The 49,427-nt window shown below is 61.1% G+C and carries 46 protein-coding genes; 27 read left to right on the top strand and 19 right to left on the bottom strand.

The genetic code is table 11. From position 1 onward, the window contains the following. From I3J13_RS24065 to I3J13_RS24085, 5 genes are all read left to right on the top strand, one after another. Positions 1-359: TOBE domain-containing protein (locus I3J13_RS24065; protein WP_196380511.1), on the top strand; the 359-nt coding region annotated here is incomplete at its 5' end. Beyond that, positions 356-1,132, top strand: a complete 777-nt coding sequence (locus I3J13_RS24070) for an L-iditol 2-dehydrogenase (RefSeq protein WP_035228271.1) — start codon at positions 356-358, stop codon at positions 1,130-1,132. The genes I3J13_RS24065 and I3J13_RS24070, both read left to right, overlap by 4 nt. A 61-nt stretch (positions 1,133-1,193) precedes the next feature. After that, entirely contained in the window at positions 1,194-2,678 is a 1,485-nt protein-coding gene (locus I3J13_RS24075; RefSeq protein WP_196380512.1) for a mannitol dehydrogenase family protein, read from the top strand. 7 nt (positions 2,679-2,685) lie between these two features. Next, complete coding sequence (locus I3J13_RS24080; RefSeq protein ID WP_196380513.1) at positions 2,686-3,405, top strand: HAD family hydrolase; 720 nt, start codon at positions 2,686-2,688, stop codon at positions 3,403-3,405. A 63-nt stretch (positions 3,406-3,468) separates the two neighbouring features. Then, the gene (locus I3J13_RS24085) at positions 3,469-5,043 is read left to right on the top strand and encodes an FGGY-family carbohydrate kinase (protein WP_196380528.1); all 1,575 of its coding nucleotides are present in this window, start codon (positions 3,469-3,471) and stop codon (positions 5,041-5,043) included. A gap of 213 nt (positions 5,044-5,256) precedes the next feature. Here I3J13_RS24085 and I3J13_RS24090 read toward each other — a convergent pair whose 3' ends face one another. After that, entirely contained in the window at positions 5,257-6,090 is an 834-nt protein-coding gene (locus I3J13_RS24090; protein WP_125146079.1) for a MurR/RpiR family transcriptional regulator, read from the bottom strand. A gap of 298 nt (positions 6,091-6,388) precedes the next feature. Between I3J13_RS24090 and I3J13_RS24095 the strand changes: the two genes are divergently transcribed. Further along, positions 6,389-7,126: a sulfate transporter family protein gene (locus I3J13_RS24095; protein ID WP_080853583.1), complete on the top strand. Its 738-nt coding sequence runs from the start codon at positions 6,389-6,391 to the stop codon at positions 7,124-7,126. Here the strand turns inward: I3J13_RS24095 and nth are convergent. Continuing rightward, positions 7,088-7,870: an endonuclease III gene (nth, locus tag I3J13_RS24100; RefSeq protein WP_196380514.1), complete on the bottom strand. Its 783-nt coding sequence runs from the start codon at positions 7,868-7,870 to the stop codon at positions 7,088-7,090. The two genes, I3J13_RS24095 and nth, sit on opposite strands and share 39 nt — an antisense overlap. A 37-nt stretch (positions 7,871-7,907) precedes the next feature. Here nth and I3J13_RS24105 point away from each other — a divergent pair, with 37 nt between their 5' ends. From I3J13_RS24105 to I3J13_RS24120, 4 genes are all read left to right on the top strand, one after another. Beyond that, positions 7,908-8,390, top strand: coding sequence for a DUF2244 domain-containing protein (locus I3J13_RS24105; protein WP_003523126.1), 483 nt, complete (start codon positions 7,908-7,910; stop codon positions 8,388-8,390). A gap of 132 nt (positions 8,391-8,522) precedes the next feature. Continuing rightward, entirely contained in the window at positions 8,523-9,395 is an 873-nt protein-coding gene (locus tag I3J13_RS24110; protein WP_059759534.1) for a methylated-DNA--[protein]-cysteine S-methyltransferase, read from the top strand. 54 nt (positions 9,396-9,449) lie between these two features. Further along, a complete protein-coding gene (locus I3J13_RS24115) occupies positions 9,450-9,686 on the top strand; it encodes a CopG family ribbon-helix-helix protein (RefSeq protein ID WP_035228253.1) in 237 nt (78 codons plus the stop codon). Positions 9,687-9,691: 5 nt separating this feature from the next. Continuing rightward, on the top strand, positions 9,692-9,979 hold the full coding sequence (locus tag I3J13_RS24120; RefSeq protein WP_059759532.1) for a type II toxin-antitoxin system RelE/ParE family toxin: 288 nt from the start codon (positions 9,692-9,694) through the stop codon (positions 9,977-9,979). On the opposite strand, the gene I3J13_RS24125 is transcribed toward I3J13_RS24120, so the two are convergent. After that, a complete protein-coding gene (locus tag I3J13_RS24125) occupies positions 9,976-10,974 on the bottom strand; it encodes a sugar-binding transcriptional regulator (protein WP_196380515.1) in 999 nt (332 codons plus the stop codon). The two genes, I3J13_RS24120 and I3J13_RS24125, sit on opposite strands and share 4 nt — an antisense overlap. A 193-nt stretch (positions 10,975-11,167) precedes the next feature. Here I3J13_RS24125 and tal point away from each other — a divergent pair, with 193 nt between their 5' ends. Further along, the gene (tal, locus tag I3J13_RS24130) at positions 11,168-12,133 is read left to right on the top strand and encodes a transaldolase (RefSeq protein ID WP_003523123.1); all 966 of its coding nucleotides are present in this window, start codon (positions 11,168-11,170) and stop codon (positions 12,131-12,133) included. A 261-nt stretch (positions 12,134-12,394) separates the two neighbouring features. Here tal and I3J13_RS24135 read toward each other — a convergent pair whose 3' ends face one another. After that, entirely contained in the window at positions 12,395-13,168 is a 774-nt protein-coding gene (locus I3J13_RS24135; RefSeq protein WP_196380516.1) for an IclR family transcriptional regulator, read from the bottom strand. 197 nt (positions 13,169-13,365) lie between these two features. On the opposite strand from I3J13_RS24135, the gene I3J13_RS24140 reads away from it, so the two are divergent. Further along, positions 13,366-14,097, top strand: coding sequence for an SDR family oxidoreductase (locus tag I3J13_RS24140; protein ID WP_174058732.1), 732 nt, complete (start codon positions 13,366-13,368; stop codon positions 14,095-14,097). Between the two features lie 56 nt (positions 14,098-14,153). On the opposite strand, the gene I3J13_RS24145 is transcribed toward I3J13_RS24140, so the two are convergent. The 5 genes from I3J13_RS24145 to I3J13_RS24165 all read right to left on the bottom strand — a co-directional run bounded on the left by I3J13_RS24145 (position 14,154) and on the right by I3J13_RS24165 (position 18,026). Then, a complete protein-coding gene (locus I3J13_RS24145) occupies positions 14,154-14,327 on the bottom strand; it encodes a DUF1328 domain-containing protein (RefSeq protein ID WP_003499086.1) in 174 nt (57 codons plus the stop codon). A gap of 211 nt (positions 14,328-14,538) precedes the next feature. Beyond that, entirely contained in the window at positions 14,539-15,393 is an 855-nt protein-coding gene (locus tag I3J13_RS24150) for a metal ABC transporter permease (protein WP_196380517.1), read from the bottom strand. Beyond that, a complete protein-coding gene (locus tag I3J13_RS24155; RefSeq protein WP_035260059.1) occupies positions 15,390-16,250 on the bottom strand; it encodes a metal ABC transporter permease in 861 nt (286 codons plus the stop codon). The genes I3J13_RS24150 and I3J13_RS24155 overlap by 4 nt, the downstream gene beginning before the upstream one ends. Continuing rightward, positions 16,231-17,139 (bottom strand): manganese/iron ABC transporter ATP-binding protein, encoded by a 909-nt coding sequence (locus tag I3J13_RS24160; RefSeq protein WP_003523118.1) that lies wholly within the window; start codon positions 17,137-17,139, stop codon positions 16,231-16,233. Before I3J13_RS24160 ends, I3J13_RS24155 begins: the two co-directional genes overlap by 20 nt. Continuing rightward, positions 17,136-18,026, bottom strand: a complete 891-nt coding sequence (locus tag I3J13_RS24165) for a metal ABC transporter solute-binding protein, Zn/Mn family (RefSeq protein ID WP_196380518.1) — start codon at positions 18,024-18,026, stop codon at positions 17,136-17,138. The genes I3J13_RS24160 and I3J13_RS24165 overlap by 4 nt, the downstream gene beginning before the upstream one ends. Positions 18,027-18,340: 314 nt before the next feature. Here I3J13_RS24165 and I3J13_RS24170 point away from each other — a divergent pair, with 314 nt between their 5' ends. Then, a complete protein-coding gene (locus I3J13_RS24170) occupies positions 18,341-19,243 on the top strand; it encodes a hypothetical protein (RefSeq protein WP_196380529.1) in 903 nt (300 codons plus the stop codon). Positions 19,244-19,297: 54 nt separating this feature from the next. On the opposite strand, the gene I3J13_RS24175 is transcribed toward I3J13_RS24170, so the two are convergent. The 7 genes from I3J13_RS24175 to I3J13_RS24205 form a co-directional block, all read right to left on the bottom strand. Then, positions 19,298-21,037: a patatin-like phospholipase family protein gene (locus tag I3J13_RS24175; protein ID WP_196380519.1), complete on the bottom strand. Its 1,740-nt coding sequence runs from the start codon at positions 21,035-21,037 to the stop codon at positions 19,298-19,300. 306 nt (positions 21,038-21,343) lie between these two features. Beyond that, the gene (gene lysS, locus I3J13_RS24180) at positions 21,344-22,843 is read right to left on the bottom strand and encodes a lysine--tRNA ligase (RefSeq protein WP_142170184.1); all 1,500 of its coding nucleotides are present in this window, start codon (positions 22,841-22,843) and stop codon (positions 21,344-21,346) included. Positions 22,844-23,093: 250 nt separating this feature from the next. Beyond that, positions 23,094-24,551 carry a glutamate--tRNA ligase gene (gene gltX / locus I3J13_RS24185; protein WP_196380520.1) on the bottom strand — a complete coding sequence of 486 codons (1,458 nt, stop codon included), beginning with the start codon at positions 24,549-24,551 and terminating at the stop codon, positions 23,094-23,096. Between the two features lie 212 nt (positions 24,552-24,763). Beyond that, positions 24,764-26,536: an SLC13 family permease gene (locus tag I3J13_RS24190; RefSeq protein WP_196380521.1), complete on the bottom strand. Its 1,773-nt coding sequence runs from the start codon at positions 26,534-26,536 to the stop codon at positions 24,764-24,766. A 114-nt stretch (positions 26,537-26,650) separates the two neighbouring features. Next, positions 26,651-27,139 (bottom strand): hypothetical protein, encoded by a 489-nt coding sequence (locus tag I3J13_RS24195; protein ID WP_236001141.1) that lies wholly within the window; start codon positions 27,137-27,139, stop codon positions 26,651-26,653. 29 nt (positions 27,140-27,168) lie between these two features. Beyond that, positions 27,169-27,915, bottom strand: a complete 747-nt coding sequence (locus I3J13_RS24200) for a TerC family protein (RefSeq protein ID WP_080853574.1) — start codon at positions 27,913-27,915, stop codon at positions 27,169-27,171. Between the two features lie 265 nt (positions 27,916-28,180). Further along, positions 28,181-28,867 (bottom strand): TetR/AcrR family transcriptional regulator, encoded by a 687-nt coding sequence (locus tag I3J13_RS24205; protein WP_059758536.1) that lies wholly within the window; start codon positions 28,865-28,867, stop codon positions 28,181-28,183. Between the two features lie 160 nt (positions 28,868-29,027). Between I3J13_RS24205 and I3J13_RS24210 the strand changes: the two genes are divergently transcribed. The 12 genes from I3J13_RS24210 (at position 29,028) to I3J13_RS24265 (ending at position 44,941) form a co-directional block, all read left to right on the top strand. Beyond that, a complete protein-coding gene (locus tag I3J13_RS24210) occupies positions 29,028-30,242 on the top strand; it encodes an HlyD family secretion protein (protein WP_196380522.1) in 1,215 nt (404 codons plus the stop codon). Between the two features lie 34 nt (positions 30,243-30,276). Continuing rightward, on the top strand, positions 30,277-31,860 hold the full coding sequence (locus tag I3J13_RS24215; protein ID WP_003520997.1) for a DHA2 family efflux MFS transporter permease subunit: 1,584 nt from the start codon (positions 30,277-30,279) through the stop codon (positions 31,858-31,860). A gap of 346 nt (positions 31,861-32,206) precedes the next feature. Then, the gene (locus tag I3J13_RS24220) at positions 32,207-33,229 is read left to right on the top strand and encodes a LacI family DNA-binding transcriptional regulator (protein ID WP_137005583.1); all 1,023 of its coding nucleotides are present in this window, start codon (positions 32,207-32,209) and stop codon (positions 33,227-33,229) included. Between the two features lie 104 nt (positions 33,230-33,333). Further along, the gene (xylB, locus tag I3J13_RS24225) at positions 33,334-34,788 is read left to right on the top strand and encodes a xylulokinase (RefSeq protein ID WP_196380531.1); all 1,455 of its coding nucleotides are present in this window, start codon (positions 33,334-33,336) and stop codon (positions 34,786-34,788) included. 241 nt (positions 34,789-35,029) lie between these two features. After that, entirely contained in the window at positions 35,030-36,340 is a 1,311-nt protein-coding gene (gene xylA, locus I3J13_RS24230; RefSeq protein WP_080853571.1) for a xylose isomerase, read from the top strand. Between the two features lie 747 nt (positions 36,341-37,087). Further along, the gene (locus I3J13_RS24235) at positions 37,088-38,467 is read left to right on the top strand and encodes a GH1 family beta-glucosidase (RefSeq protein WP_196380523.1); all 1,380 of its coding nucleotides are present in this window, start codon (positions 37,088-37,090) and stop codon (positions 38,465-38,467) included. A 368-nt stretch (positions 38,468-38,835) separates the two neighbouring features. After that, positions 38,836-39,465 carry an NAD(P)H-dependent oxidoreductase gene (locus I3J13_RS24240; RefSeq protein ID WP_080853569.1) on the top strand — a complete coding sequence of 210 codons (630 nt, stop codon included), beginning with the start codon at positions 38,836-38,838 and terminating at the stop codon, positions 39,463-39,465. Then, on the top strand, positions 39,443-39,730 hold the full coding sequence (locus I3J13_RS24245) for a hypothetical protein (RefSeq protein WP_196380524.1): 288 nt from the start codon (positions 39,443-39,445) through the stop codon (positions 39,728-39,730). The genes I3J13_RS24240 and I3J13_RS24245 overlap by 23 nt, the downstream gene beginning before the upstream one ends. A 203-nt stretch (positions 39,731-39,933) precedes the next feature. After that, on the top strand, positions 39,934-40,974 hold the full coding sequence (locus I3J13_RS24250) for a methionine ABC transporter ATP-binding protein (protein ID WP_196380525.1): 1,041 nt from the start codon (positions 39,934-39,936) through the stop codon (positions 40,972-40,974). Further along, complete coding sequence (locus tag I3J13_RS24255; protein WP_004433403.1) at positions 40,964-41,632, top strand: methionine ABC transporter permease; 669 nt, start codon at positions 40,964-40,966, stop codon at positions 41,630-41,632. Before I3J13_RS24250 ends, I3J13_RS24255 begins: the two co-directional genes overlap by 11 nt. Before the next feature lie 33 nt (positions 41,633-41,665). Further along, a complete protein-coding gene (locus I3J13_RS24260) occupies positions 41,666-42,445 on the top strand; it encodes a MetQ/NlpA family ABC transporter substrate-binding protein (RefSeq protein WP_004433407.1) in 780 nt (259 codons plus the stop codon). Positions 42,446-42,697: 252 nt separating this feature from the next. Next, positions 42,698-44,941: a bifunctional diguanylate cyclase/phosphodiesterase gene (locus tag I3J13_RS24265; protein WP_196380526.1), complete on the top strand. Its 2,244-nt coding sequence runs from the start codon at positions 42,698-42,700 to the stop codon at positions 44,939-44,941. A gap of 228 nt (positions 44,942-45,169) precedes the next feature. Here I3J13_RS24265 and trhO read toward each other — a convergent pair whose 3' ends face one another. From trhO to I3J13_RS24280, 3 genes are all read right to left on the bottom strand, one after another. Beyond that, positions 45,170-46,114, bottom strand: coding sequence for an oxygen-dependent tRNA uridine(34) hydroxylase TrhO (trhO, locus tag I3J13_RS24270; RefSeq protein WP_080853567.1), 945 nt, complete (start codon positions 46,112-46,114; stop codon positions 45,170-45,172). 167 nt (positions 46,115-46,281) lie between these two features. Continuing rightward, positions 46,282-47,190, bottom strand: coding sequence for a CHAD domain-containing protein (locus I3J13_RS24275; RefSeq protein ID WP_196380527.1), 909 nt, complete (start codon positions 47,188-47,190; stop codon positions 46,282-46,284). Continuing rightward, positions 47,174-47,662, bottom strand: a complete 489-nt coding sequence (locus tag I3J13_RS24280) for a CYTH domain-containing protein (protein WP_004433417.1) — start codon at positions 47,660-47,662, stop codon at positions 47,174-47,176. The genes I3J13_RS24275 and I3J13_RS24280 overlap by 17 nt, the downstream gene beginning before the upstream one ends. A gap of 171 nt (positions 47,663-47,833) precedes the next feature. On the opposite strand from I3J13_RS24280, the gene I3J13_RS24285 reads away from it, so the two are divergent. Then, on the top strand, positions 47,834-48,472 hold the full coding sequence (locus I3J13_RS24285; RefSeq protein WP_035226090.1) for a 2-dehydro-3-deoxy-phosphogluconate aldolase: 639 nt from the start codon (positions 47,834-47,836) through the stop codon (positions 48,470-48,472). A 108-nt stretch (positions 48,473-48,580) separates the two neighbouring features. Beyond that, entirely contained in the window at positions 48,581-49,276 is a 696-nt protein-coding gene (locus I3J13_RS24290) for a tellurite resistance TerB family protein (RefSeq protein WP_004445183.1), read from the top strand. The last annotated feature ends 151 nt before the right edge of the window (positions 49,277-49,427 follow it).

Genomic DNA, 49,427 nt, shown 5'->3' on the forward strand with positions numbered 1-49,427 from the left:
AGGTCGGCTCGCCGATGGAGCTTTACCGCTCCCCCGCCAACCTCTTCGTCGCCGGCTTCATCGGCTCGCCGCGCATGAACCTGGTGACCGGCGATTATGCCCGCCAAAAAGGTGCCACCACCGCCGGCGTGCGGCCCGAGCATCTGGTGCTGTCGAAAGAAAGCGGACTGTGGCAGGGCAAGGTGACGGTGGCCGAACATCTCGGATCGGATACCTTCCTGCATCTCGAGGTCGACGGTATCGGGCCGATCACCGCTCGCACGGACGGTGAGTTCGAATGCAAACACGGCGATACCGTCTTCATTACGCCCGACGAGACAAAGATCCACAGGTTCGAAGAAAAGGGTAAGGCGATATGACGGGAAGACTGGAAGGTAAATCCGCGCTTATAACAGGTTCGGCGCGCGGCATCGGCCGCGCCTTTGCGGAGGCCTATATACGCGAGGGAGCAACCGTCGCCATTGCCGATATCGATTTCGAGCGCGCCAGCAAGACCGCCCGCGAGATCGGCGAGAACGCCTATGCCGTCGAACTCGACGTGACCAAGCAGCATTCCATCGACACCGCCATCCGCACGGTGGAAGGCCAGACGGGTGGGCTCGATATCCTTATCAACAATGCCGCGCTGTTCGATCTGGCGCCGATTGTCGAGATCAAACGCGAGAGCTACGAAAGGCTGTTTTCGATCAATGTGTCCGGCACGCTGTTCATGATGCAGGCTGCCGCAAAAACAATGATTGCTCGGGGAAAAGGCGGCAAGATCATCAACATGGCAAGCCAGGCGGGCCGGCGCGGCGAGGCCTTGGTGGCGGTTTATTGCGCCACCAAGGCCGCCGTCATCAGCCTCACCCAGTCGGCCGGGCTCGATCTCATCAGGCACGGCATCAACGTCAACGCGATTGCGCCGGGCGTGGTCGATGGCGAGCACTGGGACGGCGTCGATGCGCTGTTTGCGAAATATGAAAACCGCCCGGCCGGTGAAAAGAAGCGGCTGGTCGGGGAGGCCGTGCCCTTCGGCCGCATGGGCCGTGCCGAAGACCTGACCGGCATGGCGATCTTCCTTGCCTCCGATGAGGCACAATACATCGTCGCCCAGACCTATAATGTCGATGGCGGCAACTGGATGAGCTGAGTATCGGGCGCCTGCCGCCCGGCCTTGGCACGAACAACGTTTCCCCTCCGAGGATCGTGACATGACATGCAAACTCTCCCTCGCAACGCTTGACGACGCCAGAAAAACCGCGGCTGTTCCGGCCTATTCCCGGACCGATCTTTCCGCCGGCATCGTGCATTTCGGCGTTGGCAATTTCCACCGCGCCCATCAGGCGGTTTATCTGGATGACCTCTTCAACACCGGAACGGACCATGACTTCGCCATCATCGGCGCGGGCGTTCTGCCGTCCGATGCGGTGATGCGTGAGAAACTCGCTGCGCAGGACTTTCTGACCACGGTGGTGGAGCAGGACAATAACCGCACCGGCGCGCGCGTCACCGGGCCGATGATCGACATTCTGAAGGTTGGCGATACAAAGGCCATCATCGATACGCTCGCCGATCCGAAAATCCGCATCGTCTCAATGACGATTACCGAAGGCGGTTATTTCATCGATGCTTCCGGTTCCTTCAACCCGCAGCATCCGGCCATTGCCGAGGATGGCAAGAACCCGGCTTTGCCGAAAACCGTGTTCGGCCTCATCGTCGCCGGGCTGAAGGCGCGGCGCGACAAGGGGCTGCAACCCTTCACCGTCATGTCCTGCGACAACATTCCACATAATGGCAAGGTCACGAAAAATGCCGTGGTCGGGCTCGCGGCCCTGTCCGATCCGGCCTTTGCCAACTGGATCGGCGAAAATGTCGCTTTCCCCAACTCCATGGTCGACCGCATTACGCCTGCTACCGGCGAGCGCGAACGCAATATCGCCCGCGACGATTTCGGCATCGAGGACAATTGGCCGGTCTTCTGCGAGGAGTTCAAGCAATGGGTGATGGAGGATAATTTTCCCGCCGGTCGCCCGGCGCTCGAAAAGGCCGGCGTACAGTTTGTCAGGGACGTTGCGCCCTATGAGCACATGAAAATCCGCATCCTCAATGGCGGCCACGCGGCAATCGCCTATCCGGCGGCTTTGCTCGACATTCATTTCGTGCATGAAGCGATGGAACATCCGTTGATCCGGGCATTTCTGGCAAAGCTGGAAAATGAAGAGATCATTCCGGTCATTCCGCCGGTTCCCGATACGAATCTCGCCGATTATTTCGCCCTGATCGAGCGGCGTTTCCTCAATCCGAAGATCGGCGACACCATTCCGCGTCTGGCGCAGGACGGTTCCAACCGCCAGCCGAAATTCATCCTGCCATCCACCGTCGACCGTCTGGCGCGCGGCGAGGATATCGTCGGGCTTTCGCTGGTTTCGGCGCTGTGGTGCCGTTATTTCCAGGGCACTTCCGACAGCGGCAAGGAAATCGCCTTCAACGATGCCAGCGCCGAGCGGCTGCAAGCTGCGGCGATCAAGGCCAAGGACGATCCGATGGCCTTCCTCGCGCTTGGCGATATTTTCGGGGAGGTTGCCGAATCGGAGCTTTTCCGTAAACGCTTTGCCCATGCATTGAAGACGCTGTGGCAAGAAGGCACGGCGAAGACCTTGCAGCTTTATCTGGATGACAAGCTGGCTGAAAAGTGACTGAGAGATGGAAGACGAGACCGGGCCCCTTTTGATTTTCGACTGCGACGGCGTTCTCGTCGATAGCGAGCCGGTCTCCATCTCCGTCCTTCTCGACATGCTCTCCCATCTCGGCGTGACGATGGGGGAGGAAGAGGCCTATGAGCGCTTCCTCGGCCGCAGCGTCGCCAGCATGACGGCGACGCTGTTTGAGGATTACGGTGTCGAAACCGACATCGATTTTCTCGACCATATGCGGGCGACGCTGTTCGAGCGTTTCCGCACCGAGCTTCGGCCGATCGACGGCATTGGCGAAACGCTGGACAGGCTCCTGCCGCTGCGGCGCTGCGTCGCTTCCTCAAGCCAGCCGGAACGCATCCGTTATTCGCTGGGGCTGACCGGCCTGATCGACAAATTCGAACCGCATGTCTTCAGCGCCACGATGGTGAAGAACGGCAAGCCGGCGCCGGATCTTTTTCTTCATGCGGCGCGCGAAATGGGCGTCGAGCCGCGTCACTGCATCGTGATCGAGGACAGCCCGGCCGGCATTGCCGCGGCAAAGGCCGCGGGTATGGGTGTTTTTGCCTTTACCGGCGGTTCGCATGCGCGCTTTCCCGCATTCCGTGAAAAGATCGCCGGGCTTGGCGCGGATGCGGTGTTTGACGCGATGCCGGATTTGGTCCAACTTGTCGGTAATTATGTGGGGAAGGGCGGTTTTGACAGGCGGGCGGAACGCGATGCAGGCTGAGCGGGACTCTGCCTGCTGCCGTCGTCGCCGGGTCGTTGCGCAAGGGATGGAATTGCAGTCTTGATGCGTCAAAATCTCGTCGCTGTCGATGTCGGCACCGCCAGCGCCCGGGCCGGCATTTTCGATCCGGCCGGCCGGCTGCTTGCCCGCTCCACCCATCCGATCCTGATGCGGAGGCCGCAGGAAAACCACGCCGAGCACGATTCCACCGACATATGGAACGCGGTCTGCATCGTGGTGAGGGCGGCGCTTGCCGAGGCCGGTGTTTCGCCGCAAAGCATCGCCGCCATCGGTTTCGACGCCACCTGCTCGCTGGTCATCCGCGATGGGCGGGGTGAGCCGGTTTCGGTTTCCGTTACCGGTGAAGACCGGTTCGACACCATCGTCTGGCTCGATCATCGGGCAATCGACGAGGCCGACCGGCTGACGGCATCCGGCCACCGGGTGCTGGATTTCGCCGGCAACAGCGTCTCGCCGGAAATGCAGATGCCGAAGCTGATGTGGCTGAAGACGCATATGCCGGCAAGCTGGTCGCGCATGTCCTTCGCTTTCGATCTGGCGGATTTTTTGACGTGGAAGGCGACCGGTTCAGCGCAGCGTTCAAATTGCACGCAGACGGCGAAGTGGAATTTTCTGGCGCAGGAAAATCCCGGCTGGCAGGCGGATTATCTCGAGTTGGCGGGCCTTGCCGATTTGAGAGAGCGGGCAGGGCTGCCCGACACCACGGTAATGTCGGGGGAAAGCATCGGCCCGCTTTCGCCCGAAGCTGCCGCCGAACTGGGTCTCGATACCGGCTGCCAGGTGGCGGCGGGCATGATCGACGCCTATGCCGGCGCGCTCGGCGCATTGGGCGGCTGCCTGTCTGCGGATGTGGGCCGGCATGTGGCGCTGATCGCCGGTACATCGAGCTGCCTTGTCGCCATGTCTGAGCGGCAGATGCCCGGCCACAGCCTCTGGGGTCCCTATTGGCAGGCGATCCTGCCGGGTCACTGGCTGGTGGAGGGCGGGCAATCGGCCACCGGCGCGCTGCTCGACCATATCGTGCGCATGCATGCGGCTGGCGGTGAGCCGGATACGGCGCTGCATGCCCGCATCGTTGCGCGGGTAACGGAATTGCGCGCGCTTGAGGGCGAGGCCTTCGCCGAGCGGCTGCATGTGCTGCCGGATTTCCACGGCAACCGCTCGCCGCTTGCCGACCCGCACGCCGTCGGCGTCATCAGCGGGCTGACTTTGGATACGTCTTTCGACAGTCTCTGCCGTCTTTACTGGCGCACAGCCGTCGCCATTGCGCTCGGCGCGCGCCATGTGCTCGATGCGATGGAGCGTTTCGGTTATGCGGTGGAAAGCCTGCACGTTACCGGCGGGCATGTGAAGAACCCGCTGCTGATGGAGCTTTATGCCGATGTGACGGGCAAGCGCATCGTCGTTCCCGCCACCGCCGATGCGGTGCTGCTCGGCACGGCGATGACGGCGGCGACGGCCGGCGGGGTGCATGCGAACCTTGCGGCAGCAGGGGCCGCCATGTATCCAGGCAACGCGGAAATATCAGGCAATCCGGCGCGTGGCCCCCGTTATGAGCGGGATTATCGCCGTTTTCTCGCCATGCACCGCCATCGTCAGGAACTCGAAAGCCTTTGATTATCTAAAGGCTAATGACAGGCGTTGACGGTTGCCGCTCATTTCTTCTCCCCGCCGGGGAGAAGGTGGCCCGAAGGGCCGGATGAGGGGGAACGCCAGCGATAAAACGCACTCTAGCCCCTTCATCCCGCTGCCGCGACCTTCTCCCCGACGAGGAGAAAAAACGAGCGGTAACCACTCGATCCCTCGGCCCCGTATTGCCGCCAAACGCAATCAACTGCGCAGCGAGCGTTTCAGGGCCGTGAGGTTCTTTGCCCTTGCCCTGCCGCTGTCATCGGCGCTGGCGCCAAGCGCACAGAGGGTGAATTCCAGCAGGGAGACCAGTTGCAGCAGGCCCTGGCCGCCATTCTGCGCCTGCGGCATGGCAAGGCAGAGATCGGCGCTTTCCGGTCCCCATTCATAAAAGCGTGTGGTGATCAGCAATGTCCTGTAGCCGCTCTTGCGCGCCATTGCCGACAGGCGTTGCAGCGGCGACAGGGCGCCGCCGCAATCCATGATGACGAGCAGCGCCTGCGCGGGGTCGAAATCCCACAGGGCGACATAGGCCGCGCTGTCGCTGCCGAGATAATGGATATGGCCCCGGCTCTCCAGAAGCCGCCCGTAAAAATGCCGCCCGGCATCGAGACCTTCCGGAGAGGTTGCCAGAAAAACATTGCCCGCCGTGGCGATCTCGTTCATGGCAACCCGCCAGATCGATTGGGTGGTCATGTCGAAAGCGGTCTGGATGGCCTGAATCTGCTGCGACAGAAGCTGTGAAAACGGGTTGGAATGGCGTTCGCCGCCTTCGGCCATGGCGGGTTGGTCCGCGCCCGCCGTTTCTTCGGCATGGCGCAGATCGGCGCGGATATCGCTGAATTGCCGGTATCCCAGCGAGCGCAGGAAACGGCCGACCGTCATCGGACTGAGGCTGAGCTTGGCGGCCAGCGTCTGCGCCGTCTCGAACGGCAATTCGTCCAGATGTTCGATCAGATATTTGGCGATCTTGCGCTCTGAAGGGGTGCCTGCCTTCATGGCGCGCGTAAGGTTCAACAGCAGCTTTTCCACCAACGCCTCATTCTTTTATCTTTATTGAACGATGATGCATGCGCGCGCGCAAACGAGCGTGCGAACCGCAATTTGACGGTGGGGGATAGCTTTTCCGGCCTTGTCCTCCACCGGACCGGAATGCGAAATGTAATAGGTATATTATTATATTTTAGAGATACCTTTTATTCAAGAGAAATTCCATCTGCGGTTTAAACCCAGCCATTTGGCATCTTTCCGTCCGTCTTGCAGAGCGGGCGGGCAGCGCTTATCTCTCGTCTGGTAAGTGTGTTTCAACGCGAAAGGCGTCGAGGAGTTCCGGATGATTTTTGATGCGGCGAGGCTTGCCTTCCACAATCTCTTTGCCGCCGAAACCCGGTCGGTCTTCTGGAAGGTTCTGGGGCTCACGCTTCTCGTGCTTGCGGCGCTGTGGTTCGCCATCCGCTCGATCTTCATTTATTTCGCCCTGCCGTGGGTGGATACGCTGATCCCCGGCGTGCCGGACTGGGCGGGTTGGTTGACTTTCGTTTTCGCCATTTTCGCCGGCATCGGGCTGGCGCTGGCGCTCGCGCTGCTCATTTCGCCGGTCACCGCCGTCATTGCCGGCCTGTTTCTCGACGATGTCGCCGAAGTGGTTGAGAAAAAGAACTATCCGAACGATCCGCCGGGCAAGGCGATGCCGGTCGGCGAGGCCGTGCTGTCGTCCATCAAGTTCTTCGGGGTCGTTATTGCCGGCAACCTTGTCGCGCTGTTGCTGCTTCTGGTGCCGGGTATCAATCTCATCGCGTTTTTTCTGGTGAACGGTTATCTGCTCGGCCGGGAATTCTTCGAATTCGCGGCGATGCGTTTCCGCTCGCCCGCCGAAGCGAGGTTGTTCCGTTCAAAGCACCGCACCACCGTCTTCATGGCCGGGCTGGTGATAGCGGCCTTCCTGGCGGTGCCGTTCCTCAACCTGTTGACGCCGCTTTTTGCCGCCTCGATGATGGTGCACCTGCACAAGGCCGTCAGCCGGCGCGATCCCTCATTCGCCGCCGGCCGCACCGAACAGCTGCGCGGGTAATTCCACCAGCGGCGCTGGAATATCGAAGGTCTTTTCCGGCGATTTGCAGATATCGGCAATCACGCAGCGTTCGCATTCCGGCTTGCGCGCCTTGCAGCAATAACGCCCGTGCAGGATCAGCCAGTGATGGGCATGGAACAGATATTGTTCGGGAATGATGCGGATCAGCCGGTCTTCAACCTCGTCAGGGGTTTTGCCCGGCGCAAGACAGAGCCGGTTGGCAATGCGGAACACATGTGTATCCACCGCAAGCGTGGGCACGCCGAAGGCCATGGACATCACCACATTGGCCGTCTTGCGGCCCACACCCGGCAGCGTCACCAGCTCCTCGCGGGTTTTCGGCACCTCGCCGTCGAAATTGTCGATCAGCATCTGCGACAGGGCGATGACGTTTTTCGCCTTGTTGCGGTAAAGCCCGATGGTCTTGATATGGCCGATCAGTTCTTCCTCGCCGAGCGCCAGCATCTTTTCCGGCGTATCGGCCACCTTGAACAGCGCGCGTGTGGCCCGGTTCACGCCCACATCGGTCGCCTGCGCGGAAAGCGCCACGGCCACCAGCAGGGTGAAGGGATTGGTATGTTCCAGCTCGCCTTTCGGCTCCGGCCGCTGAATGGAAAAACGCCGGAAAATCTCGGTGAGCTCGTCCTTGGAATAGGCCGTTTTCACCCGCGCCGGCTTGCGCGCGGATGCCGGATTTGACTTTTTCAATGTTTGGGTGCTGGATCGTTTTTTGGCGACTGTCATGGACTATCTATAGCCAGCCCGCCTTGAGGAAAGCAACGTGGATACGCTCAACGACCAGCCGATTTTCGCGGCGGAACTCGTTCCGCACCGTTCGCTTGGCAGAAGGGGTTTCCGGCTGCTCCTGCTTTTCTCCGGCCTGGCCTGCCTTGTCTATGGCGGCTTTTTCCTCGCCACCGGGGCATGGCCGGTCGGCCTGTTCTTCGGGCTGGATTTCCTGCTGCTTTATGCCGCCTTCCGCGCCAATTACCGGGCGGCGAAGGCGCGGGAAGAGGTCAGCGTCTCGCGCACCAGCCTGTCGATCCGCAAATTTTCTCCGGCCGGGCGGATGGTGGAGCATCGCTTCAATCCCTTCTGGGCGCGCTTCAGGGTGAGGCGGCATGACGAGATCGGCATCGTCTCCATGCATGTGACGGGCGAGGGGCGGGCGACCGATATCGGTTCGTTTCTCAACCCGGATGACCGGGAAAGTTTCGCGAAGGCGTTTGGCGGTGCGCTGGCGACTGTGCGGCGGCGGATGTGAACGGATAGTCCCGCTCACTATCCGTCATTCCGGCTCAGGGCCGGTATGACGGTAGAAACGGAGCACGGCGCAAGAAACGGGTGGAGACGAAGTCGCTTTAATGGTTTTCTCTTACCCGTTAGGAGATTTGCGATGAACGCCAATATTACGCTGAACGAAGACATCACCCCCATCGGAACGGATTACGACACGGTGCGCGGGGTTATCGAGCTTTTGACGCTGGATTATCGCGAGCAGCCCTCCCTCGAAGCCATTGCCGCAGAGCTCGGCCAGTCGCCGACGCAATTGCAGAAGACCTTCACCCGCTGGGCCGGCCTTTCGCCCAAGGCATTCCTGCAGGCCGTAACGCTCGATCATGCCAAGAGGTTGTTGCGCGAAGAGGATTTGCCGCTGCTGGAAACCTCGATCGAGGTCGGCATGTCTGGCCCCGGACGCCTGCATGATCTGTTCGTCACCCATGAGGCCATGTCGCCCGGCGAATGGAAGGCCAAGGGCGGTGGGCTGACGATCCGTTACGGTTTCCACACCTCGCCCTTCGGGCTTGCGCTGGTCATGGTGACAGATCGTGGCCTTGCCGGCTGCGCCTTTGCCGATCCGGGTGAGGAAAGGGCCTGTTTCGAGGACATGGCCGGCCGCTGGCCAAATGCGGAATATCTCGAGGATCGCGAAGCGACGGCGCCCTATGCCGCGCGCATCTTCGATCCGTCCATGTGGTCGGCGGACAGGCCGTTGCGCGTCGTGCTGCTTGGCACGGATTTTCAGGTGCGGGTCTGGGAAAGTCTCCTGAAAATCCCGATGGGCCGCGCGGTTACCTATTCGCACATCGCCTGCGATATCGGCCAGCCTACCGCGTCGCGTGCGGTTGGTGCGGCGGTCGGCGCCAACCCGGTGTCCTTCGTCGTTCCCTGCCATCGCGCCGTCGGCAAAAGCGGGGCTCTGACGGGGTATCACTGGGGCCTGACCCGCAAGCGGGCTATGCTCGGCTGGGAAACGGGGAAGGTGTGAGGCGAGGCTTGGATTGTCTTTGCCGATCTGCCTGGGATCGGTTATTCTTGGCCCATGAAAAGCACGATTGAACTTCCCGACGATCTTAAACACCGGCTGGATATCTTGGCCGAGCGCTCGAACTCGACTCCAAGCCGCATCATAGAAGATGCGCTTTCTCATGGACGTTCTCTCGCATGGCAGGAGAAATGGACGAGCGGCGTGAGGGCAGGGTTGGCGGAGGCCGATGCCGGGGAGTTTGTTACTGAAGAAGAGATCAACGTCGTTCTGAATAAATATGCCAAGGCCTGAAACGCGTGCGGTTGGTTTGGACGCGGCGTTATCTCCGGGAGCTTGATGCTATAGGCGACTATATCGCTGAGCGTAATCCGCGTGCGGCAGTAAAAGTCGTTAGGGCAATTCACCAGACGACGGCACGTCTTTTATCCGATAATCCTCATTTAGGACGCAGTGGCGAAATCGAAGGGACTAGGGAGCTGGTTATTTCCGGCCTGCCCTACATCGTCGCCTATCGCGTGACGGAGCAACAGGTCGAAATCCTGTTCGTGCAACATGCCGCCCGCGAATGGCCCGACGAAGCCTAAACCAGCTCCATCAATGCTCGCGCCGCCGCCTCATCTGTTATCAGCGTATTGCACCCGATCCGCTTGATCGTGGCCCGGATGGCGATGGCGCGATGGGCGCCGCCGGAGGCCAGCACGATGTGTTTGGCCTTGCGCAGCGTATCGAGATCGATTGCCATGGCGCGCTGATTGATCGGATGATCGACCGAGCGGCCTTCGGCATCGATGAAATTGAACATGGTATCGCAGACGCAGCCGGCATCGATGAGTTCCCGAAGTGTCTCCTTCGAAATGAAACCCTCCGACAGCGAGGTCGAATGAGGGCCGATATCGCCGCAGGAGACGATGGCGAGATCGAGCGTTTCGGCGAGATCGTAAAGCGTCGCAAGCCCGCATTTTTCGATCAGCGCCCGTTTGGTCTCAACCGAATCCACCAGGAGCGGCGCAAGGAACATGTAACATTCCGCCCCGAGCGCGCTCGCCAGCCGCCAGGTGTAATCGAGCGGGTTGGTCTGGTGCACGGCGACGATGCCGCCGAGCAGCGAGACGACCTTGCAATTTTCCCGGCGCGGCGGGCGGAAGCTGGAAAGCGAAGCGGTCATGGTGCGGCCCCAGCCGACGCCGATGGTGGCCTCGTTCGGCACCGCTTCGGAAAGGAATTGCCCGAGCGCCAGCCCGACCGCTTTGGCCGTGCCTTCGGCGTTCGCCTTGTCCGGGGATGGGCCGGGGGAAGGGATGATCACCGCCTCGTCCAGCCCATAAGCTGCCTCCAGTTGGCCGGCCAGCTCGACGAAATCCTCGATGCCTTCGTTGATCCATATCTGCACTTCGGAGCGCTTCATCGCCTCGTCCAGCAGGCGGATGACGGTGGAGCGGCTGATGCCGAGTTTTTCCGCGACGTCTTTCTGCGTCATGCCCTGATTATAATAGAGCCATGCGGCGCGCAGCCTCAGCGAAGCCGCTTCCGAATAGGCCGTATGGGTTTCTCTTCTCAGTTTCGCCACGGTTTCCGCCATTCTTTATGTTTGGGGAGTATCGCAGGCGTGAAACTTATGTCAATTGCGATGCGCAAATGTCTTGACTTTCGACCTTGCCGCTTGCGATAGTCGGAGCCGGACAAACCGCGATTTCGGCCTTGGGCGCACCCTTGGTGCGGGAACGAAATGACGGCAGAGCAAGTTTTCAAGAGATCATGAAGGATCATTCGATATGACGTCCAAACTCGAACAACTTCGCGCCATCACCACGGTCGTTGCCGATACCGGCGATATCGAGGCGGTTGCGCGCCTGAAGCCGGTGGATTGCACCACCAACCCGACCATCGTTCTGAAGGCTCTCGGTACACCGGCCTTTGCCGATGCGGTGAAGGAAGCCGTCGCATGGGGCAAGAAGCAGGGCGGCCAGTCCGACGCCGTGGTTGCCGCCGTTGCCGATCGTCTCGCCATTTCCGTGGGCGCAGCCCTTGCCGGCCTCGTTCCCGGCCGTGTGTCGACCGAAGTCGATGCCGACCTTTCCTTCGATACGCAAGCCTCCATCACCAAGGCGCGCCACATCATTGCCGCCTATAAGGAGCGCGGTATCGAGCGTGAACGCATCCTCATCAAGCTCGCCTCCACCTGGGAAGGCATCAAGGCTGCCGAGGTTCTCCAGTCCGAAGGTATCGACTGCAACCTGACGCTGCTCTTCTCCCAGGCACAGGCGATTGCCTGCGCCGAAGCCAAGGTCTTCCTCATCTCGCCCTTCGTCGGCCGTATTCTCGACTGGTACAAGAAGTCGACCGGTGAGACCTACACCGCCGAAACCGATCCGGGCGTCGTTTCGGTGCGCAGCATCTACAATTATTACAAGGCCAATGGCATCAGCACCGTCGTCATGGGCGCCTCCTTCCGCAATGTCGGCGAAATCGAAGCACTGGCCGGTTGCGACCGCCTGACGATCAGCCCGGCGCTGCTGGAAGAGCTGGACAAGGACAGCGGCAAGCTGGAGCGCAAGCTTTCGCCCGACAATATCAAGGCAGAGCCGCTGCAGTCGCTCGATGAGAAGGCATTCCGCTGGGCGCTTAACGAAGACGCGATGGCCACCGAGAAGCTCTCGGAGGGCATCCGCCTCTTCGCCAAGGATCTGGTGACGCTGCGCGAGATGGTCCGCAAGGAACTGACGCTGGCCGCCGCTTAAGGGGTGGAGCCAAGGCGTCCGGTTACCTTGCCACACACGTGACGTCATCCTCGGGCTTGTCCCGAGGATTTATTCACGTTGCGTGAAATCAATCGGTTGCAGATCCTCGGGACAAGCCCGAGGATGACGAAAAAGGGGAGGTCGCCTCCTCGTCTTTAACGTCGGCGGAACATTTTATGCTCCCACCGCGTTTAAGAGATATAAATCTCCAGTCACTCAAAACGCGATCGGGTCCCTGCCGGTCGCGTTTTTTTGTGCGTTTCAGGAATTTCCGTTTCCCGTCGCCACTTCGGAAATCCGCTTTGCCGCCTCGCGGATCAGCGCTTCACAGGCTTCGCGTGTCGGGGCCTTGCCGCCAAGCGGCGTGATATAGGGGCAGGTGATGACGGCAAGCGCAGTGCCATCCAGCGTCAGCACCGGGGCGGAAATATTGCGCACGCCGGCGGTCTGAAGGCTGTCCATGGATTCGAAACCGTTTTTGCGCACCTCCGCCAGCCGCCCGGCAAGGTCCGGCGGCACGGTTTCGCCGCCGCCGCGCACTTGTTCGGTTATCATGATCTGGCGCTGCGCTTCCGTCTGGAAGGCCAGAAGCACATGGCCGGAGCCGGTGTGGAACAGGCTCATCTGCGCGCCGACCCGCATGGACATGGCCCAATAGGTGGACGATTCCTGCTGGGCGATGACGACCACGCTGCCGCGATCATAAACCGCCAGATGACAGGCCTGCTCGGCGCTCGCCGAAAAATCGCGCATGACCGGTGCGGCGAAAGAAACCAGCCGGCGGATCGGCGCGTGGAAATGCGCCAGTCCGAACATCTTCAGCGTCAATGAGAAGCGGTCTCCGTCAAGTCGCTGCACATAACCGCGGCGCACCAGCCGGTCCAGCATGCGATAAAGCTCGTTCGGGCTTTTGCCGATAGACTTGGCGATCTCGATCTGGGTCAGCCCGCCATCGGTGCGGGCCAGAAGTTCGAGAATGTCCAGACCCTTGTCGAGGGCGGGAGCGCGATATCTTTCGCTGTCGTCGTCGGTCATCTGGCCTCGATGGTGTTTTGCGCGGTCGCCGGGTGGCAGCCTGAAAATATGGTTGCCCGATAGCCGACATCCACGCAAGTTTGCTTGACGCCATATGAATACCGCGTTTACATATGAATTGTCGATCCATATTTGAGATCATCGAAATTCAGCGGTCCGGTCCCCGAAGGGCGGCGGGCCTTAGCGGGAGGCTATTCATGGTGCAGGATTTTAACGGCCGGACAGTGGTGATTACCGCCGCTGGCCAAGGTATCGGCCGGGCGACGGCGGAGCGCTTCATATCGCTCGGCGCGCGCGTCATTGCCACCGATATCAACGAACAGGCGCTTTCGACGCTGAAGGGTGCGGAAACCCGGGTTCTGAACGTGCTCGACGGCGATGGCGTCAAGGATTTCGCCGCCGATATCGGCCATGCGGATGTGCTGTTCAACTGCGCCGGTTTCGTTCATTCCGGCACCATTCTCGATTGCGAAGAAAAGGACTGGGATTTCTCCTTCGATCTCAACGCCAAGGCCATGTATCGCACCTGCCGTGCCTTCCTGCCCGGCATGCTGGAAAAGGGCAAGGGCGCAATCGTCAACATGTCCTCCGTCGCTTCCAGTGTGAAGGGCGTGCCGAACCGTTTCGCCTACACCGCTTCCAAGGCGGCCGTGGTGGGTCTGACCAAGGCCATCGCCGCCGATTTCGTCACCAGGGGCATTCGCTGCAACGCCATCTGCCCCGGCACGGTCGATAGCCCGTCTTTGCATGACCGCCTGCGCGCCACCGGCAATTACGAACAGGCGCTGGCCGATTTCATCGCCCGCCAGCCGATGGGCCGTATCGCCACGCCGGAAGAAATCGCGGCACTCGTGACGTATCTCGCTTCTGATGAGGCAGGCTTCACCACTGGCCAGATCCATGTGATCGATGGCGGCTGGACAGGCTGATTTTTTTAAGGGAAATGCGAGAGGCGACCGGCGTAAAAGCCGGTCGCCTTTTTCGTTCAGACGACGGCGCTTCCGGCCATCAGTGCAAGCACGAGGAAGACCAGGAAGATCACCACGGCGATGAAGAACAGGATTCGGGCCACGCCCGCCGCGGCTGCCGAAATGCCGGTAAAGCCGAATACGCCCGCGATCAAAGAGATAACAAAGAAAATAAGAGCCCACTTCAGCATGGTGCTTCCCCTTTTGCATAATTTTCCCGAGCCCGCCGCCCCGCGACAGGCTCGGTAAAATGACGCGCAAAAGGCGAAAATGTTCCATACGCCCGCAAAAATCGTTGTTTTAGAGTGTTTTCGCTTTTCTTCGAATAGCGAAAACACTCTAACTCTTTGTTTTGGCGCATTTCCGGACGGAAAACCGGGCTCCACTTTTCCTGGAAATGCTCTAGAAACCTGTTTCACGCGCCGCATCGATCCGGCGGGCATTCCAGGTGGTGCGGATGAAGGTGGCGACGAAAGCAAGGCTCATGAACATGACGATGGTGGGGGCCGGTGCGCTGTCGATGAGGAAGCTCAGCCATATGCCTGCCAGCGATGAGGTTATCGCCACCGCAATGGCCACCAGCAGCATGGCGGAAAAACGCCGGGTCAGCAGGAAGGCGATTGCGCCCGGCGCGACCAGCATGGCGACCGAGAGGATGATACCCACCGCTTTCAGCGCTCCGACGACGGTGAGCGACAGAACCATCAACAGGCCGTAGTGCAGGACACGCACCGGCAGGCCGATGGCTTTCGCATGTTGCGCATCGAAAGCGTTGACCAGCAGATCCTTGCGCAGAATGCCGAGAAACAGCGTGGCGAAAAGCGCGATCAGGCCCGTCTCCAGCATATCCGACGGCGCAATGCCCAGCATGTCGCCGAAGAGGATGTGGTCGAGATGCACATCGCTCTGCACCTTCACATAAAGCACCAGCCCCAGCCCGAACATGCCGGAAAAGACGATGCCGAGCACCGTGTCTTCCTTGATGCGGCTGTTTTCCTTGATGAAACCGGTGGCGAGCGCGCAGATCATGCCGGCGATGAACGCACCGATGGAAAGCGGGATGTTGACGATATAGGCCAGCACCACACCGGGCAGCACGGCGTGGGAAACCGCATCGCCCATCAGCGACCAGCCCTTCAGCACCAGAAGACAGGAGAGCATCGCCATCGGCACCGCGATCATCAAAGTGATCACGAAGGCATATTGCATGAAGGGCAGCTGAAACGGCAGCATGGCGAGTTCGAGATATTCGCTCATGGCGTTTCCCCCAGCGCCTTGCGGGCCTTGGCCCTGGAGGCGAGAAGCCCGTGCTTGGGCGCAAAGACAAAAGCGGCAAGGAAGATCGCGGTCTGCAGCACAACGATGACGCCGCCGGTCGCGCCGTCGAGGAAATAGCTGAGATAGGCGCCGACGAAGCTGGTGGCCGCGCCGATGATAAGGCTCATCAGGATCAGCCGCTCGAAACGGTCGGTCAGCAGATAGGCGGTGGCGCCCGGCGTCACCACCATGGCGACAACGAGGAAGGCCCCGACGGTCTGAAGGGCGGCAACCGTGGAAGCGGCGAGCAGGGTGAAGAAGATCACCTTCAGCACTTCCGGCTTCAGCCCCACGGTGCGGGCGTGGTTCTCATCGAAGAACACCACCATGAAGTCTCGCCATTTCAGCGCCAGCACGATGAGGCTGATGCCGCCGATCAGCGCGAGCTGGATGGTGTCTTCGGCGGTGATCGCCAGAATATTGCCGAGCACGATGGTCTGGATATTGACCGAGGTGGGCGAGAGCGACACCATGAACAGCCCCAGCCCGAAAAACGAGGTGAAGATCAGCCCGATGATCGCGTCTTCCTTCAGCCGCGTTTTCTGGTTCAGGAACAGCATGGAACCGGCCGCAAGCCCGCCGGAAAGGAACGCGCCGAGCGAAAAGGGCAGGCCCAGCATATAGGCGCCCGCCACACCCGGAACGATGGCATGGGAAAGCGCATCGCCGATCAGCGACCAGCCCTTCAGCATCAGATAGGCCGAGAGAAAACCGCAGACGCCGCCCACCAGTGCGCTGACCCAGATGGCGTTCAGCATGTAACCATAAGTGAAGGGCTCAAGAAGGCTGTTTATCATCGACTTTTTCTTTCGGAGCCTCAGGATCGCGCCCATTCTGGCCATTCTTGCCGTAGATCACGAAAGGCCGCTCGTCATCGGTGATGACCTTCACCCGGCGCGGATCGGCATCGTTATGCAGGTCTGCCCCGCCAAGCACGAAGTGACGCAGGCTGCCGCCGAAGGCTTTTTGCAGATTCTCCTCGTTGAAGGTATCCGCCGTCTTGCCCGATGCCAGCACCGTGCCCTTGACGAAGACGGCGCGGTCACAGAATTCCGGCACGCTGCCGAGATTATGGGTGGAGACCAGCATGACCCGGCCCTCGTCGCGCAGCGCCTTCAAAAGTGCGACGATCTGCTCTTCCGTCGTCACGTCGACACCGGTGAAAGGCTCGTCCAGCAGGATCACCTGACCCTCCTGCGCCAGCGCGCGGGCCAGAAACACCCGCTTCTTCTGCCCGCCGGAGAGTTCGCCGATCTGGCGCTTGCGATAGTCGAGCATGTTGACGCGTTTCAGCGCCTCTTCGACCATGTGATGGTCGCGTTTCGAGGGGATGCGCAGGAAATTCATGTGGCCGTAACGGCCCATCATCACCACATCCTCCACCAGCACCGGAAAGCTCCAGTCCACCTCTTCGGCCTGCGGCACATAAGCGACGAGGTTTTTCCGGAGCGCTTCCTTCACCGGCAGGTCGAAAATAGAGACGGAACCGGCGGCCAGCGGCACAAAACCCATGATGGCCTTGAAAATCGTGGACTTGCCGGCGCCATTGACGCCGACAAGTGCAGTGATCGTTCCGCGGGGGATGGAAAAGCTGGCATTTCTTAATGCGGTGTGGCCGTTTCGATAGGTCACTGTCGCATTTTGAACCGTCAGGCCGCCGCCTGATTTTTTACTGCCCATTCTCATGAAGACAGCCCCTTGGCGATGGTTTCGCTGGTTACACGCAGGAGGTCCAGATAGGTCGGAACCGGGCCGTCCGCCTCGCTCAGCGAGTCCACATAGAGGATGCCGCCATAGGCCGCGCCGGTTTCCTTGGCCACCTGCTCTGCGGGATCGGCGGAAACGGTGCTTTCGCTGAAGATGACCTGGATATTGTGCTCGCGCATGGCGTCGATCACGCCGCGCACCTGCTGCGGTGTGCCCTGGCTGTCGGCATTGACCGGCCACAGGAACAGTTCCTTCAGGCCGAAATCGCGGGCGAGATAAGAAAACGCGCCTTCGCTCGTTACCAACCAGCGCTTGTTTTCCGGCAGAACGGAAAGCGTGTCGCGGATCGGCTGCACGGTGGCTCTGATCTTGTCCGAATAGGCCTTGGCATTGGCGGCATAGACATCGGCATGGGCGGGGTCGATCTCGGTCAGGCCCTTGCGGATATTTTCCACGTAGATCAAGGCGTTATCGGGCGACATCCAGGCGTGAGGATTGGGTTTGCCCTGATAGGCGCCGCCGCTGATGGCCATGGGTTCCACGCCTTCGCTCACCGTCACGCTCGGCACGCCGGAAAGATTGGCCAGAAACTTTTCGAACCACAATTCCAGATTGAGGCCATTGCGGAGCACCAGATCGGCCTTGCGGGCTTTGAGAATATCGCGCGGTGTCGGCTGGTAGTTGTGAATTTCAGCGCCCGGCTTGGTAATGCTTTCCACCTCGGCCGCATCGCCCGCCACATTGCGCGCCATGTCGGCGATGATGGTGAAGGTCGTCACGACGGTCGGTTTTTCCTGAGCGAGGGCGACGCCGGGAAGAAAAAGCGAAAAAGCGAAAATGGCGTGGCGGATTTTATGGAAGTTCACGGGGCTCACCAGATTTTGTTGCGATTAATTCGCAATACCATCTGTTATAAAATCACGCTTGTCAACGCTATTGCAAATCATTCGCAAATTAGCGCATTTCGCAAATGTCCGAAAATGGTGCGTTTTTGCCGGTGTTGCGCCGGCGGGATTAAACTTTTTTCAATGAGAAAGCGGCACTATCGCAAGGCTCGGACAGCGTGGTCCGGAGCTTGTCCCGCGTGTGTTCCTCATCCTTCGAGCCACGTTTTGGGGTGAGGGCGTAAGACGGGGTACTTGATGTCAGGATGTTGCGGGTGAAAGCTGTATTCGGACGAATGCGGTTTTCGCGCAAGCTCGTTATGATTGGAGGCGGGATCCTGCTTTTGGCGGGTGCGACCGGCTCTGCTGCCGTGTTTATCGGCAGCGAGCGGCTGCTCGGCCCATCCTATGCCTCCACCAACGGGCTTTCCTGCGACGCGGTCCAAACGGTCAATATCCGCAAGAACGGTTCCCTATGGATCCGCAAATTCATTCGCACCCAGGGCGGTGACGGCACAGAGCGGCTGAAGACTGCGCTTCGTGTCGCAAGGGCGGTCTACGACAAGCAGAAACCCGATCTGGTTCAGGTCTCCGTGCTCGACAAGAACGGTCCGCAGCTGCGCTCGGAAATGCGTGGCCGTGCCATTGCCGCACAGGTGGTTTTCATTCCCGATCCGGCAAAAATTCCCGAAGGCGCGGATGCCCATCGTTATTCGGCCTTTTATTATGATGGCGCCGCCAATGCCAGCGGCCAGTTTTACGGCCTGCGCATCGATCTGCCGCTGGAAGATGCCGAGGCGCTGGCGGCAAGCCTCAGCGATTCGGCCGATTGTGCGACCCCGGCTCTCGATGGCGGTTCTGAAGGCCATGAAGCAAAACCCGCGAAAAGTGCGACGGGACACGGCGAGACCAAAGATGACGGCGCGGGCGGCCACGGCGGCGCGCCGGCGGAAGCCAAGGACGGTGGGGCTGATCATGGCGAAACTCCGTCTCCCGAAGCGCATGGCGAACCGGCTGCCGACGAACTTCTGACCTCGACGCCGGAAGCCGATGGCGGCAGCATCTTCAGCCTGTCTTATCTGAAATCGCTGATCTTCGGCAAAGGCTCGACGACCGCACAGGCGGCGGAAGAAAAGCCGGCTGCCGAAAATGCGCCGGCGGAAGAACCCGGTTCGGAGAAAAAGGCCGCGAGCCACTAAGCGGGCGAGGGCGGTTTCTCTCCCCGAATCCTTCCGGGGCTCGCATCTGACGTGTCAGATATCCGGCCCGATCCGCAGGCGGCCAGCCGGATTTGGAAATTTCTTCCGTTTGTTGACGATTGCCGGAGAGAAACTCTGCGACAGGGCGACAAAGGCGGCAATGCGGGCGATCAGCTTTTCCCGATCACCCTTAGTCACGGCCTCGTAGCTCTCGATCTCGTCGATATAGCCCGTCAACCAGTCTTGATATTTGCCTTCGTTCCAAAGGCGCTCAGTCGCAAACACCGTGTCTTCCAGCCGATCATAGGCAACGAGCGTCCGTCGCCAGCGATGCTCGTCGAAATCCAGCGCGCCGTTGGCGAAGAGCGACCCGACCTCGAGGCCGTAGCTCATCAGCTTCGCAGAGCGTTCCGGCGGCATGGTGAGGTTCAGCCCGCCTTCCTCTTCGTTGAGGAAAACGCGGGCGATGCGTTCTCTCTGGCCCGGCATGGTGGCGAGCGACTGATCCTGCCAGTCCTTCGCCGAACTGAGGATGCTGCCGAGAAAGCCGCTCATTTTTTCCATCTTGTGAACGGGCACGCCGATCCCTTCGCCCGCCGCTTGCGGGATCGTGACGCGCTTGCCGCTACTTGCGATGGATTTCGGCAATTCATCGAGGCTAAGCGCGAAAGTGGGGCGCGACGGAAGCAGGGCATCGAAAAGATGAATGGGGAAGTTGCTGCTGATGCCGCCATCGGAGAACCAGATTTTCGCCTTCATGACGGGCCGCGCTTTGCCCCCGAGACGCTGCACGATATCCAGCGTGCCGCGATCGTTGGTATAGGCCGGAATGGCCTTGAACAGCACCGGGAAGCTCAGGCTCATGCGCGTTGCGATGATGACCGGCAACTGGGCGGGCTCCGGAAAAGCCTTGAGTTCGGGAAAGGGGCCGCCCGGTGTTGCGATCTGCTTCAGCCAGTTCATCACGGCAACGGGAAAGAGCTGGCTCCATTCCGCCGGGTCGTAAGCCACCATGAGACTGGTGGTCGGAAGCGTGTGCGGCCGCCGCATCGACAGGTTCGTCGTGACCATCTTCAGGTTGATGACTGGCTTCTCCGGCTCCGCCCCGATGAGATCGCCGAAGGTCAGCGGTGGCGCGGTTGCGGCGTCGCTGCCGAAAGCGATGTCCTGGATCGATGCGTGAAGCCATTCCGTCAGGCCCGGAACCTCGGCATCGGAAACCGTTAGTCCCGAGCAGAAACCGAAGCCGTCCCTTGGCAACCGGTAGAAAACCAGCCACAGGATCTGGCCGAGGATGCCGGCCAGCACTCCCACCAATCCGCCGAGAACCGACCCGGCCCAACCGCCGCCCAGAACCCACAAGGCGCCGGCGCCGATGACAATGCCAGCTATGGCTGCCAGCGGAAAAGCCAGGAGCAAGCCCAAAACCTTGCCCGGCCAGCCGCCGGCCTGCGCCCACAGCAGGTAACGCATCAGCGGGCGAAAACGGCGCTGCGGCTGGAAAAGCCTGTCCAGAATAGTGGGTATCGTGTCGCAATGAGCCTGCAGGCGGGTGAAGCCATCCGGATCGTTCCTGACCGTGCGGGAATATTCCGCCGCCGCCGCAAAAGCGGCGGCAATCGCCCCGGCCGATGTGCCGCCTATCGAGCGGAAGCGATACCGGCGCGCCAGTTCCAGAACGGCATAAGGATAAACGACACCGGAGGTGATGCCGCCTTTCATCACCACGTCGCATTCCTTTTCAGGTGCGACGAACATATCGGGCTGGTATTTGGGAAGCTCATTCTCGGGCATGCGTATCTCCCCCGGCGGCTCCTGATCGAAAGCCGTCAAACACAATGCGAATGATGGAGAATGGGTATCACAAGTTGAGGCGATATCGCCAGTATATTCTACTGAAAGTTAAATAAACTGACGCGATCCGTTCGCTGAAAGCCGGATAGTTACTTGCGAGCGTCTATCTATGGAGGGGAAAGCCGACAGATAAAGGGGGCGAAACCTCGCCACACTCTCCGACGTCAAGAAAATACGCCCCTTCGCCACCAGCGAGAAAGTTGGGGCGAGGAAGGCGGCCGCGAGGCCGCCCGGGGTTTCGTCCGGTCAATCCGCCTTGTTGCGGCGGGCCGGGAAGAGGATGACGTCGCGGATCGACGGGGCGTTGGTCAGAAGCATGATCAGGCGATCGACGCCGATGCCGAGGCCGCCGGCGGGCGGCATGCCCTGGTCGATGGCGTCGAGGAATTCGTCGTCCAGCTGCTTGTCCTTTTCACCGCGGGCGTGCGCTTGCTCCAGCTGCTCCACCATGCGGCGGCGCTGTTCTTCCGGATCGTTGAGTTCGGAGAAGGCGTTGCCCACTTCCCAGGCGTTGCAATAGCTTTCGAAACGCTCGACGAGGCGCGGTTCGCCCGGCACTTCCTTGGCGAAGGGCGAGATGTCCTTCGGGAAATGCGTGACGTGGCTCGGCTGGATCAGTGTGCCTTCCACCTTCTCCTCGAAGATGAAGGCAAGGCATTCGCCCCAGGTCCAGTCCTTTTCGACAGCGAAGCCAGCAGCCTTGGCGGCGGCGCGGGCTTCCTCGTCGGTCTTGATAGCGAGGAAGTCGATACCGGTCGCTTCCTTCACCGCGTCGGGCATCGGCACGCGCTTGAACGGGCCCTTGAAGGAGATCGTCTGGCCCTGGAATTCAACTTCGGTCGTGCCGTGCAGGGCAATCGCCAGCGTCTCGAACAGACGCTCCACGAGACCCATGATGTCCTCGTAATCGGCATAGGCCCAGTAGCACTCCATCATGGTGAATTCAGGATTGTGCCTTGTGGAAACGCCTTCGTTGCGGAAGTTGCGGTTGATTTCGAAGACTTTGTCGGTGAGGCCCGAAACCAGCGTGCGCTTCAGGTACAGTTCCGGCGCGATGCGCAGATACATGTCCATCTTCAGCGTGTTGTGGAAGGTCTTGAACGGATCGGCCGTCGCGCCGCCATAGATGGTCTGCAGCATCGGCGTTTCCACTTCGAGGAAGCCTTCGGCCTCCATGAAGCGGCGGATGCCGGAGAGGATCTTCGAGCGCTGCAGGAAGCGCAGCTTGGATTCCTCGTTGGAGAGAATGTCGAGGTGGCGCTTGCGGTAACGCAGCTCGATGTCGGAGACGCCATGCCACTTTTCGGGCATCGGCAGCAGCGACTTGGTCAGCATGGTGATTTCTTCGGCGTTGATCGTCAGCTCGCCGCGCTTGGTGCGGCGCACCTTGCCGGTCACGCCGATGATGTCGCCGATATCGATCATCGGCAAAAGGTTGCGCGCCGCTTCCGGCGTCGTATCCTTGTGGGAGAAGATCTGCACCTTGCCGGATGCGTCATGGATATCCATGAACATGCCGGAATTGCGCGAGGAATAAACGCGGCCGGCCACCGTCACCGTATCGCCGGTTTCGACGTCGGCTTCGATATCGGCGTATTTTTCCGCCAGCTCCGCATTGGTCAGCGTGCGGTGGAAATGCGCCGGATAGACATCGCCGATCTGCTCGCGTAGCAGCGCAAGTTTCTGGCGGCGCACTTCGGTGGCGTCGGAGGAGAGGGCGGTGGTTTCGGTCGTCTTGTCGTTCATCGTATTCGCCTTCAGAGGGCTTGTTCGTTGCAATTACCCTTTGCGCTCGGGGCTTACCCCCCTCTGCCCTGCCGGGCATCTCCCCCTCAAGGGGGGAGATCGACAAGCGGCGGGCACCTTGCCCATGGAACGAGCGGGTGCGGCACCTGATCTCCCCCCTTGAGGGGGAGATGCCCGGCAGGGCAGAGGGGGGTACCCCGAGCAGAGGGGTATATTCAGAATGCTGCCGTCACCGCCAGCACGTAAACTATCAGCTTCCGCTGCCAACCATCGTAGCCACGACGGCAATCGCCATCTTCAACCGCTGGCGCACCACGGAGCGGCCGAGCAGCGCCATCGAGTCAAACAGCGGCAGAGAGCGCGAGGAACCGGACATGGCCACAAACAGCGGCGGCGTCACCACGCGCAGTTTCTTGCCGGTGCGTTCTGCCACATCGCGCAGTTCGGCCTCGATCGCTTCCACATTCCAGTCCGGCATCTTTTCCAGATCGGCGGCAACCGTGGTGAGGATTTCGTGGATTTCCTCCGGTTTGCTCTTCAGCCCGGCAAAGGAAGCCGGCGTCAGGCCGACATCGCTCGCCAGCAGGAAGCCGGCGAGGTTCGGCAATTCGCCGAGCCTCGAAATGCGGCTCTGGGCAAGCTTCAGACCTTCGGTCAGGCGGGCATTCTCCATCGCCCATTCCAGCGTGCGGGCAATGAACTCCTCCGGCGAAAGCTTCTCGCGCAGCCAGCGGCCGTTCAGCCAGTCCAGCTTCTGGATGTCGAAGATGGCACCGGCCTTGGAAAGCGCCTCCGGATCGAACTTCACCGCCAGCTCGTCCATGGTCAGAAGTTCTTCGCCTTCGGCGATCTGGATGAAGAATAGGCCAAGGAAGTTCATCAGCGCTTCCGGCAGGTAGCCGAGCGCGGAATAATAGGAGATCGAGGTCGGGTTCTTGCGCTTGGAAAGCTTGGACTTGTCGGCGTTGCGCATCAGCGAAAGATGCATGAACGTGGGCTGGTCCCAGCCGAAATAACGGTAAAGCAGAATGTGCTTGGGCACGGATGCCAGCCATTCTTCGCCGCGGGCCACATGGGTGATCTTCATCAGATGGTCGTCGATGACGTTGGCCATGTGATAGGTCGGCATACCGTCGGCCTTGATCAGCACCTGCATATCGACCGAATCCCACGGGATCGAGACATCGCCATAAACGCCGTCATGGAAATCGCACGAGCCTTCGGTCGGGATTTTCATGCGCACGACGTTTGGTTCGCCGGCGGCGACGCGGGCGGTGACTTCTTCGGCCTTCAGGTTAAGGCAATGGCCGTCATATTTCGGCGGCTTGCCAGCGGCGCGCTGGGCTTCGCGCATTTCTTCCAGCCGCTCGGGCGTGCAGAAACAGCGGAAGGCGTGGCCTTTTTCCAGCAGTTCTTCGGCGTATGGCCAGTACATGGCCTTGCGCTCGGACTGGCGGTAGGGACCGTAAGGGCCGCCGACATCGGGGCCTTCCGACCAGGTGAGGCCGGTCCAGCGCAGGGCTTCCAGCACTTTCTGCTCATATTCAAGGGTCGAGCGGGTGGCGTCGGTATCCTCGATGCGCAGGATGAACTCGCCGCCATGTTTCTTGGCGAAGAGATAGTTGAACAGCGCGATATAGGCGGTGCCGACATGCGGCTCGCCGGTGGGGGAAGGTGCGATGCGGACGCGAACGCCGGAAGTGGTCATGAAATTCACTCGTCGTGACGTGGCAGTGACATCGGGGCGGTTTCACCCGTCTGTCACGATGTTTTCGTTTGGATGCGGCAGGAAATCATGTTGGAAGACGCAATGAAAGCGCCTTTTGCACATTCCCGTTCGGCTTCGGCTTAGGCCATATTCTGCCGCAGGCGTCAAGGAAATACGAAGCCCGCGCTGGTTCAGCGTCCTGGCCGAGAGTCCTAGCTCACTGGCCAGACGTAAAGCAGCATGGGAATGCTGGCGATGACGATCATGATCGACAGTGGCAGGCCGAGGCGCGGATAGTCGCTGAAGCGATAACCGCCCGGACCCATGACCAGCGTATTGCACTGGTGGCCGATGGGGGTGAGGAAATCGCAGCCTGCGCCGATTGCCACCGCCATCAGGAAGGCCTCCGGCCGGAAACCGAGCGTGGTGGCGAAACCGGCGGCGATGGGAGCCATGACCAGCACGGTGGCGGCATTGTTGAGAAAGGGCGTCACCGCCATGGCGGTGAGCAGGATCATGCCGAGCGCCGCAAAGGGCGGCAATCCCTGCGCGGCATGACCGAGCCATGCGGCGATCAGTTCGCTTGCCCCGCTGGTACGCAGGCTGTCGCTGACGGGAATAAGGGCGGCGAGCATGACGAGGATCGGCCCGTCGATGGATTTATAGACCTCGGTGAGCGGGATTGCGCCAACGACGATCATCAGGAAAGCGGCGGCGAAAAAGGCGACGGAGACCGGCACCAGCCCGCTGCCGGCGGCGATCATGGCGGCAGCAAGCACGATGACCGGCAAAAGCGCGCGGCGCTGCACGCCCAGCAGGATTTCCCGCTGCGCCAGCGGCAAGAGCGAAAATTCCTGCAATACCTGCGGCAGGTTCTTGCGGCTGCCCTGTAAAAGAATGACATCGCCCGCCTGCAATGTCAGCTCAGAGAGCCGCTGGCTGACGCGCTGGCCGCGCCGGCTGACGGCGATCAGATTGACGCCGCGCGTATAGGAGAGCGAAAGCTCACGCGCGGAAATGCCGCTCAGCACCGATTCATTGCTGATCACCGCTTCCATGGAAATGAGATCGGCGGTTTTCTGGCCGTTTTCGGTGAGCGGCTTGCCGGAAAGCAAAAGCTTCGCCTGTGAGACGATGCGGTCCAGCCCCTCCGGGCTGCCTTCGAGAAGAATCGTGTCACCCGCCTTCAGCGTCACGTCGGGGAAGGGGGAGATGCGCCGGGGGCCGCGCAGGATGGTGCTGGCGATCACATCGCCGTCGGCCTGTTTCAGCAATTCACGCAGCGGTTTCTCCGCATGGGTGCTGTCGGCCGGCAGGGTGGCTTCGGCGGTATAGGCGGACTGGTCGAGAATATCTTCCACCGACGCCTGCTGGCGGTTGCGCACCGGCAGCAGGCGGTAACCGAAGGTCAGGAAGATGATGCCGATGACGGTCAGCCCCGCGCCGACGGGGGTGAAGTCGAACATCGAAAAACTCTGCCCGGTCATTTCCTCGCGCAGCCGCGAGACGACGATGTTGGGCGAGGTGCCGATCTGCGTCATCAACCCGCCCAGCAGGGCGGCGAAGGCCATGGGCATCAGATAATAGGAGACCGGGCTGCCGGATTTGCGGGCGAACTGGAAGGCGACCGGCATCATGATGGCAAGCGCGCCGATATTCTTGATGAAGGCCGACATGACGGCGACGACGATCATCAGGAAAGCGAGCTGCAGGCTCTTGGAGTGCATTTCGGGGAAATATTTCTTTATCGTCATATCGACGATGCCCGAGCGGGCGACAGCCGAACTGACCACCAGCGCACTGCCGACGATGATGACGATATCGTCCGAAAAACCGGAAAAAGCTTTTTCGAAAGGCACGACACCGAGCGCCACGGCCACGAGCAGCGCACTGCAGGCGACGACATCGTAACGCAGCCTGTCCCAGATGAACGCGACCATCATGCCGGCGATGACGGTGAAGGCGAGGATCTGGTCTGTCGTCATCTGGGCGGGTTACTTTCGCATGCGGGGAGATGGAATCGTATCTGCTTTTTTGTAAGGAACGTAACCATCAACGCAAGTGCGCAACGGGAGTTCCTCCCGCAGGCGCATATCGTTTCATTGCATGAAAAAACTGTCGATATAATCTGCTGCCCGGTCAGAGATGCCGACGATCTTGTCTGTCGCCTGGCGATAAAGCTTGAAATTGAGCTCGGTTCCGGGCTGCCCGTCGTCCCAGTCACGGAAGTCGCGAAGTTCCGCACGACCCAGCGGACGCAGAGCAGTTGCGGTTCGTTTTATGGTGAGATCGACCCGGGGTGTCTGTCGCGCGATGCCGGGTTTGCGGGCAACTGCTTGGGCGCTTGTCACCGTGCCGCGCGCGATGAGGCCATGCCCGCCCTCATTTTCACTGGCAAACAGAAAAACGGTGTCGCTTTCCGTTATGGTCTTGCCGCCATACATGGTTTTTTGCGCGGCGAATGCGAAGGTTTCCGCGTCGGGATTTGAGATTTCCGCTTTGATGACGAAAGCCATGCTCTCTTCCCCTCCGGGCAGTGCGGGATGTTGATACCGCTTTGTCCGGTTTTGGTAGCGCAAGGCCCGCATGCGGCGGGCCCTGCCAGTCGTCGTAGCCGTCACTGCGGCTGTTTTTTCTTTCGCCTCGCATTGCGGGCCAGCATGTTGAGCAGTTCCACCAGCGCCGAGAACGCCATGGCGGCATAGACGTAGCCCTTCGGAACATGGAAGCCCATGCCTTCGGCGATCAGCGTCGTGCCGATCATCATCAGGAAGGCGAGCGCCAGCATGACGATGGTGGGGTTGCGCTCGATGAAGTTGGCGAGCGGCGTTGCGGCCAGCAGCATGACGGTGACGGCCACGATGACCGCGACGATCATGATCGGCAGATGCGGTGTCATGCCGACGGCGGTGATGATGCTGTCCACCGAGAAGACGAGGTCGAGCAGCAGGATCTGGCCGATGGCGGCGCCGAAATTCATGCCCACGGGGCCGCCCACCATGTCTTCCTTGTGGTCTTCCGGGTCGACATTGTGGTGGATTTCCTTGGTGGCCTTCCACATCAGGAAAAGACCGCCGGCGATCAGGATCATGTCCTTCCAGGAGAAGGCGTGGCCGAAGAGTTCGAAGACCGGCGTGGTGAGCTGCACGATCCATGCGACGGTGCCGAGCAGGCCGAGGCGCATGACGAGCGCAAGGCCTATACCGATCTTGCGGGCTTTTTCGCGCTGTTCGGGCGGCAGCTTGTTGGTGAGGATGGAGATGAAGATCAGGTTGTCGATGCCGAGCACGACCTCCATGACGATCAGCGTGACGAGCGCCACCCAGGCGGCGGGGTCAGATAGAAGAGGGAGAATGGACTCCATCAGGTAGGTTTTCCTTTCAGCAACAAGGCCAGCCGAAACATTCGGTGGGTGGAATTTATAGCGCAATACGCGAGAAACAAGGAGTTGATGGCTCCGGGGCGCAAGATTTCATCGAAATTTCGCGCAGACCGCGTATTGGCGTTCACGCCGTTGCGAGTGCATTTCCAGGAAAAGTGGCCCCCGGTTTTCCGTCCGGGAATGCGCCAGAACAAAGAGTTAGAGTGTTTTCGCGATTCGGAGAAAAGCGAAAAAACTCTAAATGATCTCAGGCCTTGTCGGTTCCGTAGGCGGCCATGAATACCTTGATGGCGCTGGCGATCACCCGGTCCAGTTCTTCTTCCGGAACCGGGCCTTCGATCTCTCCGAACAGGCGCAGCTTGAAGAAGGTGCCGGTGGAAAGCTCGATATATTGCCGGGCGGCCAGCTCCACGTCATCGACCTTCAGATGGCCGAGCGCGACATGGTGCTCGATGAAATCCTGAAGCACGGTGCGGACATTGTTGGGTGCGGCGATGAAGAAGCGCTGCGCCAGCTTCGGCATGCGGTCGATGACGCCGATGACCGAGCGCATGGCCGGGATCATCTCCGAGCAGATCATCTTGTTGGCGAAGGCCTTGCCGAATTGTCTCAGCCCGTCGCGCACCTCTTCGGTGCCGGCCAGAATATTGCGCATGGAGGTGGCGAATTCCTGCCGGTGGTGATCGACCAGCGCCGCGAACAGATCTTCCTTGTTGGAGAAATAGACATAGATCGTGCCCTTGGAAACGCCCGCTTCGCGCGTGATGTCGTTCATGCTGGCCGCATCGAAACCCTTGCGCTTGAACACACGCCAGGCGCCCGCCAGAATCTGCTCGCGTTTGGCCGGGTCTTCACCCGCCGCAAAACGCCCGGCGGCATTGCCCGGACAGCCCGTTTCCGTTTCCGTCTCCATATCCCTGTCTTCACCTGCCATCGCTACCGTCTCTTAGCATCGCAATGGCGTAAAAAAAATTAACCGAACGTCGAACCAATCGGTTCGATAACACTTGATATGTGTCAGGAAAGAGATTATGTCAATCGAACCGAACGGTTCAGTTCGAAAAACTTTCTTCAATTTATCACGGTAAGCTCCCATGTCGGCCCAGAAGAATAGCGCGGTTCGCGCCGTCAACGATGCGGAAGAGGCGGATATCTCCGCCAAGGCCGAGACCTCTCCGGCAAAGCCGGCTGAGGCCGCGCCGCCGCCGCAGCCCCAGACCATTGCGGCGCCGAAGCAGAAGAAGCGTTCGAAGCTTCTGCCGGTCATCGCTGTCGCCCTTCTCGCCGGCGCCGGCTGGTACGGTTACAACTGGTGGGTCGACGGCCGCTTCATGGTGTCGACGGACGACGCCTATATAGAAGGCGATATCGCCGTCATCGCACCGAAGGTTTCGGGCTATGTCGCCAAGGTCAACGTGGTCGAGAACCAGGAAGTCAAGGCGGGCGATCCGCTGGTGACGCTGGACGACGGCGATTATCGCATCGCGCTCGATCAGGCCGAAGCCCAGATCCGCACCGAGCAGCTGTCGCTGAAGCGCATCGATGCGCAGATCGTCGGCGGCGAAGCTTCGCTGGAACAGGCCGTCGCCCAGAAGGGTGCGCTGGATGCCGCCCTTCGCGGTGCCGAAATCACCCAGAAGCGCGCCAGCGAGCTGCAGGCGAAGGATGTCGGCACGGTTGCCGCTTCCGACAATGCGCAGGTCGCGCTCGATCAGGCCAGGGCGAATGTCGTGGCCGGCGATGCCGCCATCTCCTCGGCCAAGGCCAATGTGGAACTCCTGCGCGCCCAGCGCGAGGAAGCCGAAAGCACGATCCGTTCGCTGCAGCTTTCCCGCGACAAGGCCGCCCGCGATCTTTCCTTCACGGTTCTGAAAGCGCCCTATGACGGCGTCATCGGCAATCTGGCGGTTCAGAACGGCGATCTGGTTTCGGTCGGCAAGCGTCTGGCTTCGCTGGTGCCGATGAACGAGCTTTATATCGACGCCAATTTCAAGGAAACGCAGCTTGCCCGCGTCGTGCCCGGTTCGAAGGTGCGCGTGCATGTCGACGCCTTTGACGATGCGACGATCGAGGGCACGGTGCAGTCGATTTCGCCCGGTTCGGGCTCGGTCTTCTCCATGCTGCCGCCGGAAAATGCGACCGGCAACTTCACCAAGGTCATTCAGCGCGTGCCGGTGCGCATCGTCTTCTCCAGGGAAGACCTCGCCAGGCACAATCTGCGCGCCGGCCTCAGCGTCGTTGTCGATGTCGATACCCGCACGGCGCCGGAAACGACGAAAACGGCGCAAGTTAACCCGGAAGCCAAGTAAGGCGCATCGCTGATGCGCCGTTGAGGTCAAGATCATGGCGGCTACGGTTGTCGGTACGGGCGGGGCGTCCATCCCCGCCGATCCCCCGATGGACAGGCGCAGGCTCATCGCCTTCTTCGCGATGGTCTTCGGCATGTTCATGTCCATCCTCGACATTCAGATCGTCTCCGCCTCGCTGGCGGAAATCCAGGCGGGTCTCGGCGCGGGTTCCGATGAGATCGCCTGGGTGCAGACCTCCTATCTGATCGCCGAAGTCATTATGATCCCGCTGTCGGGCACGCTGGCGCGCATTCTCTCCACGCGCGTGCTCTTCGCCACCTGCGCGGCCGGCTTCACCATATCGAGCGCGCTCTGCGCCACAGCCACCAATATCGACCAGATGATCGTCTACCGCGCGATCCAGGGCTTTATCGGCGGCGGCATGATCCCCTCCGTCTTCGCCGCCGCCTTCACGATCTTCCCGCCCTCGAAGCGTTCGGTCGTGTCACCGATCATCGGTCTCGTCGCCACGCTTGCGCCCACCATCGGCCCGACGGTCGGCGGTTATCTTTCCAATGCCTTTTCCTGGCACTGGCTGTTCCTCGTCAACATCATCCCCGGCATCATCGTCACCATCCTCACCTGGAGCCTGATCGATTTCGACAAGCCGGAAAAGTCGCTCTGGAAGAAGTTCGACTGGTGGGGGCTGATCTCCATGGCCGTCTTCCTCGGCTCGCTGGAATATGTGCTGGAAGAGGGCAACAACAAGGACTGGTTCAACGACGAGCATATCGTCATGGGAACGGTCGCCATGGTCATCGGTGCCGTGGTGTTCTTCTGGCGCGCCTTCAAGGTGGAATTCCCTGTCGTGGATATCCGCGCCTTCGCCGACCGCAACTTCTCCATCGGCTCGCTGTTTTCCTTCGTCATGGGCATCGGGCTTTACGGGCTGACCTATCTTTACCCGCTCTATCTCGGCCGGGTGCGCGGTTACGATGCGCTGATGATCGGCGAGACCATGTTCGTCTCCGGTCTTGCCATGTTCTTCACCGCGCCGATTGCCGGCAAGGTCTCCACCAAGCTCGACCCGCGGGCGATGATGGCCATCGGCTTCATCAGCTTCGGCTGCGGCACATGGATCATGACGCATGTGACGACCGACTGGGATTTTTACGAGCTGCTGATCCCGCAGATCCTGCGCGGTTTCGGCCTGATGATGTGCATGGTGCCGATCAACAACATCGCGCTCGGCACCCTGCCGCCGGCCCGCATCCGCAATGCGTCCGGCCTGTTCAACCTTACCCGTAACCTCGGCGGCGCGGTCGGTCTTGCCATCATCAACACCATGCTGTCGCAGCGCACGGACGACCATTATGTGCGGCTAGCCGAACATGTGAGCTATTCCAATCCGCAGGCGCTGGAATGGCTGAACAGTGTCGGCGCCAACTACGATTCCTACGGTCTGGACGGCGCGTCCGTCGCCGTCAAGAAACTGGTCGGCATGGTCTCGCAGCAAGCATGGATATTGGCCTTCGCGGATGTGTTCTTCGCGCTGACGCTGTTGTTCTCGAGCCTGATCTTCATGACCGTGCTGATCCAGAAACCCAAGGCAGCGCCGCCGCCAGACGCGGCGCACTAACAAGAATCCCCTCCCATCCACCGCAGAGCTGGGGCCGTCGGAAATGACGGCCCCTTTTTTGTTTTGAATATGGAGCGAGCGAGGGCGGCATATTTCTTCTCCCCGCCGGGGAGAAGTCCGCGGCAGCGGGATGAGGGGGGCGAGGGTAGAGATATTCGGAGAGCTGGCCCCCTCATCCGACCCTTCGGGCCACCTTCTCCCCCTCGGGGAGAAGAAACGCGCGGCAACGCCGTGAACGAACCTCCGCCGATTGATCGCTGCGGCTTTAGACAGAATATGAGGTACGTACATCATTTTTCAGTTTACCTCGACCACAAAGCTGGATATGCAGGGTGAGGGAGGAGCCATGAAGCCGACAGTTCACGATATCGCCGAGCGGGCGGGCGTCAGTCTCGCCACCATCGACCGGGTGCTGAACATGCGCCCCGGCGTGCATGCGGCAACGCGGGCACGGGTGGAGGCGGCCATTGCCGAGCTTGGTTATGTGCGCGATATCGCGGCCGCCAATCTGGCCAAGGGCCGCAATTATTCGCTGGTCTTCATCCTGCCGGGCAATGACAATTCCTTCATGGCGACGCTGCGCGCCGAAGTGCGGGCCGCAGCGGCACGGGCGCATCTGGAGCGCACGGCGATCCGCGTCATCGAGGTGCCGCCGTTCAATGCCACGGCGCTGACGGAGGCTCTGGAAGTCGCGCGGCGGGAAAAGCCGTCGGGCGTCGCCTTCGTCGCCACCGATTCCGAGGATGTGGCGGAAGCCGCCGACCGGCTGGCCGAAGACGGCATCGCCACGGTGACGCTGGTGTCCGATCTTTCCGGTTCGCGGCGGGATCATTATGCCGGCGTGGACAACGTCGCGGCCGGGCGCACGGCGGCGAGCCTGATGGGACGTTTTCTCTCCGGGCGCGGCGGCGATGTCGCGGTTGTCGCCGGCTCCATGCTGGTGCGCGACCATCGCGAACGTCTGGAAGGATTTCGCGCCGTTATCGAATCCGAATTTCCGCAATTGCGGCTGCTGCCGGTGCTGGAGGGCAGGGACGATCCGCTCACCGTCGAGACGCTGGTGCGCAAGGCGCTCGGCAATGCCGCGCTCTCCGGAATCTACAGCCTCGGCGCGGGCAATCGCGGCCTCATCCGGGCGCTTGGCGCGGCAGAGGGCGAAAGAGCGCTTTCGGTCATCGCCCATGAGCTGACGGAAAACACCGCCAATGCGCTGCGGGAAGGGCTGCTGGACGCCGTGCTCAACCAGGATGCCGGCCATGAGGTGCGCAGCGCCATCCGCGTTTTGAAGGCGCGGGCCGACGGTCTACCCGTCATCGCCGCGCAGGAACGTATCCGTATCGACATATTCCTCAGGGACAATCTTCCCTGATGAGAGCATTTCCAGGAAAAGTGGCCGCCGGTTTCCCGTCCGGAATGCGGTGACTTTTAAAAAACGCTGAAAGCGGCGCATGGCGCGCCGGAATGGAGAAATACATGTATCTCGGTCTCGATCTTGGCACATCCGGCGTCAAAGCCCTGCTGATGGACGGCGATCAGAAAATCATCGGCTCGGCCAACGGCTCGCTGGACGTTTCGCGCCCGCATCACGGCTGGTCGGAACAGGATCCGGCCGACTGGATTGCCGCGACGAAAACCGCCGTTGCCGGCCTGAAGCAGAAGTTTCCGAAGGAGCTTGCCGCCGTCAAGGGCATCGGCCTTTCCGGCCAGATGCATGGCGCGACGCTGATCGATGCGGCCGGTAAGGTGCTGCGCCCCTGCATCCTGTGGAACGACACGCGCTCTTATGCCGAGGCCGCCGCGCTGGATGCCGATCCACGCTTCCGCAAGATCACCGGCAACATCGTCTTCCCCGGTTTCACCGCGCCGAAACTTGCCTGGGTGGCGAAGAACGAACCTGAAATCTTCGCGAAAGTGGCCAAGGTGCTGCTGCCGAAGGATTATCTGCGTCTTTGGCTGACGGGCGAATACATCTCCGAAATGTCGGATTCCGCCGGCACCTCCTGGCTCGATACCGGCGCACGCAAATGGTCTTCCGAACTTCTTGCCGCCACCGGTCTGGATGAAAAACACATGCCCTCGCTGGTGGAAGGCACGGATGAGGCGGGCGTGCTGCGCGCCGAACTTGGCTCCGAATGGGGCATTTCCGGCCGCACCGTCGTTGCCGGCGGCGCGGGCGACAATGCCGCTTCCGCCTGCGGCATGGGCACGGTGAAGGAGGGCCATGCCTTCGTCTCGCTCGGCACATCCGGCGTGCTTTTCGCCGCCAATGCATCTTACCTGCCGAAGCCGGAAAGCGCCGTGCACGCCTTCTGCCATGCGCTGCCCAATACCTGGCACCAGATGGGCGTCATCCTCTCCGCCACCGATGCGCTGAACTGGTATTCGCGCCTCACCGGCCAATCCGCCGCCGATCTGACCGGCGAATTGGGCGAAACGCTGCTTGCGCCGACCGGTGTCACCTTCGCGCCCTATCTCTCCGGCGAGCGCACCCCGCACAACGACGCCGCCATTCGCGGCTCCTTTATCGGTCTTTCGCATGAAAGCGACCGCAAGGCGCTGACGCAGGCGGTGCTGGAAGGCGTGACTTTCGCGATCAGGGACAATCTCGAAGCGCTGAAATCGGCCGGCACGTCCATTTCCCGCGTCACCGCCATCGGCGGCGGCTCGCGCTCGGCCTATTGGCTGGCCTCCATCGCTACCTCGCTCGGCGTGCCCGTCGATATTCCGGCCGAGGGCGATTTCGGCGCCGCTTTCGGTGCGGCCCGCCTCGGCCTCATCGCCGCGACCGGGGCCGATCCGGTGGCGGTTTGCGCGCAGCCGGAAACGGCGCGGACCATTGAGCCGGTGGCGGCGCTGGCCGGCGCCTATGAGGAGGCTTACCGGCGCTATCATGCGCTTTATCCGGCTATTCGGGCGCTTTCGCATTGAGACGCGGCGTGTGCAGCTTCACCCCCCTCTGCCCTGCCGGGCATCTCCCCCTCAAGGGGGGAGATCGGCAGGGCGCTAACCCTCGCTCCACCCTCAGCCTTACGTGAGGACGAGACCTAACCGCGAGTCGATCTCCCCCCTTGAGGGGGAGATGTCCGGCAGGACAGAGGGGGGTGAGCAGCAAACGCCGACCCTGAAATTTCAGAACACCATCTAAACCCACCCCAAGAGGAGGATCACCATGAGCACAGGTTTCTTCGGCGATATTGCCAAGATCAAATATGAAGGCCCCGACAGCACCAACCCGCTGGCCTTCCGTCATTACAACCCCGACGAAATCGTCGCCGGCAAGCGCATGGAAGATCACCTGCGTTTTGCGGTGGCCTATTGGCACACCTTCACCTGGCCGGGCGGCGACCCCTTCGGCGGCCAGACGTTCCTGCGCCCATGGTTCGAAGATACGATGCAGGCGGCAAAACTGAAGGCGGATGTGGCTTTCGAATTCTTCTCGCTGCTCGGTTCGCCGTTTTATTGCTTCCACGACGCCGATGTGCGCCCGGAGGGCCGGAACTTCGCGGAGAATACCAAGAACCTCAACGAGATCGTTGATTATTTTGCCCAAAAGCAGGCCGATACCGGCGTGAAGCTCCTTTGGGGCACGGCGAACCTCTTCTCCAACCGTCGCTTCATGTCGGGTGCTGCCACCAATCCGGACCCGGATGTTTTCGCTTTCTCCGCCGCGACCGTGAAGACCTGCATGGACGCCACCAAGAAGCTCGGCGGCGCGAACTATGTTCTGTGGGGCGGCCGCGAAGGTTACGAGACCCTGCTCAACACCGATCTGTCGCGTGAACTCGACCAGCTCGGCCGCTTCCTCAATCTGGTGGTGGAATATAAATACAAGATCGGCTTCGAAGGCACGATCCTGATCGAGCCGAAGCCGCAGGAGCCGACCAAGCACCAGTATGACTACGACGTCGCCACCGTTTACGCCTTCCTGCAGAAGAACGGTCTGGAAAAGGAAGTGAAGGTCAATATCGAGCAGGGCCATGCCATTCTCGCCGGCCATTCCTTCGAGCATGAGCTCGCCATGGCCAATGCCTTCGGCATTTTCGGCTCCATCGACATGAACCGCAACGACTACCAGTCCGGCTGGGATACCGACCAGTTCCCCAACAACGTGCCGGAAATGGCTCTCGCTTATTATCATGTTCTGGCCGGTGGCGGTTTCAAGAACGGCGGCACCAACTTCGACTCCAAGCTGCGTCGTCAGTCGCTCGATCCGCAGGACCTGCTGATCGGCCATATCGGCGGCATGGATTGCTGCGCCCGCGGCCTGAAGGCGGCGGCGAAGATGATCGAGGACGGCGCGCTGTCGAAGCCGCTTGCGGAGCGTTACGCCGGGTGGGATTCGGCTGAAGCCCAGAAGATGCTGCGCGGCGAGCTGAAGCTGGAAGAGATTGCCGCTCTGGTGGAGCGTGAGGATATCAATCCCGAGCCGAAGTCCGGCCGTCAGGAATATCTCGAAAACGTGGTCAATCGTTACGTTTGATGCGGTGGAGGGGGCGATGGCAGCGTCGCCCCCTCATCGCCTCGCTTCGCTCCGGTACTTCTCCCCGGCGGGGAGAAGAACAAGCGGGGTGCTCTTTGCCCAAAGCGACCTCTCCTGAGAATATGCTGCGGTCACTGCACATTTCTTCTCCCCGGCCGGGGAGAAGGTGGCCCGAAGGGCCGGATGAGGGGGCCCGCTCGCCATCTCTTCCCAAAGGCGAGGACAATTCCACACCGCCACTCCTTCCTTTTCAGTCACTTCCCAAAAAATACGTCCCCACTCATCCCCATCAGCTGATTTAGCCGCATCATTCCTCTCGCAACCGGAACGGAAGGGCGATGCGCGCGGCGCCCTTCGCGAACCGGAGGCCGGCATCGACAAGCATGGTTCTGGCAGATCGTGTTTCGGAAAGGCATTCCGCCGGGCCAGAGGCGGGAAGGACCGATCCGATAGGTGCCGTGAAAAGGCTGTGACCGACGGGCTGCCGTGGCGGCCCTGATGATACGGCCCGGTGAATGCAACGACTTCCACCACCTCCCATATTCCACCCGCATTCTCCGGGTCGATGCCTTGCGCCGCCGGCAAACCGCTGCGGTGGCACTCCCCCATACAAAGCGCTTTGGACTTGTTAACTGCGCATCCTGAAACGTTGTAGATTCCTGCCGCCCACGACTGTACCTGCCGGCCGACATGGTCTAAACCGCTGCTGATCTTTTCACGCTCGATGGACAGAGAAGGGCCTCGTAGATGACCGATCCCAAAACGCTAGCCGCCCGTTTCCCCGGCGATTTCCTGTTCGGCGTCGCGACCGCCTCTTTCCAGATCGAAGGCTCCACGAAGGCAGATGGCCGCAAGCCCTCCATCTGGGACGCCTTCTGCAATATGCCGGGCCATGTCTTCGAGCGTCACAATGGCGATATTGCCTGCGATCACTACAATCGCTGGGAGCAGGATCTCGATCTCATCAAGGACATGGGTGTCGAGGCTTATCGTTTCTCCATCGCCTGGCCGCGCATCATTCCGGATGGTTTCGGGCCGATCAACGAGAAGGGGCTGGATTTCTACGACCGCCTCGTCGATGGCTGCAAGGCGCGCGGCATCAAGACCTATGCGACGCTTTACCATTGGGACCTGCCGCTGACGCTGATGGGCGATGGCGGCTGGGCCTCGCGCTCCACTGCGCACGCCTTCCAGCGATACGCCAAGACCGTGATGGCCCGCCTGGGGGATCGGCTGGATGCGGTGGCGACCTTCAACGAGCCCTGGTGCGCGGTGTGGCTCAGCCATCTCTATGGCATTCATGCGCCGGGCGAGCGCAACATGGAGGCAGCCCTTGCCGCCATGCATCACATCAATCTCGCCCATGGTTTCGGCGTGGAAGCCTCCCGCCATGTCGCGCCGAAGGTGCCGGTGGGGCTGGTGCTGAACGCCCATTCCGTCATCCCGGCTTCCGATAGCGACGCCGATCTCAAGGCCGCCGAACGGGCCTTCCAGTTCCACAACGGCGCGTTTTTCGATCCGGTCTTCAAGGGCGAATATCCGCCCGAGATGATGGAGGCGCTGGGAAGCCGCATGCCGGTGGTGGAGGCGGAAGACCTTTCCATCATCAGCCAGAAGCTCGACTGGTGGGGCCTGAATTATTACACGCCGATGCGTGTCGCCGACGATGCGACACCGGGCGCGGAATTCCCCGCCACGACACCGGCCCCGGCCGTCAGCGATGTGAAGACCGATATCGGCTGGGAGGTCTATGCCCCGGCGCTCCAGTCGCTGGTGGAAACGCTCTATAAACGTTACGACCTGCCGGATTGCTACATCACCGAAAACGGCGCCTGCTATAATATGGGCGTCGAAAACGGCGAGGTGGATGACCAGCCGCGTCTCGACTATTACGCCGAACATCTCGGCATCGTCGCCGATCTCATCCGCGAGGGTTATCCGATGCGCGGTTATTTCGCCTGGAGCCTGATGGATAATTTCGAATGGGCTGAGGGCTATCGCATGCGCTTCGGTCTCGTGCATGTGGATTACGACACGCAGGTGCGGACGCTGAAGAACAGCGGCAAATGGTACAGCGCGCTGGCTTCGGGCTTTCCGAAGGGGAACCATGGTCTGGCGAAGCCGTAACGGTCACCTCCCTCATCCCTGTGCTCGTCACAGGGATCCAGCCAGCCCAAGTCCTTGGGCTGAGGGGAGTCTTTCCGCCACGCGGACGCGTGTCGACTGGATTCCTGTGACGAGCACAGGAATGAGGGTTGGGGGGCGGTCCTGCATGAACTTTACGCGCCGAATCCGGTAGCAGGCGACGTGTCAGCGCCCGCCGCAATAAAGTTCTCTCCCCTTATTATCAGTTTTCCAAACTTTTTTGTCGGTTACCCGGCGGTGCCTGCTTGCGCCCGCCGTCCCGCCTCCTATGTCAGACGGGCTACGAAGGCGTAGCACCCGTTCTGGCGTCCAAGGGGCAGGGCGGGTTGGTCCTCCCAGGGAAAACGAAGATGCTTATCGAAAAACTCAACTGGCGTTACGCCACCAAGAAAATGGATCCTTCCAAGGCCGTGTCGGAAGACAAGGTCGAGCGCATTGTCGAGGCGGCGCGGCTTGCCCCCACCTCCAGCGGTCTTCAGCCCTTCGAGGTGATCGTCGTCACCGATCCGGAAGTGCGCGCCAAAATCCGCGAGATCGCCTGGAACCAGGCGCAGGTCACCGACGGTTCGCATCTGCTGGTTTTTGCGGCATGGGACAATTACACCGAAGAGCGGATCAACCGCATGTTCGATCTGGTCAACGAAGAACGCGGCATCAAGAATGAAGGCTGGGAAGCCTATCGCCAGATGCTGCTTTCCACCTATCCGCAGCGCGAGCAGCAGGTGAATTTCGAACATGCCGCCCGTCAGGCCTATATCGGCTTCGGCATGGCCGTGGCGCAGGCCGCTTTCGAGGGCGTGGATTCCACTCCGATGGAAGGCTTCGACCCGGCAAAGCTCGATGAAATCCTCGGCCTGCGCGAGAAGGGCCTGCGCTCCGTCACCATCCTGCCGCTCGGTTATCGCCAGCCGGAAGGCGACTGGCTGGTGAACCTGAAGAAGGTGCGCCGCCCGGCCGATGAATTTGTCAGCCGCGTCTGATTTTACGCCGCTCGCGAAAGCTAAAGCATTTCCAGGAAAAGTGGAATCCGGTTTTCCGTCCGGAAATGCGGCACACAAAGAGCTGGAGCATTTTTGCGATTCGAAGAACGCAAAAATGCTCCAGACTGCCGCAGGGCTGCACACGCGGCTTTGCGGTAGATTTTTCCTCTCTTTTCAGATAATTGAAAAAACATCCCTGTTAAAAGGTGGCGTGTGCGGGCAAGTATGCGCCATCGAATTGCCGATCCCCGGCATTTCTGAGTGAAAGCCTGACGAAATGACCCGGAAAATCAGCTGTCATCGAATGTGCCAGAAGGCTGCATGAAGAGAGCGGTTCAGCACCGCAACAGGATTTTTTGAGACCCGATCCGTCACGCATTCCCAGAGTTTACAATGAGTTTTCCATCCAGCGCGGCATCCCCCGCGCGCCAAGAACAGGCGGTCCCTGAAGGGTCGGCAAAGGAGCCTATGGTCACGTTTGAAGGCGTGACCAAGACCTTTGGCGGCGCCGGCGGCAAGCCCGGATTCGCAGCCCTTGCCGGTATCGACTACGTCGTGCCGAAAGGCTCCATCACCGGCATCATCGGCCGCTCGGGTGCGGGCAAGTCCACGCTCATCCGCCTCGCCAACGGCCTTGAAAAGCCCTCGACCGGCCGCGTGGTCGTCGATGGCGTCGATGTCGCGGCGCTCGATGAAAAGAGCCTGCGCACGCTGCGCCGTTCCGTCGGCATGATCTTCCAGCACTTTAATCTTTTGTCCTCGCGCACCGCTTTCGACAATGTGGCCCTGCCGCTCGAAATCGCCGGCATGGGCAAGAAGGAGATCGAAACGCGCGTTGCGCCGCTGCTCGATCTCGTCGGCCTTTCCGACAAGGCCAATCGTTATCCGGCGGAACTCTCCGGCGGCCAGAAGCAGCGTGTCGGCATTGCCCGTGCGCTCGCCACCCAGCCGAAGCTGCTCCTCTCCGACGAGGCGACATCGGCGCTCGATCCGGAAACGACGCAATCCATTCTCGAACTGCTGAAGCGCATCAATGCCGAGCTGGGGCTCACCGTACTGCTCATCACCCACGAGATGGAGGTGGTGAAGACCATCGCCTCGCAGGTGGCGGTCATCGACAGGGGCCTGATCGTCGAGCAAGGCACGACCTTCGATATCTTCACCGCACCGAAACATGAGACCACCCGCAGCCTGCTGTCGTCCTCGGTCGGCGTGAAGCTGCCGCATTGGGTCACTTCGGGCCTGAAACCGCAGGCGGCGGAAGGCGACCGCGTTCTGGTGCGTCTGGTGTTCTTCGGCGAGACGGCCTTCCAGCCGCTGACGGCGCGCCTCGTCGCCGAAATCGGCCCGGACGTGAACATCCTTGCCGGCACCATCGAGGAAATTTCCGGCCAGCCCTTCGGCTCGCTGGTCGTCTCCTATCCGGCCTCGGCGGATATCACCGCCCGCGCCAATCGCTTTTATGCTGAGACCGGTCTTCACACGGAGGTGCTCGGTTATGTCGCCTGATATGCTGTTCAGCCTTCTCTCCAAGGGCCTGTTGCAGACGCTGCACATGGTCGCCGTTGCTGGCATCGTCGGCTCGCTGATCGGCGTGCCCATGGGCGTTTTCCTTGCCACCAGCGGCAAGGGCGAGCTGTTTCCGGCGCCGATGACCAACCGGATCCTCGGCCTCGTCGTGAACGCCGCGCGCTCCACGCCCTTCATCATTCTGGTGGTGGCGATCATTCCGTTCACCCGTCTCGTCGCCGGCACCTCCATCGGCACCAGCGCGGCCATCGTGCCGCTGACGGTCGCAACCGTGCCCTTCATCGCAAGGCTGGTGGAAGCGGCGATCCGCGAGGTGGACAAGGGCCTGATCGAGGCCGCCCGCGCCATGGGCGCCACGCCGCTGCAGATCGTGACCAAGGTGCTTCTGGCCGAGGCGAAGCCCGGCATCACGCTGGCGCTCACGCTCACGCTGGTCAGCCTCATCGGTTATTCGGCCATGGTCGGCGCGGTCGGCGGCGGCGGGCTGGGCGATCTCGGCATCCGCTACGGTTACCAGCGCTTCATGCCGGATGTGATGCTGGTCGTGGTTCTGGTGCTGATCGTGCTGGTGCAGCTGGTGCAGAGCGCCGGCGACAGGCTGGCCCGCAGCTTCGACAAGCGGACCCGGAAGAATTAACTGCGTTTATAATAACAACCCAAGGAGACACCCATGAAGAAACTCATTCTCGCGGCTTCGCTCGCCGCTCTCTTCACCGCCGGTCAGGCGCTGGCCGAGACCATCAAGATCGGCGTAACCCCCGCTGAGCACGCGCAGATCATGGAGCAGGTGAAGAAGATCGCGGCCGCCAAGGGTCTCGATATCGATATCGTCGAATTCTCCGACTATGTCGTGCCGAACCAGGCGCTGGCCGATGGCGAGCTGCAGGCCAACTCCTTCCAGCACCAGCCTTACCTCGACAACCAGATCGCTGACCGCAAGTTCGATCTCGTCAGCGTCGGCACCACCATCACCACCCCGATGGGCGTTTATTCGAAGAAGGTGAAGAACCTCGACGAGCTGAAGGACGGCGCAACCGTCGGCATTCCGAACGACCCGACCAATGGCGGCCGCGCGCTGCTGGTTCTCGCTTCCAAGGGCGTGCTCAAGGTCAAGGAAGAAGCCGGCCTCAAGGTAACGCCTGCCGACATCACCGAAAACCCGAAGAACATCCAGATCGTCGAACTCGACGCCGCCCAGCTGCCGCGCTCGCTTGACGATACCGACGCTTCGGTCATCAACACCAACTATGCGACGGCTGCCGGCCTGAACCCGAAGAAGGACGCCATCGCCATCGAAAGCGAAAAGTCCCCTTACGCGAACGTCATCGCCGTTCGTGCGCAGGACAAGGACAAGCCGTGGGTGAAGACGCTGGTTGAATCCTACCAGAGCCCGGAAGTGAAGGCCTTCATTCTGGAAAAGTACAACGGCACGGTCATCCCGTCCTGGTAAGCCGCTCCAGCACTAGATCAGACCGGTATTTAAGGCGAAAACCGCTTACACTTTTCGCCATCCCGGCTTAAAAAAATCACGACCTCTCCCGTTCGCGGGGGAGGTTTTTTCTTTTCCGGACGGACGCAAATCCGCTTTCCATGAAAAACCCAGGGCATTTCAGGGAAGGATTTTTCAGCGCCTCTGCCAGACTGTCGTTTTATACCCGTAGTTTTTTGGGGCGGGGCCACAATGCGGCTTAACCGCTTTTGAATGTTTCCTTCGGAAGATGATGCTTTCGAAGGGGATTTTATGCGGATTGCGCCGCGCAACATTGGGGACTATTTGCCGGTCGGGCGCAGAACCGCCGTGGGCGTCGTATTGTCCACCTTCGCGCTGGTGCTTATCATCGTCACCGCGCTGGTTTTATCCGCCTTGAGCCAGGTCCGGGAAAAGGCCAACCTGCTCGACAATGCCCGTTCGCGCGAGACGACGGCGGGCGCCCTCGTCACCTTTCGCGAACAGCTCGGCGCGACGCTGAACGACTACGCCGCCTGGGACGATGCCGCCGAATATGTCTATGCCCCTGATCGGTTCGACTGGGTGGCAAGCAATTATGGCGAGATGACGGTCAATAACGATCTCTTCGATACGGCCGTGGTCATCGATGAGGACGGCAAGGTCCGCATGGCCTATCAGGACGGCAAGCCGGTGGCATGGAAGCCGGACGCCTATTTTGCCGGCGGCCTCCGGGAAATGATCGAGCGCGTGCGTTCCATGCGTCCGGGTATCACCTCGCAGGTGACCGGTTTCGTCAAGACCAGCGATGGCGTCGCCGCCGCGGGCGTTGCGCTCGTGCGGATGAAGTCCGGGGCGTTGCCGCCGGTCGGTGCGGAGCGGCGTTATCTGGTTTTCGCCCGTCATCTCAAGCAGGCGACGGTGGACAAGCTTGCCCGCAATTACGTCATCGACGGTCTGGAACTGCAATATGGCGACGGGCCCGCCGCCAACCATGTGGATATCGTCAATCCGCTGGGGGAGGTGCTGGCCCGGCTCGTCTGGCGCTCGCACCTGCCGGGAGACGTCAGCTTTCATGAGGCGCGTCCGGTCGTCTTTACCGCGCTTGGCATTGCCGGCACGTTTTTTCTGGTGCTGCTCATCATCGGTTCGGCCACGCTCGACCGCCTGAAGGCGGATGAGGCGGCGGCGCGGGAGGAGGCGCTGCGCGACCGGCTGAGCGGGCTCAGCAACCGCGCCGGGCTCTTCGCCAGGCTGAACCGCATGGTCGACAGGGGTCGCCATGACAAGACGGATATCAAGCTGCTCTATCTCGATCTCGACGGTTTCAAGGAAATCAACGATTCCTACGGCCATGCCGCCGGCGACCGGCTGATCAAGGGTGTGGCGGCGGCGCTGAGAGTGCTGGTGCCGGAAGGCGCGGTGCTGGCGCGGCTCGGCGGCGACGAATTCGCCATCGCCATTCAGGGCAACGACGTCTGGGCCGAAGGCCGCAAACTGTGTCTGGCGCTTCTCGAACTCTTTACCGAGCCTTTCAGCATCGGTGAAAGGGTGGCGAGCATCGGTTGCAGCATCGGCACCTCGGTTTCCCGCGCCGGCGATATCAATGGCGAGGAGTTGCTGCGGCGTGCCGATATGGCCATGTATCAGGCCAAGGAGAACGGACGCGGGCGTTATGTTTCCTATGAGCTGAAGATGGATGCGCTGCGCGAGGAAAAGCTGCAGCTCGAAGCCGATCTTCGCTCCGCCATTCTGAACGACGAGATACAGGTGGTCTATCAGCCGGTCGTCAGCGCCGCCACGCGCTGTATTACCGGGGTAGAGGCGCTGGCCCGCTGGCAGCGGCCGGGATATGGCTTCGTGCCGCCGGATATCTTCATTGCGGCTGCCGAAACCAGCGGCCTTATCGACCGGCTCGGCCTTCTCGTCCTGCACAAGGCCTGCGAGACGGCGCAGCTATGGCCGTCCATCAAGCTCTCGGTGAATATCTCTCCCGTGCAGTTCCGCAATCCGGCCTTCTCCGGCCATGTGGCCGATATTCTCGACGCGACGCAGACGCCGCCTGAAAGGCTGCGGCTGGAAATGACGGAAGGTTATTTCATCCAGCATCCGGAACGGGCGAGTGCGGCCATCGACAAGCTGAAACAGCTTGGCCTGCATATAGCGCTCGACGATTTCGGCGCCGGCTTCGCCAGCGTCGGTTATCTGCGCCGCTTCGGTTTCGACCGCATGAAGATCGACCGTTCGCTGATCATGGCGCTCGACAAGGGCGGTCGGTCGCTGGAAATGCTGCAGGCCACCGTGGCGCTGGCAAAGTCGCTCGACATTCCGGTGACGGCCGAAGGCGTGGAAACGGAAGAGCAGGCGGCCATCCTGCATCTGTGCGGCTGCGATGAGTTGCAGGGTTACCTGTTCTCGAAACCGGTTGCGGCGGAAGAGATCACCGCCATGCTGGACGGGCAGGACGCGCCGCTCTTTGCGTTGCGGGCAGGGGCGTGAGGCTGATTACTTCCACCCATTCTTGATCACCTGAAGGTGCGGCCCATTTCTTCTCCCCGCCGGGGAGAAGGTGGCCCGAGGGGTCGGATGAGGGGGCGACGTCGCCGGATTTCGGAGAGCTTGCCCCCTCATCCCGCTGCCGCGGACTTCTCCCCGACGGGGAGAAGAAACACGCGGCGCCCGCTCAAACAAACCCCAACCGTTATGCAGTCCGATAGCCGACGGGGATTACCGCCCCAGATGCCGCTCGCCGCGCTTCTTTGCCAGTTCGATCTGCTGCTGCCGGTCGCGGAAACGCTGGCGGTCCTCTTCGCTGCGGTCGTCGTAGCAGCTCGGGCAGGACACGCCTTCCTCGAATTTGGGGGATAGGCGCACTTCCGGTGTGATCGGGTTGCGGCAGGCGTGGCAGAGCTGGTGGTCGCCTTCGGCAAGGCCATGTACCACCGAGACGCGCTCATCGAACACGAAGCAGGCGCCTTCCCACAGGCTTTCTTCTTCCGGCACTTCTTCCAGATATTTCAGGATGCCGCCCTTGAGGTGATAGACCTCGTCGAACCCCTGTTCCTTCATGAAGGCGGTGGCCTTTTCGCAGCGAATGCCGCCGGTGCAATACATGGCGATCTTCGGCTTGTTGTGCAGGCCGGGATTGTTCTTCACCCAGTCGGGAAATTCGCGGAAGGTTTTCGTCTGCGGATCGACAGCGCCCTTGAAGACGCCGATGGCGGTCTCGTAATCGTTGCGGGTGTCGATGACGATTGTATCCGGATCGGAGATCAGCTCGTTCCAGTCGCGCGGGTCGACATAGGTGCCGACGATGCGGTTCGGATCGATATCCGGCACGCCCATGGTGACGATCTCTTTCTTGAGCTTCACCTTTAGCCGCACGAAAGGCATGTGCGAGGCGCGGCTTTCCTTGTGCTCCAGCGCGGCGAATTCCGGCTGGGCGCGCAGGAAGGAGAGCACGGCGTGAATGCCCGCATCCGGCCCGGCAATGGTGCCGTTGATACCTTCGGCGGCAAGCAGCAGCGTGCCCTTGACGCCGTTTTCCTGGCAGAGCGCAAACAACGGCTCGCGTAGGCTCTCGAACCGCGGCAGGCGGGCGAAATGATAAAGCGCGGCCACAAGGAAATCACCAGAGACTTCCGGGCGGGGGAGAATGGTCGTGTCGGTCATGGGCGCTGAAATACAGCGACGGCGACCGCAAAGCAATATTTATCGGCGGGTTCGGGTATTTTGAAAATCGTCAAATCGGGAGGATTTGCGGGCTTCCTGTCATTCCTGCCGCCGTGTGCAGGCAACGGAATGACGGAGGTGGGCGAGCGCCGAAAGTGGCGTTTGGGCTATTTCGCCGCCTGCCGCCACAACAGGCCGACGATCCGGCTTTCGGTGCGGGCGGATTCGGAAAACACCTCGTTCGCCAGCGCAAGGCCTTCCGTGCGCAGTGCCTGTTGTCTTTCGATGATGGCATCGAGCAGCAGGGCCAGCCGCTCGCCATTGCCGAAACGCTCCGGTTCGCGGTCTGCGACGGCGGCGAGAACCGAGAGATCGTGCTCGTGGCCGAGAATGTCCACCAGCCGCTTGGTATCGGCCCGCTTGGCGCGCATGGCGGAAGGCCAGAGCCGGCGCATCAGGCCAAGATGCATCCAATAGGCCTGCCCGGACTTGCGCAATTCATGGAAATGCTCAACGTCGGCCTGTTCGTGGCAATCGGTGAGCGCCTTGCGTGCCGTTTTCCTCTGTTTCGCCCAGGCGCTTCTGAGCAGCCGGGCGGTGTCTTTCAACTCATCCGGCAGCGACAGGTCCTCGAGCTTCCTGCGCGCTTCCCCGCAGCCGGCGATGGCGGCGGCAATGGCCTCGTCGAGACCTGCCTCATGTTCTATGGCGTCGTCGCGGCGCGCGCGCAGCATCGCGGTGATCGAGCGCAGCGCTTCGCCCTGGGCATCGGAACGCGCGAAGGCCTCGAGATATTCCGCCGTCTCCACCAGCGCCGTGGCATCGCGCGCAAAGGCGAGGGAGCGGGCGATATCGCGAATACGGGCGTTTTCCTCACGGCCGAAATCCGGCGCCGCCCTGCGGATGAGGCGATAGAGGGCGCGCAGTCGCTTGAACCGCTTGCGGGCGTCGTGCACGGCCTCGTGCGATCCGGACGGCTGGTCGCGAAGGATCGTGACCGTATCGTCGATCAGCTCCAGCCCGGCCCGACGGATTTCATTGTCGAAGGGCTTTTTCGGATCAATTCTGAAGGGCATCCGGCAAGTCTCCGTTCGGACAGTCCATGGCGAGCGACTGGTTGGAGAAGCGCTTGTCTCCGGTGACTTCCCTGCCCAGCCAGGACGGCAGATCGGGATCGGCATTCTCGTCGTTCATTTCCACTTCCGCCACCACCAGCCCGTGATATTTCCCTTCGAAAACATCCACTTCCCAGGTGAAGCCGCCGTGGTCGACAGTGTGGCGGGTTTTTTCGATCACCACGCCCGGCGCGCTTGCCATCAGCTCTTCGGCGTCCTTGAGGGGTATGGAATATTCATATTCGTCGCGGACCAGCGCGCTTGCGCCGATCTTGATGGTCAGGGTCGCATCGCGCCGGTCGACGATCCTGACCCGGACCGAGCGGTTTTCCATCGAGGCGACATATGCCTGCCGGAAAGCCATGCTATGCGTGACCTCATTGCGCCATTCACCGCCTGCAACAAGAAACTTCCGTTCAATTTCCTTGGCCATGCTGTCTCCGCGAACTGGGGGGCCAGATTATCGCAATATGATAGTGCGATGAAGCGAATTGATTGAAGTATCTGGATAAAAATGCGGCTGGCGCGCCTCGACATGAAAGCCGAGGCAGGCTAATCGGTAGACGGAATTTCAATCGTTTCAATTGCGCAAGGGAGGCTCATCTTGGCCCAGGACTCCGAAAAACTGCTCTCCATCCTCAAGCTCCAGCCGGTCGTGCCGGTGCTGATCGTGGATGACGCCGCTTCCGCCGTGCCGCTTGCGCGCGCTTTGGTCGCAGGCGGCCTGAAGGCAATCGAGATCACCATGCGCACACCGGCGGCGCTCGATGCCATCCGCGCGGTTGCGGCGGAAGTGGAGGGCGCGAATGTCGGCGCCGGCACCATTCTCAATGCCCGGGATTTCGAAGCTGCGGCGGAAGCCGGCTCCACCTTCATCGTCAGCCCCGGCATCAATAAAAGCGTGCTGGAAGCCGCGCGCGGTTCCAAAGTGCCGCTGCTTCCGGGTGCTGCCACCGCCAGCGAAGTCATGGCGCTGCGCGACGAGGGTTACAAGGTGCTGAAGTTCTTCCCCGCTGAACAGGCCGGCGGCGCACCTTATCTCAAGGCGCTGTCTTCGCCGCTCGCCGGCACCGTCTTCTGCCCGACCGGCAGCGTGTCGCTCAAGAACGCCAATGACTATCTCTCCCTGCCGAACGTCGTCTGCGTCGGCGGTTCCTGGGTCGCCCCGCGCGAACTGGTGGCGACGGGTGACTGGGCGGGCATCACCAAGCTTGCCGCCGAAGCCGCCGCACTGCGCGGCTGATTTGCATTCTGTCAAACCCGTTCACGAAGGCGTGAGCGGGTTTGACATTTGTATTCGGCCCACGGCTTCCTATCTCCCCTGTAGATTTGACCTCTACAGGAGATTTTGATGTTCGACGCCAAGAAGCTTCTTGAACAATTCCTCGGCTCGCAGGTGCCGGGCCTTTCGGGAAGCGTCCGTGACAGAGCCGGGCAGGCCGCCGATATCGCCAAGAACAATCCGCTTAAGGCCGGTGCGCTCGCCGCCGCCATTCTGGGCACCAAGACCGGCCGCAAGCTTGCCGGCAATGTCGCCACCATTGGCGGCGTGGCCGCCATCGCGGGCCTCGGTTACCTCGCCTACAAGAATTACAAGTCCGGCCAGGCGCCTGAAGCCGCGCCGAAACCCGAGCCGGAGCTTCTCGCCCCGCCCGCCGATTCCGCCTTCCACCCGCAATCGCCCGCCCTTTCCAATGATTTTGCGCTGAAGCTTATCCAGGCGATGATCGCCGCCGCCAAGGCGGACGGCCATATCGATGAGAAGGAGCGCGCCAACATCATGGACAAGGTGCAGGTCTCCGGCCTCGATAGCGAAGCCGAGCGGTTCCTCGAAAAGGAACTGGCCGATCCGCTCGACATCGACGCGCTGGTGGCTGCTGCCCGCACGGAAGAGCAGAAGGTGGAGCTTTACACCGCCTCGCGGCTTGCCATTGAGGCCGATACGCGGGCGGAGCGGGGCTATCTCGACCTTCTTGCCGGGCGGCTTGGATTGCCGGATGCGCTGGTCGACCATATCGAGGCGACGGTGGTGGCGGCGAAGGTTTGAGGTTAGCCTCGGCGGGCGCGGCTCACCCCCCTCTGCCCTGCCGGGCATCTCCCCCTCAAGGGGGGAGATCAGCCAGAAGGAAACACTCGCTCACTCGCAACGTTGAAGATGGCCGAGAGGTCGCCACAGGTCGATCTCCCCCCTTGTGGGG

This window comes from Agrobacterium leguminum, from assembly GCF_015704895.1.
Lineage (GTDB): Bacteria > Pseudomonadota > Alphaproteobacteria > Rhizobiales > Rhizobiaceae > Agrobacterium > Agrobacterium leguminum.

Bases quoted from the DNA above. Each gene is read 5' to 3' on its own strand.
- I3J13_RS24070 (WP_035228271.1), top strand. From the start codon at position 356: ATGACGGGAAGACTGGAAGGTAAATCCGCGCTTATAACAGGTTCGGCG.
- I3J13_RS24075 (WP_196380512.1), top strand. From the start codon at position 1,194: ATGACATGCAAACTCTCCCTCGCAACGCTTGACGACGCCAGAAAAACC.
- I3J13_RS24080 (WP_196380513.1), top strand. From the start codon at position 2,686: ATGGAAGACGAGACCGGGCCCCTTTTGATTTTCGACTGCGACGGCGTT.
- I3J13_RS24085 (WP_196380528.1), top strand. From the start codon at position 3,469: ATGCGTCAAAATCTCGTCGCTGTCGATGTCGGCACCGCCAGCGCCCGG.
- I3J13_RS24095 (WP_080853583.1), top strand. From the start codon at position 6,389: ATGATTTTTGATGCGGCGAGGCTTGCCTTCCACAATCTCTTTGCCGCC.
- nth (WP_196380514.1), bottom strand. From the start codon at position 7,870: ATGACAGTCGCCAAAAAACGATCCAGCACCCAAACATTGAAAAAGTCA.
- I3J13_RS24110 (WP_059759534.1), top strand. From the start codon at position 8,523: ATGAACGCCAATATTACGCTGAACGAAGACATCACCCCCATCGGAACG.
- I3J13_RS24115 (WP_035228253.1), top strand. From the start codon at position 9,450: ATGAAAAGCACGATTGAACTTCCCGACGATCTTAAACACCGGCTGGAT.
- I3J13_RS24125 (WP_196380515.1), bottom strand. From the start codon at position 10,974: ATGGCGGAAACCGTGGCGAAACTGAGAAGAGAAACCCATACGGCCTAT.
- tal (WP_003523123.1), top strand. From the start codon at position 11,168: ATGACGTCCAAACTCGAACAACTTCGCGCCATCACCACGGTCGTTGCC.
- I3J13_RS24135 (WP_196380516.1), bottom strand. From the start codon at position 13,168: ATGACCGACGACGACAGCGAAAGATATCGCGCTCCCGCCCTCGACAAG.
- I3J13_RS24140 (WP_174058732.1), top strand. From the start codon at position 13,366: ATGGTGCAGGATTTTAACGGCCGGACAGTGGTGATTACCGCCGCTGGC.
- I3J13_RS24145 (WP_003499086.1), bottom strand. From the start codon at position 14,327: ATGCTGAAGTGGGCTCTTATTTTCTTTGTTATCTCTTTGATCGCGGGC.
- I3J13_RS24150 (WP_196380517.1), bottom strand. From the start codon at position 15,393: ATGAGCGAATATCTCGAACTCGCCATGCTGCCGTTTCAGCTGCCCTTC.
- I3J13_RS24155 (WP_035260059.1), bottom strand. From the start codon at position 16,250: ATGATAAACAGCCTTCTTGAGCCCTTCACTTATGGTTACATGCTGAAC.
- I3J13_RS24160 (WP_003523118.1), bottom strand. From the start codon at position 17,139: ATGAGAATGGGCAGTAAAAAATCAGGCGGCGGCCTGACGGTTCAAAAT.
- I3J13_RS24170 (WP_196380529.1), top strand. From the start codon at position 18,341: ATGCGGTTTTCGCGCAAGCTCGTTATGATTGGAGGCGGGATCCTGCTT.
- I3J13_RS24175 (WP_196380519.1), bottom strand. From the start codon at position 21,037: ATGCCCGAGAATGAGCTTCCCAAATACCAGCCCGATATGTTCGTCGCA.
- lysS (WP_142170184.1), bottom strand. From the start codon at position 22,843: ATGAACGACAAGACGACCGAAACCACCGCCCTCTCCTCCGACGCCACC.
- gltX (WP_196380520.1), bottom strand. From the start codon at position 24,551: ATGACCACTTCCGGCGTTCGCGTCCGCATCGCACCTTCCCCCACCGGC.
- I3J13_RS24190 (WP_196380521.1), bottom strand. From the start codon at position 26,536: ATGACGACAGACCAGATCCTCGCCTTCACCGTCATCGCCGGCATGATG.
- I3J13_RS24195 (WP_236001141.1), bottom strand. From the start codon at position 27,139: ATGCGGGCCTTGCGCTACCAAAACCGGACAAAGCGGTATCAACATCCC.
- I3J13_RS24200 (WP_080853574.1), bottom strand. From the start codon at position 27,915: ATGGAGTCCATTCTCCCTCTTCTATCTGACCCCGCCGCCTGGGTGGCG.
- I3J13_RS24205 (WP_059758536.1), bottom strand. From the start codon at position 28,867: ATGGCAGGTGAAGACAGGGATATGGAGACGGAAACGGAAACGGGCTGT.
- I3J13_RS24210 (WP_196380522.1), top strand. From the start codon at position 29,028: ATGTCGGCCCAGAAGAATAGCGCGGTTCGCGCCGTCAACGATGCGGAA.
- I3J13_RS24215 (WP_003520997.1), top strand. From the start codon at position 30,277: ATGGCGGCTACGGTTGTCGGTACGGGCGGGGCGTCCATCCCCGCCGAT.
- I3J13_RS24220 (WP_137005583.1), top strand. From the start codon at position 32,207: ATGAAGCCGACAGTTCACGATATCGCCGAGCGGGCGGGCGTCAGTCTC.
- xylB (WP_196380531.1), top strand. From the start codon at position 33,334: ATGTATCTCGGTCTCGATCTTGGCACATCCGGCGTCAAAGCCCTGCTG.
- xylA (WP_080853571.1), top strand. From the start codon at position 35,030: ATGAGCACAGGTTTCTTCGGCGATATTGCCAAGATCAAATATGAAGGC.
- I3J13_RS24235 (WP_196380523.1), top strand. From the start codon at position 37,088: ATGACCGATCCCAAAACGCTAGCCGCCCGTTTCCCCGGCGATTTCCTG.
- I3J13_RS24240 (WP_080853569.1), top strand. From the start codon at position 38,836: ATGCTTATCGAAAAACTCAACTGGCGTTACGCCACCAAGAAAATGGAT.
- I3J13_RS24245 (WP_196380524.1), top strand. From the start codon at position 39,443: ATGAATTTGTCAGCCGCGTCTGATTTTACGCCGCTCGCGAAAGCTAAA.
- I3J13_RS24250 (WP_196380525.1), top strand. From the start codon at position 39,934: ATGGTCACGTTTGAAGGCGTGACCAAGACCTTTGGCGGCGCCGGCGGC.
- I3J13_RS24255 (WP_004433403.1), top strand. From the start codon at position 40,964: ATGTCGCCTGATATGCTGTTCAGCCTTCTCTCCAAGGGCCTGTTGCAG.
- I3J13_RS24260 (WP_004433407.1), top strand. From the start codon at position 41,666: ATGAAGAAACTCATTCTCGCGGCTTCGCTCGCCGCTCTCTTCACCGCC.
- I3J13_RS24265 (WP_196380526.1), top strand. From the start codon at position 42,698: ATGTTTCCTTCGGAAGATGATGCTTTCGAAGGGGATTTTATGCGGATT.
- trhO (WP_080853567.1), bottom strand. From the start codon at position 46,114: ATGACCGACACGACCATTCTCCCCCGCCCGGAAGTCTCTGGTGATTTC.
- I3J13_RS24275 (WP_196380527.1), bottom strand. From the start codon at position 47,190: ATGCCCTTCAGAATTGATCCGAAAAAGCCCTTCGACAATGAAATCCGT.
- I3J13_RS24280 (WP_004433417.1), bottom strand. From the start codon at position 47,662: ATGGCCAAGGAAATTGAACGGAAGTTTCTTGTTGCAGGCGGTGAATGG.
- I3J13_RS24290 (WP_004445183.1), top strand. From the start codon at position 48,581: ATGTTCGACGCCAAGAAGCTTCTTGAACAATTCCTCGGCTCGCAGGTG.